Here is a 48,446-nt window from a genome sequence, read left to right as displayed (position 1 = left end):
GGGCAACACCACCCCCCCCCGCGGCACCGGAACCGGCCACTGCGCGTGTGGCCCCGCGGCGCCGGGGACGGCGCAGCGGGACCATCTCCCCCCGCCCGGCACTGCGCGAGGCCGCAGGGCGGCGGAAGGCGCTCGCCGCGACGAGCCTCGGTTGTCTGTTCGGTTCCCTGTAGAGCTGCCCCAAATCTGGGGCACCGTCGCGAGCCCCAGCCACGAACACCACTCCCAAGCACCACCGCTGCCCGGGCACAAGCACGACCGGCCCCGGACTCAGGCACCACCGCTGCCCCGGGCACAAGCACGACCGGCCCCGGACACAAGCACCACCGCAGCCTCGGACGCAGGCACCACCGCAGTCCCGGACACAGGCACCACCGCAGTCCCGGACACAAGCACCACCGCAGTCCCGGACACAGGCATCACCGCACTCCCGGACACAGGCACCACCACAGTCCCGAACACAAGCACCACCACAGTCCCGGACACAAGCACCACCACAGTCCCGGACACAAGCACCACCACAGTCCCGGACACAAGCACCACCGCAGTCCCGGACACAAGCACCACCGCAGCCCCGGCATCCGGCGCCAGTCACCGCCGTAGGTCGTGGCCCATATGTGGGGCAGCTCTACAGTGCGCCAGACAGGTGCGTCCGACTCCGGCCAGGCAACGGCAACGGCAACGACAACGACGGCGGCAGCGGCACGACGCGCCGGGCCCGGGTGCGCGACGGGCGGCGCTTGGCCGACCCGGTGTGGCCGGCAGGCCCCGCACCGACACGTGCCCCTGTCCGCAGGGCGGGCAGGGGCACGTGTACGTACTGTCGGGGCGTCAGCGGGCCGTGCCGGCCCGGCGCTTGTTGTAGACGTCGAAGGCGACTGCGACGAGCAGGACGAGGCCCTTCACCACCGACTGGGTCGACTGGTCGATGCCCATCAGCTGCATGCCGTTGCTCATCACCGCCATGATCAGACCACCGACCATGGCGCCGACCACGGTGCCCACCCCGCCGGTGACCGCCGCGCCGCCGATGAAGGCCGCGGCGATCGCGTCCAGCTCGAACATGTTGCCGGCGGCGGGCTGCGCGCCGTTGGACCGCGAGGAGTAGATGACGCCGGCCACCGCCGCCAGGAAGCCCATATTGACGAACATCCAGAAGTTGACGGTGCGGACCTTCACCCCGGACAGCGCCGCCGCCGACAGGTTGCCGCCGATCGCGTAGACCTGGCGACCGAAGACGGTACGCCGGGTGAGCAGCCCGTAGACCAGCACGAGCACCGCCAGGATGATCAGCACAATCGGCAGGCCACGGGCGTGCGCCAGCTGCCAGGCGAAGTACATGATGACCGCGCCGACCAGCACGACCCGCGCGACGAACAGCGGGAACGACTCGACGGGCTGCTGGTAGCGGATGCGCGCCACGCGGGTGCGGAAGCCACTCACCGCGTACCCGGCCACGGCGACCGCGCCGATCAGCAGGGTGAAGGCGTCATAGCCCTGCCCGCCGAGCAGTCCGTTGAGGAAGCCCGCCGCGACCTTCTGGTACTCGGCCGGGAACGGCGACAGCGAGATGTTGTCCAGCACCCGAAGGGTCAGACCCCGGAAGAGCAGCATGCCGGCCAGGGTGACGATGAAGGCCGGAATGCCGGCGTACGCCACCCAGAAGCCGTGCCACGCGCCGACCGCGATGCCGACGGCGATCGCGGCCACGACACCGACCCACCAGGGATAGCCCTGCTGGATCACCAGAACGGCGGATACCGCTCCGGTCAGCGCGACGACCGATCCGACCGACAGGTCGATGTGCCCACCGATGATCAGGATGACCATCCCGATCGCGAGCACCAGGATGTACGAGTACTGAAGGACGATGTTGGTGATGTTGCCGGGGCTCAGCAGCACCCCGTCGGTCAGGATCGCGAAGAACGCGACGATGACGACCAGGGCGACGTAGATCCCGCTCTGCCGCAGGTTGTTCAACACCAGCGCCCGCAGGTCGTTCGTCCCGCTGTGCAGAGCGGCGGCGGGTGTGCCGTCCGGAGTCGCCGGGCTCTCCGTCGGAGGGGTCTTGATGCTGGTCACGCGACGAGCTCCTTGTCCTTGGTCATCAGCTCCATGAGGCTCTCCTGAGTTGCCTCGGCCACCGGCATCTCACCGGTGATCCGGCCGGCGGCGAGGGTGTAGATGCGGTCGCACATCCCGAGCAACTCCGGCAGCTCCGAGGAGATGACGATCACCGCCTTGCCGGCGGCCACCAGCCGGTTGATGATCGTGTAGATCTCGAACTTGGCGCCGACGTCGATCCCCCGGGTGGGTTCGTCCAGGATCAGCACATCCGGGTCGGTGAACAGCCACTTCGACAGGACGACCTTCTGCTGGTTGCCGCCGGAGAGCTTGCCGACGACCGCCATGACGCTTGTCGTCCTGATGTTCATCTCCCGCCGGCTCGCCTCGGCAACCTTGATCTCCTCGTTGCCGTTCACCCAGCCCATGCGGGACAACCGGTCCAGCGCGGCGGCGGACACGTTGCGGCGGACGTCGTCGATGAGGTTGAGCCCGTAGCGCTTGCGGTCCTCGGTGACGTAGGCGATGCCGTTGTCGATCGCCTCGGCGACGGTACGCGCCTGCACCTCCCGACCGCGCACGAAGAGTCGGCCCCGGATGTCGCGCCCGTACGACCGACCGAACACGCTCATCGCCAGTTCGGTGCGCCCGGCGCCCATCAGGCCCGCGATGCCGACGACCTCGCCGGCGCGGACGGACAGGGCCACGTCCTCGACGACCATCCGGTCCTGCACCGGGTGCCGCACCGTCCAGTCCTCGATCCGGAGGACCTCCTCGCCGGGGGACGACTCGCGGTCGGGGTAGAAGCTGTCCAGGTCGCGCCCGACCATGCCCCGGATGATCCGCTGCTGGGTCACCTCGTCGGAGCGCATGTCGAGGGTCTCCACCGCGCGCCCGTCCCGGATGACCGTGGTCGAGTCGGCGATGGCGGTGATCTCGTTGAGCTTGTGCGAGATCATGATGCAGGTGATGCCCTGGTCCTTCAGGGCCCGCAGCAGGTCGAGCAGGTGAGCCGAGTCGATGTCGTTGAGAGCGGCGGTCGGCTCGTCCAGGATCAGCAGGCGCACCTTCTTCGACAGCGCCTTGGCGATCTCCACCAACTGCTGCTTGCCGACGCCGAGCTGGATGACCGGGGTGACCGGGTTCTCGTGCAGCCCGACCGACGCCAGCAGCTTGGCGGCGTCGGCGTTGGCCAGGTTCCAGTCGATGAGCCCGAGGCGGTTGCGCCGCTCGCTGCCGAGGAAGATGTTCTCCGCGATCGACAGGTACGGCACCAGGGCAAGCTCCTGGTGGATGATGACGATGCCGTTGGCCTCGCTGTCGCGGATGCCACGGAACTGCATCGGCTTGCCGTCGAAGAGGATCTCGCCGTCGTACGAGCCGGACGGGTAGACGCCGGACAGCACCTTCATCAGGGTGGACTTGCCGGCGCCGTTCTCACCGCAGATGGCGTGGATCTCACCACGGCGTACTGCGAGGGTGACGTCCTCCAGCGCGGTCACGCCGGGGAAGGTCTTCGTGATGCGACGCATCTCGAGGATGGTGTCGTCCATGGTCACTGTCCTCCGTCAGGTCTGGACGGATACGCCCAGACGTCGGGCCCGGCGACGACCGCCGGGCCCGACGATTGGCTTACTTCTTGGCCTGACCGGCGGCGACCTCTTCCGCCGTCCAGTAGCCGGAGTCGATCAGCGCGGTCTTGATGTCGTCCTTGTAGACCGTGACGATCGGGAGCAGGTACGCCGGGACGACCTTGACACCGTTGTTGTACGTCTTGGTGTCGTTGGCCTGCGGCTCCTTCTTCTGCAGGAACGCCTCGGCGGCGTTCACGGCCTGGTCGGCCAGCAGACGGGTGTCCTTGAAGACCGTGGAGCTCTGCACGCCGTCGTTGATCAGCTTGATCGAGGCGATCTCGGCGTCCTGGCCGGTCACCACCGGGAGCTTCTTCGCGCCGGTGCCGTAGCCGGCGTTCTGCAGGGCGGTGATGATGCCCCGGGAGATGCCGTCGTACGGCGACAGCACTCCGTCGACCTTCGAGCCGTCGTTGTAGCTGGAGGTGAGCAGGTTCTCCATGCGCTTCTGCGCGGTCTCCTGCTGCCACCGCAGGGTGGCGACCTGCTCGGGCGTGGTCTGCTTGGACTTGACGACCAGCGTGCCGTCGTCGACGAACGGCTTCAGCGTGTCCATCGCACCGGTGAAGAAGTACTGCGTGTTGTTGTCGTCGAGCGATCCCGCGAAGAGCTCGACGTTCAGCGGCCCCTTGGCGGTGCCCTTCGAGCCGTCCTTGTTCAGCAGGCCGAGACCGACGAGCAGCGCGGTGCCCTGGGCGACGCCGACCTTGTAGTTGTCGAAGCTGACGTAGAAGTCGACGTCCTTGCTGCCGCGGATCAGCCGGTCGTAGCTGATGACCGGGATCTTCGCGGCCGCGGCGGCCTGCAACTGGCTGCTGAGTGCCGTGCCGTCGATCGCCGCGATGACCAGGACGTCAGCACCCTGGGTGATCATCTGGTCGACCTGCTGCGACTGCGTGGGGATGTCGTCGCCGGCGTACTGGAGGTCGACCTTGTAGCCCTTCGCCTCAAGCTTGGACTTGACGGCGTTGCCGTCGGCGATCCACCGCTCCGAGGTCTGGGTCGGCATCGACACACCGATGGTCAGGTCGCCAGGCTTGGCGTCGCTCTTGTCGTCACCGCTGCCGGCACCCCCGCCACTGCACGCTGCCATACTCAGCGTCAGCATCGCGCCGCCGAGAGCAACCAGGAATCTCCTGCCCACGGGCTTCTCCTCTCTGGACTCCCCCGTCGAGTGCCGGGGCCAACTGTCACCTTTCGGGGTAGTGTTAGCGCTCACATACGACACGTCAACACTAGATCCGAAATACCGGTGTCACGGTCTCGTAACGGAGGCGTCCCAAGCGGCGAGGCCGGCGCCCGGAGGTGCCCGGACCTGGGAGCACGGCGGTGAGCGGCACCGGAGCGGACGGCCGCCGAACGGGCCCGTCGACCGCGCCGAACGGCCCGCCCGGGCCGGCCGCCGGGCCGCGGGACCGCCACCGGATACGACCGCCCCGCAGGATCCCCGTCGGGTGGCAGAACCGCCAGCCCGGACGACCGCCGGACGCGACGGTGCCCGTGGACGACGGGCGTCGTCCACGGGCACCGGGGAGTGCGGTCGGATCAGGTGGGCTGCCGCGACCTGGTCGGTCGACGGACCCGGTCGGCTATCGCTGCGTCCACCGCTGGTTGGCCGCCGCGGTGCAGTTCCAGAGGATCACCGTGGTGCCGTTGGCCGTGCCGTTGCCGTTGACGTCGAGGCAGAGCCCGGACTGGGCGCCGCTGATCGTGCCGTTGGCGTTGATGTTCCACCGCTGGTTGGCCCCACCGTTGCAGTCCCAGATCTGCACCTTGGAACCGGCCGCGGCGTTCGCCGGCGCGTCCAGGCACTTGCCGAGCGACTGCAGGGTCTGACCGTTGACGGTCCAGCGCTGGTTGGCGGCGCCGTTGCAGTCCCAGATCACCGGCTGGGTGCCGTTGGCGGTGTTGCTGTTCGGAACGTCCAGGCAGCGGCCGGAGGCGGCACTGGCGAGCGCACTCGACGTGCCCGGCGGCGGGGTCGTCGGCGGCGCGGTCGTCGGAGGAGTGGTCCCCCCACCGCTGACCCGGTAGACCACCGTGCCGTGCGCCGGAACGCTGGCGCTGATGGTCCCGCTGGAGGAGGTGGTGGCACCGGACCACGCCTCGACCAGGGTGAACGAGCTGCCGGACTTGCCGACGGCGGCGGCCGTCGTCGAGATCGTCGTCGTCGAGCCACCCTGGTTCAACAGGGCGACGGCGACGTCACCGTTGGCGAGCCGCTTGGCCAGCACCCGGCGGGTGCCGTCGAACGACACCTGCGTCCCCTGCAACCCCAGCGAATCCTGGTTGATCGCGATCAGGTTGGCGTTCTTGAGGATGGTCTGCGTCGCGGCGTTCATGTTCCGGACGTCGTTGCCGGCGATCAGCGGAGACGCCATGATCGCCCACATGGCGAAGTGGCTGCGCATCTCCGTGTCGTTCATGCCGCCGCGGCCGACCTCCATCATGTCCGGGTCGTTGAACCCACCCGGCCTCGCGTAGGACGCCAGCGGAACGGTCACGTTGATGATGTTCTGGATGCCCATCGGGTAGCCGTTGGTCTGGCCGGTGTCCCAGGCGTTGGTGATGTCCTCGGTGGTACGCCACATGTTGGCCACGTCGCCCCAGTTGCGCTGCGGGCCGGTCTTGGCGTGGATGCTGTTCGGGTTGATGCTGTAGACGATCGGTCGACCGGTGGCGGCCAGCGCGTCCCGCATCTTGGCGAAGGTGGCCACCTGGTCGTTGATGCTGCCCTCCGGCGAGCACCAGTCGTACTTGAGGTAGTCGACGCCCCAGGCGGCGAACTGGCGGGCGTCCTGCACCTCGTGGCCCCGGCTGCCGGTGGCGCCGGGGTAGGAGTTGAAGTACTGCGCGCAGGTCTTGTCGACCGGCACCTGGTAAATGCCGAACTTCAGGTCCCGTGCGTGCAGGTAGTCGCCGAGCGCCTTCATCCCGCTGGGGAACCGGGTGGGGTCGCCCTGGATGTTGCCGGAGCTGTCCCGGTTGGGGTTGAACCAGCAGTCGTCGACCACGACGTAGTTGTAGCCCAGATCCCGCATGCCGCTGCTGACGATCGCGTCCGCCGTCTGGCGAATCAGCCCCTCGTTGATGTTGCAGCCGAACGAGTTCCACGAATTCCAACCCATGGGGGGAGTGCGCGCCACCCCGTTGTCAAGTGCCTGCGCCGCCGGGGCACGGAGGCCGACCAGAGCACCGGCGACCAGCACTCCGGCCGCCAGTACGCTCCCCCAGCGTCGACCTCGGGTGATGCGGTTCATCGAGCCTCCTTGTCGGTGGCGCCCGCCCGTGACTACGATCGGACTGGTGGGGCGATAGTTGGACGCCGATTCTTGTTAGCGTTAACAGAGACGTCCATCATGTTACGGCCACATTTCACGAGGTTCAATACCTACCGGTAGTTGCATTGCCATCCGTCGATGAGAAAATGCCAGATCCCGATTGAGGGCTGTCTTACCGACGGTGACGAGCCAGCAGCGCGGCGAGGTGCCGTCGACGCCGGAACCCTCCGGTTGGGCCGACGTCAGCGCCGTGGTGGGGCGACGCTCTCGCGGGCGACCAGGGCCGGGGCGATGGTCTGCCGCATCGCCCCGCCGGTGCCCGTCTCGATCTGCGCCAGCAGCATCTGCAGGCTCGCCCGCGCCACCGCGTCGAAGTCCGGGCGGACGGTGGTCAGCGGCGGAATGAAGTACGCCGCCTCCGGCACGTCGTCGAAACCGACCACGCTGATGTCGTCCGGCACCCGCCGCCCGAACTCGTGCAACGCCCGCAGCACGCCCAGGGCGAGATGGTCGTTGGCGGTGAAGACGGCGGTGACCTCCGGCATCCTCGCCAGCATCTGCCCGCACCGGTAACCCGATGCGGCGGACCAGTCCCCCGGCATCAGCGGCGGCGGGTCCACACCGGCCGCCATCAGGGCCTCCCGCCAGCCGCCGATCCGGCCGACGCTGTCGAACCAGTCGAACGGCCCGGAGACGTGCCAGACCGTGCGATGCCCCGCGTCGAGCAGATGTTGGGTCGCCGCCCGGGCACCCGCCACCTGGTCGACGGTCACCAACGGCACCGGCCGGCTCGGGTCGCCGTCGACGGTGACCAGCGGGACGTCCTGGGGAAGGTGCTCCAGCGCCTCACCCGCCGACTCCACCGGCGCGATGACCACGATGCCGGCGACCCGGTGCGACAGGTGCCGTTCGACGGCGGCCGAGATGGAGCGGTGGTCCAGGTTTCGCACGCTGCCGACACTGACCGCGAAACCCTCCTCGGCGGCGGTCTGCTCCAGAGCGGCCAACAGCGACGCCGGACCGTAGAGGGTCGTGTTCTGTGCGACCACACCGATGACCTGGGACCTGCCGGTCACCAGGGCACGAGCCGCGCCGTTCGGGCGGTAGCCGAGTTCGGCGATCGCCGCCCGCACCCGGAGCCGGGTCTGCTCACGAACGTTGGGGTGCCCGTTGAGCACCCGCGACACCGTCTGATGGGAGACACCGGCCAGACGAGCGACATCTGTCATCGCGGGACCGTGGACGGCCATTTCACTCTCCCCGCTAAGTCTCGGGCCCGCGGCCCGGTCGACGTCGACTGGAGCGGCATGGCCCGGCCCGATCCCCCTCGCTCAGCCACCACGCCGGTGCCGAATCCCAGGTGACCAGCGCTGAATCGCCGTCAGTCTACGCCAGCAAACGCTTCGAATACGGGACGGCTGTGCCCGGATGTGCTACGCATCGAAGCCGCACAAGGCTTTTCCCACCCCGCGTACGCGACCAGCCGGCCCGCGGTTGCGGGCTGCGGTGGCACGTCAACCTGCTCCACGCTCCTGGAGAGAGCGTGGAGCAGGCCGACTGTGCACCGGGTGGTGGCGCCGACCGCACCTGCCGGGCAGGCAGACGCTCGTCGGCGCCACCGGTCAAACCGATGGTCGTGTGACTGGTGTCACGGTGTCGTCAGGTCGAACCTGCGGACCGTGACCGCGCCGCCGAGTGCCTGCGTCGCGTGGTTGAAGATGGCGAACCGGTAGCCCATGAAGAACTGCCAGTTGTTCGCCAACGTCAGGGCGTTACCGAACGAGGTGAAGTTCACCCCGTCCGTGCTGTACGAGAAGCGGGCCTGCCGGCCGGACCCCGGCCTGATGTCGGCGTTGGCGCGCAACCAGATCCGACCACCCGAGACGGCGGTGCTCGCCACCTCACTGCCGGTGCTCGTGGTGTTCCAGCTGCCGTCCATCGTGAGCCCGTTCTGCATGACCAGACGGGTCGACCCGTTGTCCTTCCGGACTCCGATCCAGGCCGACGAGTTGCGCAGCACCGCCAGGCCGGTGCGGTCACCGTCGCGCATCGTCGAGTAGTCCAACTCGATGGTGGCCGTCGAGGTGGGGCCCTGGATCCGGTGGGTCAGCGTGTTACGCGCCTTGTACAGGTCGCCGGTGACGGTGGCGGTCTGTAGGTTCAGCCCGTTGTTGACCGACCACCTGCTGTTGTCCGGGTTGTGGTTCCACTCCCACTGCGGGCCGAGGGTGGTGCCGGCGAACGTGTCGGTGCCGGTGAGCGGCTTGACGGCTCGTGGCGGCGCGGGCAGGTTCGGCTTCGGGTACGAGGAGCCCCACGTGCCGTTGACCGTCTGCAACACGGGCCAGCCGTCGCCGGTCCAGGTGATCGGCGCCATGGCCGGCATCCGACCACCGGGGTACGCGTCGACGAACGACATGTAGTACCAGTCACCGTTCTGGGTCTGCACCAGCCCACCCTGGTGCGGCACGCCGCCACCGGAGATCGGGCCGGGCAGGTTGAGCAGCACCTGACGCTGCTCGTACGGGCCGAACGGGCCGTTTGTCGACTTCAGCACGTACTGGCCGTTGGCCGGGCGGGTGAGCCAGATGTAGTAGGCGCCGTTGCGCTTGTAGAACCGGGCGCCCTCCAGCGTCCCGATGCTCGACGGCGTCTGGTACACCTGCTGGGCGCGGACCTGGGACTTCCCGTCCGCGGACAGCTGCGCCACGCTGATCGTGCCGTTGCCGTACGCCACGTACATGGTGTCGTTGTCGTCGATCAGCATGCCGGCGTCGTAGTAGCAGTTGGGGATGGTGGTGTGCTTGCTCCACGTGCCGTCGACCGCCGACGCGGTGTAGATGTGGGTCTGCGCGAAGTCGATGCACCCGGCCCAGTAGTACGTCTTGTTGCTCGGCCGGTAGTTCAACGTCGACGCCCAGATCCCGTCGACGTACGCGTTGCTGCCGCCGCTCATGTCGTACTTCGAGCCGAAGTCGAGCTTGGGCACGGAGTGCCCGGCGAACTCCCAGTTGACCAGGTCGTACGAGCGCAGCACCGGCGCACCCGGGGAGTAGTGCATGGTGGACGCCGACATGTAGTAGGCGTTGTCCACCCGGATGATGTCGACGTCTGCGAAGTCCTGCCAGACCACCGGGTTCGAGTACGTGCCGTTCGACGGGGGCGGCGAGGTGGGCGGTGGCGTCGTGGGGTCGCCCCCGCCGTCGACGCGGACGAGCTGCCACTGCTGGTTGGTGCCGTTCCAGTCGGCGTACTGCACGATGTTGCCACCGTCGGCGGTCGAGGCGCCCTGCACCTCCATCACCTTGTTGCTGTTGCGGTTGATCAAACGGACGTAACCGCCGTCCGAGTCGGCCAACCGGAACTGCTGGTTGGTGCCGTTGTTGTCGGACCACTGGACGATCGCCCCGCCGTCGGCGGTCGAGCGGCCGGAGACGTCCAGCACCTTGCCCGACAGCCGCGACTTGAGCCGGTAGTAGCCGCCGCCGGAGTCGACGAACTGCCACTGCTGCTGGTTGCCGTTGTTACGCGTCCACTGGGTGATCCGCGCGCCGTCGTTCGTGGCCATGTTGTACACGTCCACTGCCTTGCCACTGTTGCGGTTCACCAACACGTACCAGGCGCTGGTGTCGACAGTTGCCGCCGACGCGGGCGCCGCGGCCACCGCTGCGGCCGCGCCACCGACCACCAGCACCATCGCGGCGACGGCGAGTCTCGACAGCAACCCGCGCCGTCGTGGCGCACCCCGGGGAACCCGACCGATGGAAAGCATGATCCTCCTCTGCTGACGCGAACCGTGCGGTCTGGGCCGGCGTCCGCGGCACCGGGCGGGGCACCGAACTGACCAAGCCCGGCCATGTGATCGCTAACACCGGTCGCCCGACCGTCGCGGTGACGAGGTGCCGAAACCGCGGGATAGGACACGCGCGCGGCCGGGCCAGCCACGACATCGACCATCTTGGCTATAGACTGTGAGCGATAACATGCTGTTAGTCAAGGCGTAACACAACCGCCTCGCGGACCTGCTGACACACACGCGAACGGGTGGTCCACCCCCGCCCGCAGGCAGGGGTGGACCACCCGTTTCGGACCGCGTGGGTCAGAAGCCGCGGGCCAGCCGGTAGTAGGCCTGGTTCCAGCGCAGCTCGTCGGCGAAGCGGCGGGGCTCCGTGTCGGCGTCGATGACGACCAACTCCGTCCGGCTCATCTCCGCGAGATCGTGCAGCTCCTCCACACCCACCGCCTGCGACAGCACCGTGTGGTGCGGGGCGCCAGCGGTGATCCACGACTCGGCCGAGACCGGCAGGTCCGGGCGCGGACGCCAGACGGCACGGGCGACCGGCAACCGGCGCAACGGCTGCGGCGGGGCCACCACGTCGATCTCGTTGGCCACCAGCCGGAAGCGCTCCCCCATGTCGGCCAGCCCGAGCACCACGGCCGGACCGGGCGCGGCGTCGAACACCAGCCGGACCGGGTCCTCCCGGCCGCCGATGCTCAACGGGTGGATCTCCACGTTGGGCACGTCGGAGGCGATGGTCGGGCAGACCTCCAGCATGTGGGCGCCGAGCACCAGCTCGTTGCCCGGGGTGAGGTCGTAGGTGTAGTCCTCCATGAACGACGTGCCGCCGCTCACGCCCACCGACATCGCCTTGAGGGTGCGGACCAGGACCGAGGTCTTCCAGTCGCCCTCACCGCCGAAGCCGTAACCGTCGGCCATCAGCCGCTGCACGGCGATGCCGGGGAGCTGACGCAGACCACCGAGATCCTCGAAGTTCGTCGTGAAGGCCCGGAACCCGCCCGCGTCCAGGAAGGCACGCATGCCCAGCTCCACGCGCGCGGCGTAGCGCAGCGAGTCGTGCTGCTCACCGCCGGGCAGCAGCCCGCCGACGATGCGGTAGGTGTCCTCGTACTCCTTGACCAGGTCGTCCACCTGCGCGTCGGTGACCTCGCCGACCACCTCGACCAGGTCGTTGACACCGTAGGTGTTGACCGAGACCCCGAACCGCAGCTCGGCCTCGACCTTGTCGCCCTCGGTCACCGCGACGTCGCGCATGTTGTCACCGAAGCGGGCCAGACGCAGCGACCGCATCGCCGACCAGCCCAGCGCCGCGCGGGCCCACGCCCCGATCCGAGTGGTCACCCGCGGGTCGCTGACGTGCCCGGCCACCGTCTTGCGGGCCACACCGAGACGCGTCTGGATGTACCCGAACTCCCGGTCGCCGTGGGCGGCCTGGTTCAGGTTCATGAAGTCCATGTCGATGTCGTTCCACGGCAGCAGAACGTTGGCCTGGGTGTGCAGGTGCAGCAGCGGCGTCTGCAACGCGTCCAGACCGGAGATCCACATCTTGGCCGGCGAGAACGTGTGCATCCAGGCGATGACCCCGACGGCACCCTGGGCGGCGGCGTCCCGGCAGACCTGCAGGATCTCACCGCTGTTGGTCAGGACGGGCTTCCAGACCACGCGGGCGGGGATCTGCGGCGAGTCGTCGAGCGCGGCCGCGATCTGGCGAGACTGCTCGGCCACCTGGCGGAGCGTCTCCTCGCCGTACATGCCTTGGCTGCCGGTGAGGAACCAGATCTCGGGTTCGGTGTGTGGTGCCATGGAGTTGCCTTCCGCGAGAGGGGCGGTCACTTGTAACGGATTCCGATGAGGCGCTGGAGGAGGATGAACGCGAACAGCAGGCCGCCGATCACGATCTTGGTCCACCAGGAGTTGAGGCTCCCATCGAAGGTGATGAGGGTCTGGATCACGCCCAGGACCAGTACGCCCAGCACCGTTCCGAAGACGTAACCCGCACCCCCGGTGAGCACGGTGCCCCCGATGACGACGGCGGCGATGACGTCCAGCTCCATGCCGACGGCGATCAGTGGCGCACCGGAGAGGGTGTAGAAGGACAGCAGGATCCCGCCGATCGCGGAGCACAGACCACTGATCGTGTAGACGGCGATCCGGGTCCGGCCCACCGGCAGGCCCATCAGCAGGGCCGACTGGGGGTTGCCGCCGATGGCGTACACGTTGCGTCCCAACCGGGTGTAGGCCAGCGTGTACGCGGCGACGGCGACCACGACGAAGGCGATCAGCACGCTGATCGACACGAAGTTGCCCTGCGGGTTACCGATCCGCTCCTGCGACATCGAGGTCCAGAAACCGTCGGTGATCGGGATCGACGCACCGGAGATGAACGTGCACATGCCCCGGGCGAAGAACATCCCGGCGAGCGTGACGATGAACGGCTGGATCTCGAAGAAGTGGATGGCGCAACCCATCAGCAGACCGAGCGTCGGGCCGATGAGCAGGGCGATGACGAGCACCAGTGCCGCCGGCATGCCGTCCTGTAGCAGCGCGGCCGACACCATCGCCGTCATGGCGACGACCGACCCGACCGACAGGTCGATGCCACCGGTGAGGATCACGAAGGTCATACCCACCGCGACGACGAGCAGGAAGCCGTTGTCGATGAAGACGTTGAAGATGACCTGCACGTTGGAGAACGCCGTGTACTGCGACACCCCGATGGCGTACATGACCAGCAGCAGGGCGAGCGTCGCCAGGACCGGTATCTGCTTCCTCGGCAGCCGGAACCGGTTACGACCGGCGGTAAGCGTTCCAGTGGTCATGCCGGCACCTGCTCCTTCGGCTTGTCGGCGATGGGGGCGGACGGCGGAACACTGCGCCTGCGGCGGGCGAACCGGGCCCGGAAGGCCGGTGCCTGGATGAGGCAGACGGCGATGACGACCACCGCTTTGAACAGCAGCGACGTCTGCGGCGAGATGTCCATGGCGTACACCGTGGTGGTCAGGGTCTGGATGATCAGCGCCCCGATGATCGTGCCGCTGAGGAAGAACCGGCCGCCGGCGAGGGACGTGCCGCCGATGACGACCGCGAGGATCGCGTCCAGCTCCACCCAGAGACCGGCGGCGTTGCCGTCGGCGCTGGAGACGTTCGCCGTCATCATGAAGCCGGCGACGGCGGCGCACGCGGCGCTGATCACGTACACGAGGAAGATGACCCGGCCGGACCGGATGCCGGACAACCGGCTGGCCACGGCGTTGCCACCCACCGACTCGATGATCATGCCGAGCGCGGTGCGCCTGGTGAACGCGGCGACGAGCAGGGCCGCGGCGAGAGCGATGAAGATGGCCAGCGGCAGGGTCAACGCGTGGCCCAGGCCGATCGCCCGGTACGGCTCGGAGTTGATGGTGATGATCTGACCCTCGGTGATCAGCTGGGCGAGACCCCGGCCGGCGACCATCAGGATCAGGGTGGCGATGATCGGTTGGATGCCGATCACGGCCACCAGCACCCCGTTCCAGGCGCCGAGCACGAGCGCGACCCCGAACGCCATCGCGAGGGCCGTCAGCACCACGCCGAGGTTGTTCTGGTCGGGCTGCTTGCTGATGTACATGCAGGCGATCGCGCCGCTGATCGCGCAGAGCGAGCCGACCGACAGGTCGATGCCACCGGTCGAGATCACCAGGGTCATGCCCAGCGCGACGAGGATCAACGGTGCGCTCAGCCGCAGGATGTCGATCGGCGTGCCGTACAGGTGCCCGTCCTTGAGCTCGATGGACAGGAACCCGGGCCGGTAGATCGTGTTCGCGGCGAGCATGACGACCAGCACGGCGGCGGGCCAGAACAGCCGGTGACCGGTGATCGTCCGGTAGCGGCTCACGGTGTCGCTCATCGGTCTGCCTCCTCGCGGTGGGATCCACTCGCGATGGTCTGCATGATGCGGTCGGCGTTGAGGCTGTCGTCGTTGGGGAGCTGCGCGACCATCTGGCGGTCCCGCATGACGGCCACCTTGTGGCTGAGGCGCAGCACCTCCTCCAACTCGGCGGAGATGAACAGCACCGCCATACCCCCGTCGGACAGCTGGGTCACCAGCTTCTGGATCTCGGTCTTCGCGCCGATGTCGATGCCCCGGGTCGGCTCGTCGAGGATCAACAGCCGCGGCTCGGTGATCAGCCACCGGGCCAGGAGCACCTTCTGCTGGTTGCCACCCGAGAGGTTGCGGACCGGCACCTCCGGGTCCGCGGGCCGGATGTTGAGCGCCTTGATGTACTTGTCGACAAGCTCGTCCTGACGACGACGCGGGATCGGCCGCAGCCAGCCGCGGGCCGCCTGCATGGCGAGGATGATGTTCTCGCGGACCGACAGGTCGGCGACGATGCCCTCCGCGCGGCGGTTCTCCGAACAGAAGCCGACGCCGTGGTCGATGGCCTGCGCGGGGGTCCGCAGACTGCTCGGCGTGCCGTCGACAGTGACCTGACCGCCGTCGGTCCGGTCCGCACCGAACAACAACCGCGCGACCTCGGTACGCCCCGAGCCCAGCAGGCCGGCCAGGCCCACCACCTCGCCGGCGTGGATGGTGAGGCTGAACGGCTGGACCGCCCCCGCCCGGCCGAAGTCCGACACCGCCACCAGCGGGGTGCCCTCCTCCAGCTTGGCCAGGTCACGCCGGGAGTGTTCCTCGATGCCCTCGAGGATGTCGAGTTCCTTGCCGATCATCTTCTCCACGAGGGAGAGCTGGGGCAGCTCGGGGGTCAGGTACTCGCCGACGAGCCCACCGTTGCGCAGCACGGTGATGCGGTCCGCGATCTCGTAGACCTGGTCGAGGAAGTGCGTCACGAACAGGATCGCGATGCCCTCGTCGCGTAGTTGCCGCATGATGCGGAACAACTGCGCCACCTCACCGGCGTCGAGGCTGGACGTCGGCTCGTCCAGGATCAGCACCCGGGCCTTGATGTCGATGGCGCGGGCGATGGCGACCATCTGCTGGATCGCCAGGGAGTACGAGCCGAGCGGCGCGCTGACGTCGAGGTCGAGGTCGAGGCGGGTGAGCAGGGCGCGGGCGCGGCGGCGGACCTCACCCCAGCGGACGGCGCCGAGGAGCCGGGGCTCACGGCCGATGAAGATGTTCTCCGCGACCGAGAGGTTGGTGCAGAGGTTGACCTCCTGGAACACGGTGCTGACCCCGGCGGCGTTCGCCTGCATCGGCCCGGTGAAGGAGACCGGCTCCCCGTCCAGGGTGATGGTGCCCTCGTCGGTGTCGTAGACACCGGTCAGCACCTTGATGAGGGTCGACTTGCCGGCGCCGTTCTCGCCCATCAGGGCGTGCACCTCGCCGGGAAGGAGCTGGAAGTTGACGTTGCGGAGTGCGCGCACCCCGGGGAAGGACTTGCTGATCCCGGTCATCGTCAGGACCGGACGGCTATCCGTCATCCCATCAGACCTCTTCTGGGTTGTCGACACGGAAGGGCCGCTACGCGCCCGCAGCGCCCGCCCGGTCGCCCCTGGGGGTCGCTCGGGCGGGCGTGGTACGGGGGTGTTCGCGGGCCGAGCCCGGTCCGTTGCGGGTATGAGAGCGACGCGGCGGGGCCGCCACGCGAGCGCGGCGACCCCGTCGTCGATCAGTACTTACGGTTGGGCAGAGCTTCCTTGGCCTGCGCCTGGGTGAAGGTGGTCTCCTCGGTCTCGATCCGAGCAGGCACCTCCTCGCCGGCCTTGACCTTCTTGGCCAGGTCCATCAGCTGTGGGCCGAGCAGCGGGCTGCACTCCGCGATGAAGTTGAACTTCCCGTCGGCGAGGGCCTGCATACCATCCTTGACGGCGTCGACCGTGATGATGGTGATGTCCTTGCCCGGCACCTTGCCAGCGGCGGTGATCGCCTCGAGCGCACCCAGGCCCATGTCGTCGTTGTGCGCGAACAGCACGTCGATCTGCTTGTTGGCCTTGAGGAACTGCTCCATGACCTGCTTGCCACCGGCCCGGGTGAAGTCACCCGACTGGGAGGCGATGACCTTCAGGTTCGGGTTGGCGGCGATCGCCTCACCGAAGCCCTTCTTGCGGTCGTTCGCCGGCGCGGCGCCCGTGCTGCCCTGCAGCTCGACGATGTTCACCGGACCCGAGGCGGTCTTCTTCTGCTCGACCAGCCACTCACCCGCGAGCCGGCCCTCCTTGACGAAGTCCGAGCCGAGGAAGGTCTTGTAGAGCGACTTGTCGGCCGAGTCGACCGAGCGGTCGGTCAGGATGACCGGGATCTTGGCGTCCTTGGCCTCCTTGAGCACGGTGTCCCACCCGGACTCGACGACCGGCGAGAAGGCGATCACGTCGACCTTCTGCTGGATGTAGTTGCGGATCGCCTTGATCTGGTTTTCCTGCTTCTGCTGCGCGTCGTCGAACTTCAGCTCGATCCCCGCCGCGGTGGCCGCCTCCTTGATCGAGACGGTGTTCGCGGTACGCCAGCCGCTCTCCGCGCCGACCTGCGAGAAGCCCATCGTGATCTTGCCGTCGTCCTTGGTGCCGCCGCCGCCGGTGTCGCTGTTGCCGCAGGCCGCCATGCTGCCGACGAGCAGCACACTGGCGAGGACCGTGGCAGCGCGCCACGGAGCGGAGTGCACTCGCATCTTTCGCATCGAATCTCCTTGGCTCGGTGTGGTGGGGAACCGCGCCAACCGCCGATGTGCAAGGAGCGGCGTACGCGGGTGTTGCGTGCTGCTACTTCGGGGTGGTGCAGACCGGCGGGTCGGGTGTGACCGTAGAGGGTCAGGAACCCGCCGGTGGGACTGGTTGTTGACCGTAGACGTTCTGGTAACGGTCGTGGAGGGCGTCGATGTCCGCCGGTGCGATCGGCACCGGCTGCCCGAGTGCGCGGGCCAGGTGCGCCGTGCGAGCCACGTCCTCACACATGACCGCGGCCTTGACCGCCGCGCGGGCGTCCCGGCCGATGGTGAAGACGCCGTGGTTGCGCATCAGCACCGCGGGTGAGCGGTGCCCGGCGAGCGTGCCGACGATGCCCTTGCCGATGTCGTCGCCGCCGATCAGGGCGAACGGACCCACCGGAATCTCCCCGCCGAACTCGTCGGCCTGCGCGGTGAGGTAGCAGGGGATCGACTCCCCCCGCGCGGCCCAGGCGGTGGCGTACGAGCTGTGCGTGTGCACGACCCCACCGACCTCGGGCATGGCCCGGTAGACGTACGCGTGGGCGGCGGTGTCGCTGGACGGGGCGAAATCTCCCTCGACGAGGACACCGTCGAGGTCGCACACCACCATCGTGTCCGCCGACAGGTCGTCGTAGCCCACGCCGCTCGGCTTGATCACCATGAGGTTGCGGCCGGGCACCCGTGCGGAGACGTTGCCGGCCGTCCAGGCCACCAGGCGGTACCGGGTGAGTTCGGAGTGCAGGCGGGCGACCGTCTCGCGCAGCTCGCCGACGGCGGTCATACCACCACTTCCAGCGCGGGCTCGGGTGTGGCCGCTGCGCCCTCGACCGCCGCGTTGCGGATCGCCCGCAGGCGGAGCATGACGTCGTTGCCGCCGCGACCGAAGTGGTCGTGCAGCGTCCGGTACTCGGCGTAGAGGGCGTCGTAGGCGCGCGCCCGCTCGGGGTCCGGGCGGTAGACGGCCTCGTGCACCCGGCCCATCGCCTGCGAGGCCTCGTGGATCGAGGGGAACTCACCGGCGGCGACGGCGGCGTGGATCGCCGAGCCGAGCGCCGGCCCCTGCGCCGAGGCGATGATGTTCAGCGGACGCCTGGTCACGTCGGCGTAGATCTGCATCAGCAGGGCGTTGTTGGTGAGACCGCCGGCGATCACCAGGTCGTTGACGGGGACGCCGGCCTCGACGAACGCCTCGATGATCATCCGCGTGCCGAAGGCGGTGGACTCCAGCAGCGCCCGGTAGATGTCCTGCGGCCGGGTGGCCAGCGTCATGCCGACGATCATCCCGCTGAGGTCGTGGTTGACCAGCAGGGAACGGTTGCCGTTCCACCAGTCCAGGGCGATCAGGCCGTGCGCGCCGACGGGCTGGCTCGCGGCCAGCTCGGTGAGGCGTTCGTGCGAGTCGATGCCGGCCGGGGCGGCGTGCGTGACGAACCAGCCGAAGATGTCGCCGACGCCGCTCTGCCCGGCCTCGTAACCCCACGCGCCGGGGCTGATGCCGCCGTCCACGACCCCGCACATGCCGGCCACCTCGGCGACCTCCGCGCCGTTGACGACGTGGCAGGTCGAGGTGCCCATGATGGCGACGAGCCGACCGGGCTCCACGGCCTGCGCGGACGCGGCGGTGACGTGCGCGTCGACGTTGCCGACGGCCACCGCGATGCCCTCGGGCAGGCCGGTCCACGCCGCCGCCTGGGCGGTGAGCGCGCCGGCCCGGGCACCGAGCGGCAGCAACGGACCGTCCAGCTTGGCCACGAAGTCGCCGAAGTCGGGGTTGAGCGCGGTCAGGAAACCCTCGGACGGATAGTGGCCGTCCTGGAGGATGCCCTTGTATCCGGCGGTGCACACGTTGCGGGTCTCGGTGCCGCAGAGCTGCCAGACGATCCAGTCGGCCGCCTCGACGAAGCGCTCGGCCCGGTCGTAGACCTCCGGGTCCTCCTCCAGGATCTGCAGGCCCTTCGCGAACTGCCACTCGGCGGAGATCTTGCCGCCGTACCGGCCGATCCACGGCTCCGCCCGCTCGTGGGCCAGCGCGTTGATCCGGTCGGCGTGCGGCTGCGCGGCGTGGTGCTTCCACAGCTTGACCCAGGCGTGCGGTCGGTCGCGCAGCTCGGGCGTCTCACACAGCGGGGTGCCGTCGGCGAGCGTCGGCAGCACGGTGCAGGCGGTGAAGTCGATGCCGATGCCGACCACCCTGGCGGGGTCCACCCCCGCGGCGGACACCGCCGCCGGGACGGCGTGCCGCAGCACGTCGCGGTAGTCGTCCGGGTTCTGGAGAGCCCAGTCCGGGGGCAGCGCTCGACCTCCCGGAAGCGTCGTGCTGATGACGCCGTCGCCGTACTCGTGCACCGCGGTCCCCAACTCGGCACCATCACCGACACGGACCACCAGAGCTCGCCCGGACAGGGTGCCGAAGTCGACACCGACGACGTAGCGGTCGCCAGCTCCATCCACACGGTTCATGTTCACCTCCACCGTTAACGGGGATAGTGTTAACGCTCACATCCAGCCTCGTCAAGACATCTAGGCGCAACAGCTCCGTAACGGAACGCGGAAGCCGGGCCGACTCGGGCGCGTCGATAGCGGACCGCGACAAAGCACGTGAATCCGGTGTCGTTCACCGATCGGGCACTCGGGACGAGGGCTACTGCACGGAACGGGCGCCAACCGAATGTCCCGCTACGGGCCGGGCGACGGGTACCGCACCTCCCCCGCCACGGGACGCCCGCCTGCCGGCGGTCACGTGCTGGGCCGGGATGATGTTGGCGATAACATCACCGGGCCGCCGCGCTCCTGTGGTCGAACCTCCGGCACGGCCGCCGGTCGCCGCGATGCCTCCTGAGCGAGCGCCCCGAGGGGCAGCCGGCTCACCACAGGGCCCCGCGACGGGCCGGTGTTATCGATAACATTCGACGTTTGGGTGATGCCTGGGCCGGCCCGCGAGCCCCGCCGGCCGAACGGACGACGCGGCCGCGCTGATCCACTCGCGTTCCTGAAAATCGGGGGGTTCGTAGGCCGAAGACAGGCCGACTTCTTGAAAGCCGAGTCGATCAAGCCCTCCCCGGCCCGCACCACCGCCGGCCCGTACCGCGCGACCTCGACAGCCGGCGGCTCGACCCCCGTGGGCCGAGCCGCCGGCTGTCCGTCGCGATGGCGGGACGTCGAGCGGGTGTCGGGATCAGGTGGCCCGACTGCGGTTGTACAGGGACTTGGCCCAGAAGAAACAGAGCACGCTGATGGCGACGCACCAGGCGACCGCGATGACTCCGTTGGCGCCGATCCCGGTGCCGAGCAGCAGGCCGCGGAGGGTCTCCATGACGGGCGTGAAGGGCTGGTAGTCGGCGAACCACCGCACCGGCGTCGGCATCGAGTCGGTGGGGACGAACCCGCTGCCGAGGAACGGCAGGAGGATCAGCGGCATGGGCAGGTTACTGGCCGTCTCGACACTGTCGCTGACCAGGCCGAGGGCGACGGACAGCCAGGTGAGCGCGAAAGTGATCATGGCGAGGACGCCGATCGCGGCGAGCCACTCGACCGGGTTGGCCGTGGGCCGGAACCCGACCAGCAGCGCCGCGACGGTGACGGCCGCGAGGCTGAGCAGGGTCTGGACCAGGCTGCCCAGCACGTGGCCGGTGAGCACCGACGGTCGGAAGATCGCCATCGTCCGGAAGCGGGCGATGATCCCCTCGGTCATGTCCATCGCCACCGAGATGGCGGTGCCCTGCGCCGCGCTGACCACCGTGATGAGCAGGATCCCGGGGGTGACGTAGTTGGCGTACTCGGAGCGGTCGCCGGACGGGCCGAGGCCGGCGCCGAGCGTGCCACCGAAGACGTAGACGAAGAGCAGCAGGATGACGATCGGGATGCCGATGAGCAGGAACGTCATCGACGGGTACCGCCGCATGTGCAGGAGGTTGCGCCGCAACATGGTGCCCGAGTCGCGGACGGCGAGGGAGACGGTGCTCATCGCGCGGTAGCCCTTTCCTGGTCGGGTCGGACGGCCCGGGAGTCGGGCTGGCCGGTGAGGGTGAGGAAGACGTCGTCGAGATCGGGGGTGTGCACGGAGAGCCCGGCCACGCTGATCGAGGCCCCGTCGAGCTGGTCGAGCAGCGAGCGCAGCGACCCGACTCCGCCGTCGCTCGGCACCTGGAGGGTGAGCGCCGCGTCGTCGCGGGTCCCGGCCTCGAACGTCCGGGCCGCCGAGTCGAGCCCGTCCTGGTCGGCGAACTGCAACACCACGTGGCCGCCCGGGATGAGCCGCTTGAGTTCGCGCGGGGTGCCCTCGGCGATCAGCCGGCCGTGGTCGAGGAATGCGACGCGGTCGGCGAGCTGGTCGGCCTCCTCCAGGTACTGGGTGGTGAGCAGGATGGTGACGCCCTCGGCGACGAGAGCACGGATGATGTGCCACATGGCCCGGCGGCTGCGCGGGTCGAGGCCGGTGGTCGGCTCGTCGAGGAAGATCACGCGGGGCGCGCCGACCAGGGTCATCGCGAGGTCGAGCCGCCGCCGCATCCCGCCCGAGTACGTCGACACCGGCTTGCCCGCCGCGTCGGTCAGGTCGAACTGGTCGAGCAGCTCGGCGATCCGTCGCCGACCGGCGTCCCGGTCCAGGTGACACAGGTCGGCCATCAGGTTGAGGTTCTCCCGACCGGTGAGCAGGTTGTCGACGGCGGAGAACTGGCCGGTGACGCCGATCAGTTCGCGTACCGCGTCGGGCTCGCGGGTCAGGTCGCGGCCGAAGACGCGGGCGTTGCCGCCGTCGGCGTTGATCAGGGTGGAGAGGATCTGCACAGTGGTGGTCTTGCCGGCACCGTTGGGGCCGAGCAGCGCGAAGATCGTTCCCTCGGTGATCATGAGGTCGATGCCGTCCAGCACGACCTTGTCGCCGTAGGACTTCCGCAGGTCGGTGGCGACGATCGCGGGCTTCGTGGAGCTGGTCATGGTCTCCTCTTTTGCGGTCGCGGTGGGGGTGGATCAGGCGCGGCGGATCATGATGTCGCCGTAGGCGGTGTTCGCCCGGACCTCGACGGTCTCGTCGGTCTGCGCGGGGCCGTCGGTCGTCTCCAGGGCGTTGTGCACACGGCCGTGCTTGGAACTGACGTCGAGCCAGGCCGCGGTTCCGCGACGGATGCCGACCTCGATGGCCCCGTACGAGGTGTTCAGCTCGATCGCCCCCCGGACGACCTCGCCCAGCCGGACGTTGCCGTAGGCGGTGCGTGCCGTCACCGAGGCCATCGGCGTGTCGAGGGTGATGTCGCCGTACGCGGTGTTGACCCGGACGTCGCCGCCACTGCGGCCGATCCAGCAGTCACCGGAGGAATTCTTGATCTCGGCGGGGCCGTCGACCGCGCCGATGCGCACCTTGCCGGACGAGACCTTCACCCGGGCCGAGCCCGCGACCCGCTCCACCGCGACCTCGCCGTGACTGCTGTCGATGTCCAGCGGCCCGGTCTCGTCGAGCCGGATCCCACTCCCGGTCCTGATGTGACACGCACCGAGCCGACCCTCGCAGCGGAACGCCGCCCAGGACGACTGCGCGTGCACTCGCGACCCGGCCGGCAACTCGATCAGGACGTCGACCGAGGGCCCGGGGCCGAAGCCGTAGCGACGCCAGCTCTTCGACACCCTGATCAGCAGTTGTCCCGCGGCGTACTCGACGGTGGTCTGTTCCGCGGCGCTCACGTCGGCCCTGCTGGACGGGTCGCGGGGCCGCACCGTCACCACCGTGTCGGTGCGGTCGGTCGCGCTGATCCAGACATCCCCGACGGGCAACTCGATCTGGACGGCGATGGGCTCTGGCGTGTCGAAAACAGGCATGGTGGTCTCCCGAAGGGTGGTCGGCGAATGTCGCCGCTGGTCAGCGGCGTGAGAAAAGGAGGGGGTACGGAGAGTTAGCGAGCCCAGCCGGTGACGTGCTGGCCGGAGCGCGGCTCCGCCCGGCGGGGTGCACGACGTTCCGTGTCACCGGCACCGATGGCACCTGCGACAGCGCGCACCAGCCAGGCGTTGACCGAGAGCCCGGCACGCCCGGCGGCCTCCTCGACGCTGGCCTTGAGGTGGTCGGGGAGCCGAAGGTTGATCCGCGAGGTGCCGCCGTCCTCGCCGTCGGGCGCGGGCGCGGACAGCGTCGGTGGGCCGCTGGCCGCACCCACCTCGTCGACGGGTGGGCTGGCCGGTGTCACCACGAAGTCCGGCTCGCGCCCCCGCAGGCGGACGTGCACCGAGCCGGGGGCGAGGTCGCGGGTGATCTCGTCGGCGGCGTCGGAGAGCGCTTCGAGCAACGTGAGCCGGGTCGCCGCCTCCAGTTGGGCGAAGAGCCGTTCGGCCAGCACCCGGGCCTCGGGATCGACGCCCTCCGCCGCAACAGCGAACTCGTCTCGCAGGTTCTCAACGTATGACCTCAACTCCATGGCACCATCATGGCACCACTTTGGCTCAAAGTGCAACAGGCATGGCTCATGACGATGCCAAACGGTTGGTGCCACTGCGGGAAGCGGACGCTTCCAGGCCACCGAAAGTGCCCCGGACCAGGTGGTTCGCCTCCCCCTGCGTCAACCCGGTGGCCACCAGCAGATCGCTGACAGTCGTCCGAACCTGTGCCACCACCACCGCACCGGAGAAGCCGACTCCCTCCCGGTAGGCACGACCGGCCGTCCGAACCGCCCGCAGCGCCTGCTCGCGCGCACGGTTCGGCTCAGCACCGGCGGCGAACTGCCGCTTGAGCAACCGGACGGCGTCGGCGAGATCGGCCACCGCCTGCGGCAGCGCTTCCGGGACCGGTTCGCCGTCCTCGATCAGCGTCACCGATCGCCGGATGAGGGTTCCGCTGTTGCGCATCGCCCGGTCGACCGGCTCCGCCGCCTGCGCGTACCGGCCCACCGGCCCGTGCCGCTCGCGCCAGTGCACCGGTGACAGGGTGCTGGCCTCCCGCGCGCCCTGGGTCGCCTCGACGAACGCCTGCAACTGGCCCTTGTTCTGCCGCAGCGCGCTGCGGGCGGCACGGGCACGGGCGGCGTCACGCGCGGCCAGCGCGTCGGCGGTCGCGCCGAGTTGGGCCCCGAGGAGATCCAACACCGGCCGCGCGGCCCGGTTGAGCACCCGCAGCGGGTTCAGCGGCAGCAGCACGGCGGTGACCAGCAGCGCCAGACCTCCCCCGACCAGCGCGTCCACGAACCGAGGGATCTCCAGGTCACGAACGGACGGACTGAGCGTGGTGATGAGCACCGCCGTCGCCCCGGCCTGGATCACCACCGCCGCACTGCCGGCGAGGAACAACGCGACGACGATGGCGAGCACGACAATCAGGACGAGTTGCCACCAGCCGGTGCCGATCACCAGGAGCAGCAGATCGCCGATCAGCACCCCGACGGTGACACCGATGATCAGCTCGACGGTGCGGCGGAGGCGTTGGCCGACGGACGCGGCGAGAGTCGAGACCGCGGAGATCGGCGCGAAGACCGGCTGCGACACCTGCAACAGGTCGTGCGCCACGAACCACGCCAGCGCCGCGGCCAGCCCGGCCTGCACCGCGAGCCCGCCGATCGCCCGTACCCGACGGAACCGCTCGCGCAGCGTGGCCATCGTGCGGTCCCACAGTCGGACCACGAGCGGAGCGCGCCGGTCCGCTCCGTGCCGACCGGCAGCGACCATGGCGGCACCTACCCCGCCAGGGCCCGATCAATCCCCACGCCCGCGCGCGTCGGCCAGCCGACGACCGCGCGAACGGGGCCGCACCACCACGGCGATCCTCCCGGGGTACGCCGGACCCGTCGCGCCTCCCGGGGTACGCCGGGCCCGTCGCGATTGAGGTCGTCCGCTTCGGGTAGACCGCGCTCTGCCGCCGTCCGGGTGGTGGCCCCGGCCACGGTGCTGGCGAGGGCTGGCCTCGGATGGATCGAGTCAGAGGGCTGCCGAGACGCCGCGGGGGGACGTCGGATGGATCAGCGCGGTTGAGCGGGCCGGACCTCTCCGGCGACGTCGTGGAGCTGCGGGTGCACGGAGTCTCCGGCGCGAACGCCGAAGAGGTGCTGGACCTGGGGCAGACCGCGCAGGTGGCGGGCGACCGCAGCGGCGGCTTCTACCGGCAACGCCCCCGGTGTTCGGGCAACGCCGGTGCCCCCGGGGTGACGCTGGAGGCGTACCGCTGGGGTGACCTGCCCTCCGGGACGGTGACCCGCGCCCTGGGGCTGGTCTTCCTCCTGCCGTTCATGCTCGTCAACGTGGCGATCTGGATGCGCCCCGCGAACTCCGGTTCCGAGGCGATGGTCAGGTCGCTGTGCCGGCTGCTGGCGCTCACGCTCACCGCGCTCTACGTGCTCGCCATCGCCGGCGTCGCCCTGGACCTCGTCGGCTGGAAGTGTCTGAACTCGTCGAACTGCCTCGACGGGCGTAGCTGGCTGTCCTGGTTGAGCGGGCGGCCGGTCGGGCTCCGACTGGCGGTGCTCGCGCTGGTCCCGGCCACCGCGATCGGCCTGATCTGGCGGATCAGCAACCGCCCGGGACGAACGTTCGAGGCGTTCCGCGCACCCGAGCAGGTCTCCGGGCATCGGCTCGGCGAGGTCGGTCAGTGGGACGCCGAGCCGCTGGTCGGCCGACTGCGCTCGATCCACGTCGCCGCCGCGTTCGCGACGCTGGACCTCACCCTGCTCCTGGCCCGGGTCGCCACCGGTGCCACCGCCACCGGCGTCGCCCTGACGGTGGCCACCGCGGTGGTCCTGGCCGCCTGCGTGGGATCGCTCTGCACTCCCCCGTTGATCGACCGGGCTGCCACCGATCGGCGACTCGACGGCATCACCAACGCGGTGCGGACCGCCGCCATCGCCCTGACCGTCCTCGTGCTGGCCCACGTGCTGGCCAGCCCGCAACCATGGGACGAAAGCCACGGACTGCCCGGCTACGACACGACCCTGGCCGGGCTCTTCGTCGCCCAGACGACCCTGCTGACCGCCCTGGGCGCGGTGCTGCTGAGGCGCCGCGACCGGCGCCGAGGGGCCACGCCGCTGTTCGGGCTGGGCGCGCTCGCGATCGCGGCGGCCGGGATCAGCGTGGCGGTGGCGTACTCCGCGGCGTTGGTCTACCGGGCGGCGGATTTCCTCGACCGTGACCTGCCGACCGGTGCGGGCATCGCCGCCGGCCCGCCCCGCGCGTACACCTGGGTGATCTTCGGCTTCCTCCGGGCGGTGCTGATCACGCTGACCGTCGCCGGTCTGGTCATCGTGCTCACCCGCCGTCGCCGTCGGCGCGACGCCGCGGCGATCGTCGCGCGCGACCACCCGAACCCGCCGGCCCAGGTCCGGCCCCGACTCCGGCAGGTCCGGGACGCGATAGCTCGGGCCCGGTTCACCGAGAAACTGGTGTCGCTGGCGGTGCTCTTCGGCTGCCTCGCCGGGCTCGCCACGGCCACCACCACCATCGGCCTGCTGGGAGAGTTCCCGAGCGACGTCGTCGAGAGAAACATCGGGTTGCCGGCGGAGGCGGTCACCTTCAGCATCGCGTTCGGCAGTTGGTTGATCGCCGCGATCATCATCGGCCTGGTCGTCGGCAGTGTCTTCGCCTACCGGACCATCCCGTTCCGGCGGCATGTCGGCGTTCTCTGGGACCTCGGCACCTTCTGGCCCCGAGCCGCCCATCCCTTCGCGCCGCCGTGTTACGCCGAACGGGCCGTACCGGAGCTGACCCGCCGCGTCACGTACCTCGTCGAGAGCGGCCATCCGGTGCTGCTCACCGGGCACAGCCACGGCTCGGTCCTGCTCGCCGCGACGGTGCTCCAGTTGCCGCCGGAGGTCGGCTGTCGCGTCGCCCTGCTCACCCACGGGTCGCCGTTGCGTCGCCTCTACGCGCGACTCTTCCCCGCCTACATCGACGATGCGGCGCTGCACGACATCGGCCGTCGGGTTGGTTGGCGCTGGGTGAACCTGTGGCGGGACACCGATCCCATCGGCGGCTGGGTCTTCTCCGCCCACCGGTCACCCCCGGGGGCCACGGAGGGCGACCCGGCGGACGCCGTGGATCGCCGACAACGCGATCCCCGCGACGTGGTCACGCCGGCCGGCGACAGCGTTCCCCCACCCATCCACGGCCACTGGCCGGACGAGGCGGACGAGGCGTTCACCGAGGCGGTACGGGAGCTGGTGCAGCGCCTCGGCGGGCCGGCCAACCCACCCGTGGCACCCGGGTAGCCGGCCGGGCCATGTGGCGCGGGCACCCGCGCGGGGCCATGTGGCGCGGGCACCCGCGCAGGGCCATCTGGCGCGGGCCACCCGCGCAGGGTCACGTGGCGCGGGCCGACCGCGCACGCCATTCGTCGAGACGCGTAGCGGCGATGCGGGCGCCGTCGGCGGGGACGAGCGAACGCTCGCCCAGCCTGGCGCCGAAATACCTGGCGCCGGGGTCGGCCACCACCGACCGGGGATCCTGCTGGGACGCGAGGATGGATCGGCCCAGCTCGTCGAGGCGGAACTGCTCCGGGCCAGCGACCTCGACCACCGCGTTGGTGGGCATACCGACCACGACGTCGGCGACCGCGGCCGCGACGTCGTCCGCCGCCATCGGCTGGATGAGCACCGGCGCGAGATGCACGGTGTCGCCGTCCGTGGCGGCGTCGATGATCCCCTGGAGAAATTCGAAGAACTGCGTGGCGTGCACCACGGAGTACGGGATTCCGGCCGCGACGATGAGCTTCTCCTGGGCGACCTTCGCCCGCATGTAGCCGCTGTCCGGGATCCGGTCGCACCCGACGATCGAGAGCGCCGCGTAGTGGCCCACTCCGGCATCCGACGCGGCGGCGAGAAGCGTCCGGGTGGATGTCTCGAAGAACTCCAGCACGGCGGTGTCCTCGAACGACGGCGAGTTCGACACGTCGACGACGACGTCCGCGCCGGCGAGCGCCCCGGCGACCCCGTCGCCGGTCAGGGTGTTGACGCCGGTCTTCGGAGAGGCGGGCACCGCTTCGTGCCCCCGGGCACCGAGACTGTCCACGAGCTTGGAGCCGATGAGGCCACTGCCACCGATGACGACGATCTTCATGGTCGAACCACGTCCTGTCTGCGCGGGATGGGTCGCTGCCACACCAGTAAGACGGAAACCGTGCGCCGATGCAGCACAATCGCCTGAGAACAGGTCGACGAGGACCCCGCATACCCTGGAGGTCGACATGGCCGTGGTGTCCCACCCGGTGTTCGCCCGGGTGTACGAACGGCTCAGCGTCGCCATGGACCGCGCCGGCACGGCGGAGTTCCGACGGGACCTGGTCGCCGGCCTCTCCGGCCGGGTGATCGAGATCGGCGCGGGCAACGGCAGGATGTTCGCCCACTATCCGCCCGGGGTGACCGAGGTCGTCGCGGTCGAGCCAGAGCGTCGTCTGCGCGCCGCCGCCGAGCGGGCGGCACCGGGCGCGCCGGTGCCGGTCACGGTCGTCGACGGTCTGGCGGAGGCCCTGCCCGCAGAGGCCGGCGAGTTCGACGCGGCGGTCGTCGCGCTGGTGTTGTGCACCGTACCGGATCAGGCGGGCGCGCTCGCGGAGGTCAGTCGGGTGCTGCGCCCCGGCGGCCAGTTGCGCTTCTTCGAGCACGTCGCCGCCGAGGAGCACAGCGGTCTGCACCGAGCCCAGCGGCTGCTCGACGCGACACTGTGGCCGAAGCTGTTCGGTGGCTGCCGCACCAACCGCGACACCGTCGCCGCCATCACCGCCGAAGGGTTCGTGATCGAGGAACTGCGCCGGTTCCGTTTCCCGGCCACCAGCAACGGCCCGTCCTCACCCTGCGTGCTCGGCCGAGCGATCAGACCGCCGGTGGCGCACCAGCCCTGAGCCGGGTGGCCAGTCGATCACTGATGCGGTACAGAGCAATGTGAAGGTGAATGCGTATTGCGCTCCCACAATGCACCTATTATCCCGTTTCGTGGGTTTCGGCGGCTCTGACGTGATGTGGTGGTCACCGCACTTCGTCAGTGCCGTCCAGGCCGTTTGACGCAGGTCTTGGCTTTACCGAGCCCTCCTGCGAAGTAATACCCACGGAGGGTGTTCTGTGACAGCAAAACCCCATCACCATCGTCTCCGCCGAGGGCTCCTGGCGGCGCTCGCGGCATCCGCAGCCGCCGCCGTCGCCGTCAGTTTCCTGCTGCTCGGCTCGACGCCGGCCAGCGCCGCCGACGCACCGGTAAATCTGGGAACAGCGGGCAACTTCTCCGTCCTCGCCGGAGCCGAGCCGACAAACACCGGCCCGAGCTTCCTGGGGCAGAGCCTCGGACGATTCCCCGGAAACACCGCGTCGGGCTTCGGAACGGCAACCATCGGCGGTGAGGTCCACCTCGGCGACGCGGTCGCTCTCCAGGCCCAGAGCGATCTGACCATCGCCTTCAACGACGCCGCCGGGCGGACACCGTTCACCAACCTGCCTGCGGAACTCGGTGGCAACACGCTCAACCCCGGCGTCTACCGGATCGGGGCCGCACAACTGACCGGGGCGTTGACGCTGAACGGCCAGGGCGACCCGGCGGCCGTGTTCATCTTCCAGATCGACTCCTCGCTGACGACGGCGTCGAACAGCAGCGTCGTTCTGATCAACGGCGCCTCGGCCTGCAACGTCTTCTGGAAGATCGGCAGCTCGGCGACGATCGGCACGGGAACCACCTTCGTGGGCACCATCATGGCCCAGGCGGCGATCACGATGGCCACCGGCGCGACCCTCCAGGGCCGCGCACTGGCGCGAACCGCCGCCGTCACTCTCGACACCAACGTCATCACGGCACCGGTGTGCGCCGGCCCCACCGGTCCACCCGGGCCGTCCGGACCGCCCGGCCCGTCTGGCCCGCCCGGCAGCCCCGGCGCACCCGGCAGCCCCGGCGCACCCGGCAGCCCCGGCGCACCCGGCAGCCCCGGCGCACCCGGCAGCCCCGGAGCACCCGGTAGCCCCGGAGCACCTGGCAGCCCGGGAGCACCCGGAGCACCCGGTAGCCCCGGCGCACCCGGAGCACCCGGCGCACCCGGCAGTCCAGGAGCGCCCGGCAGTCCAGGAGCGCCCGGCAGCCCCGGAGCACCCGGACCGCAGGGCGCACCCGGCAGCCCGGGAGCACCCGGCAGCCCGGGAGCACCCGGCAGCCCTGGAGCACCCGGCAGCCCTGGAGCACCCGGCGCACCCGGTAGCCCCGGGGGCAGGGGTCCCATCTTGCCGGTCACCGGCGGTGGCACGGTTCCGGCCCTGACGGGCATCGGAGGTGCGCTGGTCGTGCTGGGGGCGTTCGCGTTCCTCCTGGCCCGACGTCGTAGCCAGGAGTCCTGATCGGTGGCCCGGCCGGTGACCTGCCGGCCGGGCCCCTTCAACACTGACCAACATGGGCACCGTCGGCCCATCCCCCTACCGGGGATGGGCCGACGTGTGGCGCAGGGGCCGGGTCAGTTGGTCAGCCCCAGCTTCCGCAGGGCGTCGTCCTCTCGTTTGTGCGAAAGGTAGAGCAGGATCTGCGTCCGGTCCTCCCCCAGCCGCACGACACATGTCTGCGCGAACCGCGCGCTGCCGGCCTCGCCGCCGGGCGGTGCGAAGTCCAACGTCCACCGGGTGGGGACGAGGACGTACCCCCGTGCGAGGTCACGCGCCCACCTGTGCGGCGCTCCGAGGCCGATCGGCCTATCCAAGGTGAAGGATGTCGCGGCCTTCGGCGTGGTGGCGGAGGCGCAGGCGGACGGTGTCGTGGATGGGGATGCCGTCGAACTCAGCGGGGTGGATGAAGCGGACCTCGGTGGACTCGTCGCTGATGGCCAGCGTGCCGCCGGTGACTCGGGCCCGGTAGGTCACCGTGAACTCCTGGCGAACCTCACCATCGGCGTACGCGATGACGTGCGCGGGGTCGGTGTAGATGCCGAGCAGGCCGGTGATCTCGATGTCGGGGCCGGTCTCTTCCTTGACCTCGCGGATGGCGCACTGCTGGAGAGTTTCGCCGATGTCCATGGCGCCGCCGGGAAGCGACCAGTTGCCGGAGTCCGTACGCCGTTGCAGCAGGACGTGGCCGTGGTCGTCGGTAATGACGGCGGCGGCGGGGACGAGGCTGTTGGCGGCGGGGGCGTCGGAGTCGTGGTAGTAGTCGCGCCGGCCGGTCACCGGGTCACCTCCGGATAGCTGGTGGTGGTTTGCCAGATCTGTTCGAACTGGTCGGCGTGGGCGGCGAAGATGCCGTGCGGGGAGAGTTCGCGCAGGTGCAGGGCGGGGTGTTGGTAGCCGCGAGCGCGGTACAGGTGTGGGGTGACGATCATCTGGTGGTCGAACCGGAACACCGAGTTGTACAGGTGCACGGTGTGCAGGCCGATCTCCACCCCTGGCACATCGTGGAGTGGTTCGCAGAAGTTGAGGGCGTTGCGGATCCGGCCGGGGAGGGTGCCGCCGATCTGTTCGAGGGCGTCGCGCTCGCCGACGTGCGGGCAGTCCGGGTCGGCGAACGCGAGCCGCACGCGAGCACCATCGGCGGCCTTGTCGCTGATGAGTTGCATCGTGTTGGGCAGCAGCTCCAGGAGGAACGGGTAGGCGTAACCGAGTAGGTCGATCCGGGTGGTGGCACCGCTGAGCCGAGCGGCCCAGACATGGTGGGGACGTCGGCGCGGTGGGCGTAGGCGGCGACGACCTCGGCGGTGGCTTCCGCGCCGGGTGCCTGGTCGGGGCGGGTCTGGGGCCACAGGTCCGCTTCGGTTTCGCCGAGGGCGTCGGCGACGGCGAGGCAGGTGCGTTGGTGGGGGACGCGGCCGGTGAGCCACCGGGTAACGGATTTGACGTCGACACCGACGGCCGTGGCGAGGGCTGCCGGGTCGAGGTGGGCGCCGAGCATGGCCGCGCGGAGGCGGTGACTCATACCGTCCCACGGTAGTGGACACGGCGGGACGCATCAGGGTCGTGGAAGTGTCCGACTTGGTGTCCGTTGGGACGTTGGGGTGCCCGGGGCTGGGTGCGGGGCGGCGTGGCTGTGTCGGACCCGCAAGCGGCAGCTCGTGGCGGAGTTCGCCGGTGCGCGGATGGCGAGGCTGACGCGCCCACAGGCTCTCCGTCGATCTGCTGAACGGGGGGACCTGTCTGAGCGGCCGTCACCGGGTTGGCAGGCCCGCCACCCAGTCGTCCAGGGCGGCCGGGCTGGTGAACAGCAGCACGGGCGGCCCGGCCGGATCGGCCTGCCAGGCCCGCATTCGCCGCCGTTCCCGGCCGAACGCGCTGACGTGCCAGACCAGGATCGAGTCCGCGGACAGCACACTGCCCAGTGATTCGCGGTTTCCGTTGCAGATCACCTCGCCGGAGCCCACGCGGCGCAGGGTACGACGCAGCAACCGCCAGAACGAACGCCACCACGGGTAGTCCAGGGCCACCACCAGGTCGGCACGAGCCAGCGGCACGTCCCGCCAGCCGTGGTACGCGCCGTCGAGGATCCAGGTGTCCCGGCGGCAGACCTCCTCGATCCGGGTGCGCTGCTGGGCGACCGGCACCTCGACCCACCCCGGCAGCCACAGCAGGTCGTCCACCGGATACCACGGCAGCCGGAGTCGCTCGGCCAGGCGCACGGCGAGAGTGGACTTGCCCGCGCCGTGCACCCCGTAGATCAGGATGCGACGCGGTGCGGTCATCGCGGCAGCGTACGCCGTCGACGCTACGTAGTCGGGTGGACCAACCTACGTAGTGACTACCGACGATTGCCGGCCGGCTGGCCGGTGCAATGGACACATGACGAACAACGAGGCCGCGAAGGCCAGCAACCCGGACAGCGCCGAGGCGATCGCCCGGCCCACCAGCCCACCGAGCACACCGCCGCAGCGGACCACCCCGGACGACGCGCCCGCCAGGGCGGACACCGCCGCTCCGGTGCCGCCGCCGGTCCGCGCACCCGAGCAGTCCCGGCAGACCGAGCAGGCGCAGCGCGCCGAGGGTCCGCCCGCCACGTCCGCTCCGGTCGTCAAGGGTGACGCCGAGGCGGCACCGACGACGCCGACCCCGGCGCCGCCGACCACCATCACCGCCGACACGGTGGCCGCGCGGGCCGTCGTGCTCGACGGCGCCGACAACGCCCTGGTGCTCACCAACTTCACGACCCGCGCGTACACGATCGGGATGAACGGCGGCACCAGCACCATCAGCCTGGCGAACGACAAGCGCGCGTACACCACGATCCTGGACGGGCAGAACGGCAACCTGTGGGCGGCCAACAACGTCAACAGCCGCAGCCTCAGCGCGAACCAGGTCGACCTGGACGGGCCCAACAACCACGTCAAGTTCTGCCACAGCAAGACCCGCACCTACACCGTCGGCATTGACGGTGAGAAGAGTTCGATGGCGTTCGCGCACCCGGACACCCGGCAGTACAAGCTGCTGCTCAACGGCACGACCGGTGACCTGTGGGCGGCCAACAACCTGAACAGCCCCAGCGTCACCGCGACGAACATGTCCGCGACGAACACGGTCAGCTCGAAGATCGTCGCGGCGAACCAGGTCGACCTGGACGGCACGAACAACCACATCAAGTTCTGCCACAGCAAGACGCGCACCTACACCGTCGCGATCAACGGCGACCAGAGTTCGATGGCCTTCGCCAACCCGGACACCCGGGCGTACACAGTGGTCATCGACGGTGTGCACGGCGACATCTCGCTCAGCAACGCGGACCTGGCCGAGGAGTTCGACGTCGCCGGCGCTCACCTGACCGCGGCGATTCCCGGCGCCGTGCTGGTGATCGGCGAGACCGGTGCGCTGGAGTTGGCCGACAAGCCGTACGACAGCGCGGTGGCCGGCGTGGTCTCCGGAGCGGGCAGCTTCGCCCCGGCGATGGTGCTGGACCGGCAGCCGGACAGCGACAGGCGTCGGCCGCTGGCCCTGGCCGGCAAGGTGTACTGCCTGGTCGACGCGACGCACGGAGCGGTGCGCCCCGGTGACCTGCTGACCACCTCCCCCACCCGGGGGCACGCCATGCGGGTGGCCGACCCGTTCAAGGCGGTCGGGGCGATCCTGGGCAAGGCACTGGGTCCGCTGCCGACCGGTCGGGCGCTGGTGCCGATCCTGGTGACCACGTCATGACCAGCCTGCGTGAGGCGGCCGGGAAGTACCTGCGGTTCGAGGCGCCGATGACGATGCGGGAGGTCGGCGGCGAGATCGGCCACCCCACCGGTTCCAGCCGACGGATGCTTGTCCAACTGGAGCAGACGTCCAGTGAGTGGTTCTCCGGCAGCCTGCTCCCCTCCAGCGTGAAGGGCAGCGCGTGGCTGCGGTTGTTCAGCGACGGCCACTACATGTTCGAGGGCCACGTGCACGAGAACGGCGCGGTCTCGCACAGTTGGTCGTTCGTGGCCACGCCGGCCTTCGTGGACGCCGACGGCAACGCCTTCGTCTTCTCCGCCAGCGGCAAGGTGTCGGACAACAGCAGCAGTGACGACTTCTCCGAGCTGGGCCAGGATCCGCGGATCGGGCAGTACTGGGATCAGCTCAACAACGCCACGGTGAACTTCCGGCTGAGCGTGACGATGAACGTCGGGCAGTTGATCGGCAACATCCTGAAGTGGATTCCGCTGGTCATCGTGGGTGCGGTGGTCGCCGGGTGGGTCGCGTTCTTCGGTCAGCCGGGCAAGGTCCACGCCTACAAGGACGAGAACGGCACCGTGCACATGTGGAAGTCGAGGGAGTGACGCCATGACCAGCGTCCGTACGGCCGCGACCCGGTACCTCGACATCCGGGCGCCGCTGACCCTGCGGCAGGTCGGGGCGCAGGTCGGTCACCCGGGCGGGTCGACCCGGACGACCATGGACCGGCTGGAGCAGGAGTGGAGCAACACGTTCTCCGGCAGCCTGTTGCCCTCCAGCGTCAAGGGCACCGCGTGGCTGCGGATGGCCAGCGACGGTCACTACTGGTTCCAGGGGCACGTCCACGAGAACGGTCTGCTCAGCCACAGCTGGAGTTTCGCCGCCGCACCGAACGTGGTGCACCAGAACAGGGACGTTTTCGTGGCCGTCGCGAGCGGTCGGGTGACCGACGAGCACAGCAGCGACGACTTCAGCGTCACCGGCCACGACCCGCGCATCGCCGAGCTGTGGGAGCAGATCCGGTACGCGCCTGTCACGTTCCGGTTGGACGTCACGGCCAACTTCGCGGAGTTGGCCAAGAAGGTGGGCATGGGGATCCTGACCGCCTTCGGGTTGACCGTCCTGGTCGGCACGATCAACGTTCTCGGCGCCAAGGGGGCCGAGTGTCACGAGGACTCCAACGGGCAGGTCACCTGCTACACGAAGAACACCTAGGGCCTGGACGGTGACGGCCGTGGTGCGTCGCGCGCCACGGCCGTCTCCGGCCCTCAGCCGACCAGGCGTAACGCGTCGGACAGCTCACGCCGGGACGTCACCGCGAGTTTGCGGTACGCCCGACCCAGATGTGTCTGCACCGTACGCACCGACAGCACCAACTGGTCGGCGATCTCCCGGTCGGACAGGCCACGGGCGGCGAACCCGGCGATCTGCGTCTCCCGTGCGGTCAGCCCCGCCGCCACCGCGGGGTCACCGGGTGCCGCGGTCCGCAGGCGGGTGCGCAGGTCGACGAAGAGCCGGGCGCTGTCGGACGAGCCGGTTCGCCGAGCGACCTCGTCGACAAGTTTCAGCGCCTCACCGCTCATGTTGACGTCGACCAGGCGGTGGGCGTGCTCAAGCAGCACCGTCGGGTTGCGGCCGGCCAGCGCGATCACCGCCCGACCGGCGGTGACGAGGCGGTCGGCGTCGACGTGGCCGATCGCTTCGGCGATGCGGCCCGCGTACCTGGTCGGCCCGGCGACCGGGTCGAGGTGTGCCGCGTAGATGAGGTAACCCAGCTCCACCAGCCAGCACCCGGACGTATGGGCGACGGCAATCGCCTCGTCCATCAACCGGGCGGCCCGCGTTCGCTGACCGGCCGCGGCGGCCACCGCGGCCGTCGCCCAGGGCCGCAGGCCCGGCACCAACGCGACCGCGTCGACGGGATGCTCCCGCAGCACCGCCTCGGCCTCGTCCGGGCGGCCGTCCTCGGCCAGGGTGATCGCGAGCCAGCCGGTGGCCTCGGACCGGAACAGCCCCTCCCCGTCGGCCTGCTGCGCGACGGCGTCCCGGAGCCGGCTGATGGCACCGGCCCGGTCACCGCTGACCCGCTGGGCGTAGCCGTCGAAGATCGGCCATGCGGTGTGGGACAGCCCGGAGACCAGCGGATCGTTGGACATCGGCCACCGTCCCGCCGCCGGGTCCGTGACCGGCCCGGTCGGGGTGGGCTCCCGCCACAGCTCGGCGAACGCCAGCGCCGCCCCGGCCATGCCACGGGCGAACGGCAGTGCCGACGAACCGGACCTCCGCACCGCCGCACGGCCCACCCGGGCCGCCTCCGCGGTGCGCCCGGTCAGGGCCAGCGCGGCCACCGACGCCAGCGTGACCCGCAACTGCCCGGCCGGCGGAGGTGTCGCACCCAGGAACTCGCGGGCGTCGTGCAGCGCCTGCGCCGCCTGCCCGCTGAAGAGTTGGACCACCACGGCGACCGCCGCCGCCTCGGCCCGACCGGCCGCGTCACCGGCGGCCTCGGCGTCCGCGCGAATCCGCAGCAGATCGTCGTACGCCTGCCGAGGCTCCCGCCCCACCCACGCCCGGTGCCTGGCCAACGCCACCCGGACGGTCACCTGCGCACCTCGGTCACCGGCGGCCTCGGCATCACGGAGTGCGGCGACAAGCGTCTCGTACGCCTCGGCGGTGCGGCTCTGCTCGATGAGGGCGGCGGCGAGCGCTACCGCCGCCGGTGCGCCGCCGCCGCGCTCGCGGGCCCGCCGGGCCAGCTGTTCCGAGGCGGTCGGATCCGCGTACAGGCAGAGGCTGGCCGACCGGAGCAGCTCGGCCGAGCCGACCGGTTGGCCGGCGTGCGCCGCCCACAGCGCGCTGGCCACCGTGTGTGCGCCCCGGGTCGTGCCCTGGGGCGTGCTGGCCAGCAGAGCGGCGGACACCCGGCGACGCCGGGCGGGCGACATCCGGCGGCGCACCACGGCACCGAGCATCGGGTGGCCCAGTCGTACCAGGATCTGGTCGTCGCTCTGTTCGCTGCGGACCATGCCGAGCTGTTCGAGATCGGCGACCAGCTCCGGTGACGCGGCCGCCTCCACGACGGGCAGCGGCAGGGGCCCGCCGAGGGCCAACGCGGCCAGCGCGTCCTCGCCGAGGCGGCCGACGCGGTCCAACTCCCGGTCGAGCAGGTCGGCCACCTGTGCCGGCACCGCGAGAGGAGCGCGCCACCGCCACTGGTCGGTGTCGCGCACCAGCGAGCCGACCTCCCGCCCGTGGTCGATCAGCGCGGCCGCCAGTTGCGGCAGCCCGCCCGTCCACTGCCACAGCAGCTGGGTGGTGGAGCGGCTGACCGGGCCGGACAAACGCTGTTCGGCCAGGGCACCGACGGCGTCCTCGGCGAGGGCCGGCACGATCAGCAGGGGTAGCCCGACGTCCTTCCACAGCGCGACCACCGCGTCCGGGGCCGGGACCCCGGACCGGACGGTGACCAGCGCGCGGACCGCACGGGCCTGGACCAGAGAGAGCAGCACGCCGGCGGACGGCCCGTCGAGCAGGTGGGCGTCGTCGACGACCAACACCGGGGTACGGCCGGAGCCGCACCGTTCGTGCAGGGCGGCCAGCACGGTGTTGTGCACCAGGGCCGGGTGCAGGGCTGGGTGACCGCCGCTGAGGAGTTGGCCGAGCGCACCGAACGGCACCTCCTTGCTCGCCGCGGTCGCGGTGATCCAGACCTCGCGGAACAGTCGGGGCGGCAGGTCGGCGACGGCGGCCCGGGCGAGGGCGGTGCGCCCCACACCGGCCGGGCCGAGAAGCACCGCACCGGCGGCCCGGACCAGTGCGGTACGGGCCTCCACGAGCAGGCCGTCACGCCCTGTCAGCATGCACGGATAGTGCACGAGCGACCGGCCACGGGCGATCAGTCATCTGACAGCTGTCGCGCTACCGTCAGTGCCCGGCCCGGCGTGCCCGCACGGCAGCGCCCGGTGCCTCGGAAAATCGCTTGTCGTTCGGGACGGACTGCACGAGAGTGGCGTCCATGACGTACTGACGGGACCACCCCCGCGCACCCGCCTCCGGTGACCTCTCCCGGAAGGCCGTGCCGTCGTCCGTTCCCGCGTCTGCGTGAGAAGTGAGCCTCCTTGTTCCCGCACCACTCCCCTGGGGAGTCCCTGCCCCCGTCCGCCCCGGCCACCATCACGGTGTTCGCCTCACCCGCGAGCTGGATCGAGTCCGCCGCGCTCGCGCAGTGCCAGCAGGTTGCCGCCCTCGACGGCATGATCCACGTCGCGGCCATGCCGGACCTGCACCCCGGCAAGGGCGCGCCCATCGGTGCGGCCATGGCCTCGACGGTGCTGTACCCGTTTCTGGTGGGCTCCGACATCGGCTGCGGCATCGCCGTGTTCCCCATCACGCTCAAGCGTGCCGTACCGGAGCGGCTCGCCTCCCGGTTCCCCGACCTCGACCGCGCGTTGCACCCGGAGCGCGACGCCGACGACCCGGCCTGGGCTCACGTGCCCGGTGACGTCCCGGCCGGTCACCTGGACGGCCTCGGGACGGTCGGCCGTGGCAACCACTTCGTCGAACTGGCCCGGGTCGACACCGTCCTCGACGCGGACCACGCGGGTCGTCTCGGGCTCGACTCCGGCGATCTCGTGCTCATCGTGCACAGTGGGTCCCGTGGCCTGGGCGAGCGGATCCTGCGGGCGCACACCGAGGTACACGGCGCCGGTGCCACTCCCGATCCCGCCGCCTACCTGGCGATGCACGACGAGGCCGTGCGCTGGGGTTCGCTCAACCGCCGGTTGCTCGCGGCCCGGGTCGCGTACGCGTTGGGGGCGGAGCCCAGCGCGCCGATCGTCGACCAGTGCCACAACCTGGTCGAGGTTTCCGACGGGGTCTACCTGCACCGCAAGGGCGCGGCCCCGGGCGACGGCCGGGACGTCCTCGTCGCCGGCACCCGGGGCACGGCCTCCTATCTGGTGGCCGCCCACGCCGGGCCGGAGGCCAACCACTCGGTGGCACACGGCGCCGGCCGCAAGATGTCGCGCGCCGACGCCCTGCGGCGGGGCCGGGCCAAGCACACGGTCGAGGAGCTTCGTCGTACTCCGGTGGGTTCGCTTGTGGTGTGTGGCGACCGGCAACTGCTGTTCGAGGAGGCGCCCACGGCGTACAAGCGCATCGAGCAGGTGATCGCCGATCTGGTCGAGCACCGGTTGGCCACGCCGGTGGTCAGCACGACTCCCCTGGTCACCTACAAGACACCAGATCTCGGGTCCACCTCCCGCGCCGAACGGCGGGGCCACCGCGTCGGGCGGGGGCGGTCGTGAGCGTGCTCCTGCTGCTGTCCGCCGGTCGCGGCCCCGCCGAGTGCGCCTGGGCACTGGGCCAACTCCTGCACCGCCTGACCGGGGACGGCACCCGCCGAGGTCTGACGATCGACACCGTTCAGGTGTCGCCCGGCGATCGGCCCGGCACCTACCGGTCGGCGCTCATCCGGATCACCGGCGCGGACGCCGACGCGTTCGCGGCCTCGTGGACCGGGACGCTGTGCTGGCAGGCCCCGAGCCCCTACCGGGCGGGCACGGGCCGCAAGAACTGGTACGTCACCGCCCAGCCGCCGCAACCCGACGCCACGCCGACGACGTTCGCCGAGGCGGACGTCGACATCGTGGCCTGCCGGACCGGCGGTCCGGGTGGTCAGCACCGCAACAAGGCCAGCACGGCGGTACGGGCGACGCACCGTCCCTCGGGCATCGTCGTCGTGGTGGACGAGGAGCGGCAGTTCAGCCTCAACCGGCGAATCGCCCTGCACCTGCTGCGGCGGCGCGTCGAGCACGGCGACGAGGCGGCCCGGCGTGCCGTCACCACCGCCCGGTGGCGCGTGCACGACGACCTGGTTCGCGGCGACCCGGTGCGGGTGGAACGTCCGGAGCCCCCGCGTCCGGGCCGCCGGGGATAGCGACAGGGGTCAGACGTCCAGCACCGCGTCCGCGAACGCCCGGGGCGCCTCCTGCGGCAGGTTGTGCCCGACTCCGCCGCCGACGGTCCGGTGTTCGTACTGCCCGGCGAACTGCTTGCCGTAGACGCTGGGCTCCAGGTGGGGCGCGCCGTTGGCGTCGCCCTCCATCGAGATGCTCGGCACCGTGATCTTCGGTTTGGCGGCCAGCCGCTTCTCCACCTCGTCGTACTGCGACTCGCCGGGGGCGAGGGCCAGCCGCCACCGGTAGTTGTGGATCACGACGTCCACGTGGTCGGGATTGTCGAACGCGGTCGCGCTGCGGTCGAAGGTGGCATCGTCGAACGACCACTTCGGGGACGCGGTCTGCCAGATCAGCCTGGCGAACTCGCGCCGGTTCCTGTCGTACCCGTCCCGGCCGCGCTCGGTGGCGAAGTAGTACTGGTACCACCACGCCAGTTCCGCCTTCGGTGGCAGCGGCACCCTGCCCGATGCCTGGCCGTCGATCAGGTAGCCGCTCACCGAGACCAGCCCTCGGCAGCGCTCGGGCCACAGCGCGGCCACGACGTCTGCCGTACGCGCACCCCAGTCGAACCCGGCCAGCTTCGCGCTGTCGATCTTCAGGACGTCCATGAGCGCGATGAGGTCGAGCCCCAGGGCCGCCGGTTCGCCGTTGCGCATGGTGTCGTCGGAGAGGAACCGGGTCGTGCCGTAGCCCCGCAGGTGCGGTACGACGACCCGGTGACCGGCGGCGGTGAGCAGCGGCACGACGTCGACGAAGCTGTGGATGTCGTACGGCCAGCCGTGCAGGAGGATCACCGCGGGGCCGTCGGGCGGCCCCGCGTCGACGTATCCGATGTTCAGGACCCCTGCGTCGACCTGTCTCACGTCATCGAACGATGCCCCCGTGCCGGCCCCCGCCATCGCACCTCTCCCCGCGTCCCGACCTCCCGGATGTGCTGGCCACGTCTCACCGTAGAGCTGAGGCCAGGCGGGTGAGCAGGGTTCACACATGGTCGGCAACAACCGATCCGGGCTGGCTATGATGCGCCCGGTTCCGGCGACTACGCCGCCCTCCGCGACCCTGGGCGGGGAGCCGACCGTAGGGTGATGGCATGGCTGAGCGACCTCTGACCCTGATGGCGGTGCACGCCCACCCCGACGACGAGGCGACGAGCACCGGTGGCGTCCTTGCCCGCTATGCCGCGGAGGGGATCACGACGGTGCTGGTGACCTGCACCGACGGGCGGTGCGGTGACGGCCCCGGTGGGGTCAAGCCGGGCGACCCGGGGCACGACCCGGCCGCCGTCGTGGCCATGCGCCAGGCCGAGTTGGCGGCCAGCTGCGCGGTGTTGAAGGTCAGCCACCTGGAAACCCTGGGGTACGCGGACTCCGGCATGATGGGCTGGGCGACCAACGACCAGCCCGGCGCGTTCTGGACGACGCCGGTGGCGGAAGCGGCCGGCCGCCTCGCGGAGCTGATCAGGCAGTACCAACCTGACGTGATCGTCACCTACGACGAGAACGGCTTCTACGGCCACCCCGACCACATCCAGGCGCACCGGATCACCATGGCCGCGGTCGAGCAGACCGGCACCCCGGCGAAGGTGTACTGGACCACGGTGCCCCGCACCGCGTTCGAGCAGTTCGGCCAGATCATGCGGGAGCTCGGCGTCGAGTGGGACGCACCGGACCCGGAGGCGGAGCCGATGCCGCAGCTCGGCCTGCCCGACGACGAGATCAGCACCTGGGTGGACACCAGCGCCTTCGGGGCGCAGAAGTTCGACGCCCTGGCCACCCATGCCAGCCAGACCGAGAACATCTTCTTCCTGCAACTGGGCCGGGAGCGGTTCACCGAGCTGATGGGTGTGGAGACCTTCGTCCGGGTCCGGGACCGCACCGACGCGCCACTCCCCGAGGACGACCTCTTCGCCGGCCTGCGCTGAATCTTGCGACCTGCTCGTCCAGGCGGTCAGAGCATCTCGGCGCGGCGGGGTCGGCGGGAGATCGACAGCCACCCGAGGAAGCGGCGGTGCAGCGCTCGTACGTCGGGACGTGCGCCGAGGGCGTACAGGTCGTCGATCGCGTCTTGCAGGTTCGACGCCAGGTAGAACGAGAGGGCGATCGAGTGGCCGTAGAACTCGGTCGCGAGGTGAAGCTGCGCCGGGTTGCACGGCCAGGGCGCGGCGCAGTTGCGGCACAGCCACGCGGGGCGCATCGGGAGATGGGCGCGGGTGACGCGGGAGGTCCAGCGGCGGGTGCGGCGATCGGCCGGCGGCGGCAGGCCGGCGGGCGGGATCATCGGTCCGGGCGGCCAGGGGTCAAACGGCGCTATCGGTACGTCGGGGTTGGCGGGCGGCGTCGGCTCACGTTTTGGCTTTGGCGTCGGCTTCTCGTCGGGCACAGTTCTCCCCCTGCTTCCGTTGGGAAGGGGCCGCCCCATGAGTGCTCGCCCCGCAGAGGGCCCCGGTGCGAACGCGTCCGCCGGATTCGGGTCCCGACCGGCCGCGTCGTCTGGTTCCACTCTTGTGCGTGACCGCCTAGTGTCGGAAGGTGCTCGACCACGTTGGAGAGACCGCGACGGCCAACGTTTGCCCTGGTGAGGGGACACGGGGGCACGTGGGCTAGAGGTGGGGAAGGGCTGGGGACATGAGCATGACGGCTGCCGAGATCCTGCTCGATGAGCTGCGGCACGCTCGTGCCTCACGCGGGCTCAGTCAGGACGACTTCGGCAGGCTCATTAGCTATTCAGGTACGCACGTCAGCGCCGTTGAGACTGGTTCGCGTCCGCCGACGGGCGACTACGCCACGGCCATCGATCGCGCGCTGAAGACCGGAGGAATATTCGGTCGACTGCTCGATCGGCTCTCCGACCTTGACGCCGCGCCACTCTGGCTGCGTGAGTGGATCACTTTCGAGCAGCAGGCCCGCACGTTGCGATGGTGTGAGGTCGCGTGGGTGCCGGGTCTCTTGCAGACCGAGGCGTACGCCCGTGCCGTGTTCGCCAGCGACGGCAGGGTTAGCGCCGAGGAGGTCGAGACGCGGGTAGCTGGAAGGCTTGCCCGGCAAAAGATCCTCACCAGTGACGACCCACCGCGCCTCGTCGCCGTCCTGGACGATGCCGCCCTTCGGCGTCCCGTCGGCGGCGCGGCTGTGATGCGTGAGCAACTGTTCCACCTGGCGCAGCTCAACCAGGACCGGCGGCGCGTGAGAATCCATGTCGTTCCACGCGGGGTCGGCGCGTACGCTGGCCTCGACGGGCCGTTCGTCCTCGCGACCCTGCCGGATTTGGTTGATGTGGGCTACCTCGACAACCGGCTCCGGGGTCAGGTGGTCGAGCGGACTGCCGAGGTAGCGGCCCTGCGTGAGCAGTGGGAAGCCATCCTCGCCGAGGCGCTGACCCTGCAACAGTCCACCGAGCTGATAACGGAAGCGGCAAAGTCATGGACCTAACCGGTGCACGCTGGCGCAAGAGCACCCGCAGCGGCAGCAATCAAGGGGCCTGCGTAGAGGTCGCCGACAACCTTCCCGGCGTCGTCGGCGTACGGGACTCGAAGGATCCGGCCGGGCCGGCGCTGGTCTTCGCGCCGGAGTCTTGGCGGGCCTTCGTTGGTCAGGTCGCCAAGCGGTCCTAAGCAACGCCAGGCGCACGAAGCGCCCGCCCCCCGATATCGGAGGCGGGCGCTTTATGTTGTGCGGAACGACGCGCCAGGCACAGCGCTACGTGTGCCCGAACCTGCACAGTCTGCCGCGAGGGCCATCTGCTTCGCCGCTCGCCGACAAAGATCGTCCGCACTTGTCGGCAGGCAGGTACCGCCGAACGGGCTCCGGAAGTTTCGCGGCGACCCCAGCGAGCCCTCCGCAGGTCATATGACGAATTTCCGGAAGTTTTCAGCGTTGACGCCCGGACATCGACGGCCTTAACGTTTCGAGCAGGTTTCCGGTCACCGGCCGGAACCACCGGCCCCTGATCCCGCACCCGGGCCCCCGACCCCGCTCCCATCCGCCAACACCGGACCCGCACCTCATTGATCGATCTTTGTCGATCAAGGTCTGGAAGGGAAGGCACATGAAGCTGAGACAGTGGACGACCGTCGGCGCGGTCGCCGTCGCGACCGTCGCCGCGCTGAACACGGTGCCCGCCACCGCGAGTCGGCCGTACGACCCCACCGCGCAGAGCCTCGGCGCCCTCGGCCTGCGCCACGGCCTCCAGGTCGGCACCGCGGTCAACACGGATGCCCTCAACGACGCCGCCGACCCGCGCTACCGCGCGCTGGCCTCCTCCGAGTTCACCTCGGTCACCGCCGAGAACGTGATGAAGTGGGAGGTTCTGGAGCCCACCCGCGGCACCTACGACTGGGCGGCAGCCGACCAGCTCATCGATTTCGCCAAGCGCAACCGGCAGAGCGTGCGCGGCCACGTACTGGTCTGGCACAACCAGCTGCCCGGCTGGTTGACCAGCGGAGTCGCCGACGGCTCCATCAGCAAGCAGGAGCTGCGCGAGCTGCTGCGCAAGCACATCACCACGGTCGTCAACAGGTACAAGGGCAAGATCTGGCAGTGGGACGTGGTCAACGAGGCGGTCAGCGACCCCTGGGACACCCCGTCGACCCTGCACTACAAGGGCTTCTGGGCCGAGAACCTCGGGCCCGGCTACATCGCCGACGCGTTCCGCTGGGCGCGGGCCGCCGACCCCAAGGCCCTGCTGTTCTACAACGACTACAACATCGAGGCGTTCGGCTCCGGCAACCCGGCGGACGACAAGACCCAGTTCGTCTACGACATGACGAAGGGCCTGCTCGCCCAGGGCGTGCCGATCGACGGCGTCGGCGCGCAGGGCCACCTGGGCACCCAGTACGGCAACTTCGACACCCTCCAGGTGACCGCCGCGTTGAAGAAGTTCGCCGGGCTCGGCGTCGCGACCGCGTTCACCGAGGTCGACGTCCGCAGCCAGATGACCGAGGCCGTCCGGGCCGGCAACGCCGACGAGATCAACCCCCGCCTCCAGGCGTCGGCCGCCAACTTCAGCGTGCTGATGAAGGCATGCCTCGCCGTGCGCAGCTGCCTGTCGTACACGGTCTGGGGTTTCAGTGACAACCATTCGTGGGTGCCGGGCTGGTTCGACGACCCGCCGGAGGGCCTGGCCACCATCTACGACGAGAACTACCAGCCCAAGCGGGCGTACCACGAGCTGAAGTCGGATCTGATCTTCGCTGGCCCGCCGTACGTCCTGCCCCGCGTCACCCCCAGACCTCGCCGCTGACCTCCGGTAGCGGCTGACTCGACGGCATGTCCGTCGGCGTAGGGCCGTGTGGGGCTTGGCGGAGCCCCACACGGCCACTACGTGACCACGTTCAGTCGCCCCGTGTCGCCATCCGGACGCCATCGGAGTATTGATGTCGGTTTTACCGGCTTATCGATCGCGTTGGTGTCACTATGGCAGGCGTGGGAACTGCGAAAACTGCCATGCCTGCGATCTCGCCGCTGACCGGCGATCCAATCAAGCGGGCCGATGCCGAACGGCTCGCGGGGGTGCTGAAGGCCTTCGCCGATCCGGCCCGACTGCGTCTGCTCAGCCTGATCCAGTCCGCGCCCGAAGGTGAGGCGTCCGTCAGTGACCTCACCGGGGCGCTCAACCTCTCCCAGCCGACGGTGAGTCATCACCTGCGAATCCTCACCGAGGCTGGGCTACTCGAACGCGACAAGCGCGGCGTGTGGGCCTACTACCGCCTGGTGCCCGCCGCGATCGCCCAGATCGCGGACCTCCTGACGCCGCCCCGAAAGCGGGCGACGAAGAGGACCCGCTGACCCCTCACATCCGCTCCGGGGAACGGATGCCGAGCAGGTGCAGCCCCTGCCGCAGCGTCCGGGCTGTCAGCTCGGCCAACAACAGCCGGCTCTCCCGCAGCTCGTCCGGGGCCCGCAGCACCGGGCAGCGTTCGTAGAACGCGTTGAACGCGGTGGCGAGCCGGTGCAGGTAGCCGGCGAGGTGATGAAACTCGAGGTTTCGCTCCACCTCGCCGACCACCGCCGCGAAGCCGAGCAGCTCGACCGCGAGCGCGCGCTCCGCCGCGGACGTGAGCACGATGGGCGTGTCCGGGCGCGCGGGTGCTCCGGCGCGCCGGAACACCGACCGGATCCGGGCGTACACGTACTGGAGGTACGGCGCGGTGTTGCCGTCCAGGGCAAGCATCCGCTCCCAGTCCAGGACATAGTCCTTCCTCCGATCGGTGGCCAGGTCGGCGTACTTGATCGCGCCGATCCCCACCGCGCGACCGATCTCGGCGGCGGCTTCGGCGTCCAACTGCGGGTTTCTCCTGCGGGCCAGGTCGGTGGCGCGGGCGACCGCCTCCTCCAGCAGCCCGACCAGCTTCACCGACTCGCCGGCCCGGCTGCGCAGCATCCGCCCGTCGGCCCCGAGGATCGACCCGAAGCCCAGATGCTCGGCCCGGGCCGGCGGGCACAGCCAACCGGCCGCCCGGGCGACCGCGAACACCATCGCGAAGTGCTGCCGCTGCGGCAGCCCGACCACGTACAGCAGCCGGGTCGCGCCCAGCTCACCGACGCGCTGCCGCAACGCGGCCAGATCGGTGGCCGGGTAGCCGTACCCCCCGTCGCTCTTGCGGACGATGAGCGGCACCGGTTCGCCGTCCCGGCCGGTGAACCCGGCCGGGAAGACACAGTCGGCCCCACCGCTGGGCACCAGCAGGCCCAACCGGCCCAGGTCGTCGACGACCCCCGCGAGCAGATCGTTGTAGGCGCTCTCGCCCCGGAAGTCGTCCCCGGACAACGTCACGTCGAGCAGGTCGTAGACGGTCAGGAAGTACCGCTCGGACTGCGCCACCAGCAACCGCCACAGCCGCAGCGTCCGCTCGTCGCCGCCCTGCAACGCGACCACCCGCAGCCGCGAGCGTTCCCGGAACGTCTCGTCGGCGTCGAACTTGACCCGCGCCGCCCGGTAGAAGCCGTCCAGGTCACCCATCGACAACTCGTCCGCCGCCCCGGCCTCGCCGAGGTCGGCCAGGTGCTCGATCAGCATGCCGAACGGTGTCCCCCAGTCACCCAGGTGGTTGACCCGCACGACCCGGTGCCCCAGCCAGTCCAGCAGCCGGACCGCCGCGTCCCCGATGACTGTGGAGCGGAGGTGCCCGACGCGCATCTCCTTCGCCACGTTCGGCGCCGAGTAGTCGACCACCACCGTCTGCGGGGCCGCCGTCGCCGGCACGCCGAGCCGAGCGTCGCCGGCCAGCCCGGCGACCAGGTCGGCAAGTGCCAGGTCGGAGACGGTGAGGTTGATGAAGCCCGGCCCGGAGACCTCCGCCGACACGCAGACGTCGTCGAGCACCGCGTGCGCCAGCACCGCGGCGGCGATGACGCGCGGCGGGCGGCCGAGCCGCCGCGCCAGCGCCAGCGCCGCGTCGGATTGGAAATCCGCTCGCGGGGAGCGCCGCACGAGCGGGTCGACCGGGCCGCCGGCCACCGCCGCGAACGCCGGCGCCAGCCGGTCGGACAACAATCTTTCAAGATCCATGAGTACGCCGATCTCACTCGGACCCGCACTGTCACGCAGGTCTCTGACGACAGGAGATGCGGGGCGGACCGAGGACGACAGGCACACGACCGGCGGCTCGATCCGCCGGTCGCGGGAACAGGTCAGCGCGGGCGGGCGACGGATCGCCGGCGTCGCCGTGCACCGACCTGGACGTCAGACGACGCTCCGGTGCACTGGGCGATCACGCTGGTCATGCGGACAGCCTAGCCAGCAGGCGGAGGTGTCGACATCCCGATTACCAGCAGCGGGTGAGCGTCCGACGGCCGCGCACCGTCGTTTGGGACGGTGCCCCATCGGGAACTGCCCCCACATCGACGAAAGGTGATCATGAGCCGACACACACCGCCATCGCCCGCCCGAATGCGACGCGTGCTTGCGCTGATCCCGCTACTGGGCACCATCACCGTTGCCGCCGCCTGCACCAGCACCGAGGACAGGCCCGGGTCGACCCCGTCCACCGCGGCGCCGACGTCCGCGTCGGCAGCTCTGGATCCGACCGGCCAGGTG

Annotated in this window: 40 protein-coding genes and 1 pseudogene (1 of these 41 running past the window's edge); 14 read left to right on the top strand and 27 right to left on the bottom strand. The window is 70.1% G+C overall.

Annotation, left to right across the window (positions count from 1 at the left end; genetic code table 11):
* Positions 1–831: 831 nt before the first annotated feature.
* From mmsB to ACGFIW_RS04625, 18 genes are all read right to left on the bottom strand, one after another.
* A complete protein-coding gene (mmsB, locus tag ACGFIW_RS04710) occupies positions 832–2,082 on the bottom strand; it encodes a multiple monosaccharide ABC transporter permease (protein ID WP_393310935.1) in 1,251 nt (416 codons plus the stop codon).
* Positions 2,079–3,617, bottom strand: coding sequence for a multiple monosaccharide ABC transporter ATP-binding protein (mmsA, locus tag ACGFIW_RS04705; RefSeq protein WP_393310934.1), 1,539 nt, complete (start codon positions 3,615–3,617; stop codon positions 2,079–2,081). Before mmsA ends, mmsB begins: the two co-directional genes overlap by 4 nt.
* 79 nt (positions 3,618–3,696) lie before the next feature.
* On the bottom strand, positions 3,697–4,839 hold the full coding sequence (gene chvE / locus ACGFIW_RS04700; RefSeq protein WP_393310933.1) for a multiple monosaccharide ABC transporter substrate-binding protein: 1,143 nt from the start codon (positions 4,837–4,839) through the stop codon (positions 3,697–3,699).
* Between the two features lie 445 nt (positions 4,840–5,284).
* On the bottom strand, positions 5,285–6,955 hold the full coding sequence (locus ACGFIW_RS04695; protein WP_393310932.1) for a glycoside hydrolase family 27 protein: 1,671 nt from the start codon (positions 6,953–6,955) through the stop codon (positions 5,285–5,287).
* A gap of 263 nt (positions 6,956–7,218) precedes the next feature.
* A complete protein-coding gene (locus ACGFIW_RS04690; RefSeq protein ID WP_393310931.1) occupies positions 7,219–8,205 on the bottom strand; it encodes a LacI family DNA-binding transcriptional regulator in 987 nt (328 codons plus the stop codon).
* 419 nt (positions 8,206–8,624) lie between these two features.
* On the bottom strand, positions 8,625–10,748 hold the full coding sequence (locus ACGFIW_RS04685; protein ID WP_393310930.1) for a family 43 glycosylhydrolase: 2,124 nt from the start codon (positions 10,746–10,748) through the stop codon (positions 8,625–8,627).
* Between the two features lie 327 nt (positions 10,749–11,075).
* A complete protein-coding gene (araA, locus tag ACGFIW_RS04680; RefSeq protein ID WP_393310929.1) occupies positions 11,076–12,578 on the bottom strand; it encodes an L-arabinose isomerase in 1,503 nt (500 codons plus the stop codon).
* Positions 12,579–12,604: 26 nt separating this feature from the next.
* On the bottom strand, positions 12,605–13,594 hold the full coding sequence (gene yjfF, locus ACGFIW_RS04675) for a galactofuranose ABC transporter, permease protein YjfF (protein ID WP_357065297.1): 990 nt from the start codon (positions 13,592–13,594) through the stop codon (positions 12,605–12,607).
* Positions 13,591–14,661: an ABC transporter permease gene (locus tag ACGFIW_RS04670; protein ID WP_393249047.1), complete on the bottom strand. Its 1,071-nt coding sequence runs from the start codon at positions 14,659–14,661 to the stop codon at positions 13,591–13,593. Before ACGFIW_RS04670 ends, yjfF begins: the two co-directional genes overlap by 4 nt.
* Positions 14,658–16,199 carry a sugar ABC transporter ATP-binding protein gene (locus ACGFIW_RS04665; protein ID WP_393310928.1) on the bottom strand — a complete coding sequence of 514 codons (1,542 nt, stop codon included), beginning with the start codon at positions 16,197–16,199 and terminating at the stop codon, positions 14,658–14,660. Before ACGFIW_RS04665 ends, ACGFIW_RS04670 begins: the two co-directional genes overlap by 4 nt.
* Positions 16,200–16,387: 188 nt before the next feature.
* Entirely contained in the window at positions 16,388–17,383 is a 996-nt protein-coding gene (locus tag ACGFIW_RS04660) for an ABC transporter substrate-binding protein (protein ID WP_393311250.1), read from the bottom strand.
* 139 nt (positions 17,384–17,522) lie between these two features.
* Complete coding sequence (locus ACGFIW_RS04655; RefSeq protein ID WP_393310927.1) at positions 17,523–18,200, bottom strand: L-ribulose-5-phosphate 4-epimerase; 678 nt, start codon at positions 18,198–18,200, stop codon at positions 17,523–17,525.
* Positions 18,197–19,879 (bottom strand): ribulokinase, encoded by a 1,683-nt coding sequence (gene araB / locus ACGFIW_RS04650; protein ID WP_393310926.1) that lies wholly within the window; start codon positions 19,877–19,879, stop codon positions 18,197–18,199. Before araB ends, ACGFIW_RS04655 begins: the two co-directional genes overlap by 4 nt.
* A 715-nt stretch (positions 19,880–20,594) precedes the next feature.
* The gene (locus ACGFIW_RS04645) at positions 20,595–21,383 is read right to left on the bottom strand and encodes an ABC transporter permease (protein ID WP_393310925.1); all 789 of its coding nucleotides are present in this window, start codon (positions 21,381–21,383) and stop codon (positions 20,595–20,597) included.
* Complete coding sequence (locus tag ACGFIW_RS04640) at positions 21,380–22,357, bottom strand: ATP-binding cassette domain-containing protein (RefSeq protein WP_393310924.1); 978 nt, start codon at positions 22,355–22,357, stop codon at positions 21,380–21,382. The genes ACGFIW_RS04645 and ACGFIW_RS04640 overlap by 4 nt, the downstream gene beginning before the upstream one ends.
* Positions 22,358–22,390: 33 nt before the next feature.
* Positions 22,391–23,233 (bottom strand): DUF4097 domain-containing protein, encoded by an 843-nt coding sequence (locus tag ACGFIW_RS04635; protein ID WP_393310923.1) that lies wholly within the window; start codon positions 23,231–23,233, stop codon positions 22,391–22,393.
* Between the two features lie 74 nt (positions 23,234–23,307).
* A complete protein-coding gene (locus ACGFIW_RS04630; RefSeq protein ID WP_393310922.1) occupies positions 23,308–23,826 on the bottom strand; it encodes a hypothetical protein in 519 nt (172 codons plus the stop codon).
* Between the two features lie 46 nt (positions 23,827–23,872).
* Positions 23,873–25,066, bottom strand: coding sequence for an FUSC family protein (locus ACGFIW_RS04625; protein ID WP_393310921.1), 1,194 nt, complete (start codon positions 25,064–25,066; stop codon positions 23,873–23,875).
* A 299-nt stretch (positions 25,067–25,365) separates the two neighbouring features.
* Between ACGFIW_RS04625 and ACGFIW_RS04620 the strand changes: the two genes are divergently transcribed.
* Positions 25,366–27,594: a hypothetical protein gene (locus tag ACGFIW_RS04620; RefSeq protein WP_393310920.1), complete on the top strand. Its 2,229-nt coding sequence runs from the start codon at positions 25,366–25,368 to the stop codon at positions 27,592–27,594.
* Between the two features lie 91 nt (positions 27,595–27,685).
* Here the strand turns inward: ACGFIW_RS04620 and ACGFIW_RS04615 are convergent, their stop codons facing one another.
* Positions 27,686–28,441 (bottom strand): SDR family oxidoreductase, encoded by a 756-nt coding sequence (locus ACGFIW_RS04615; protein WP_393310919.1) that lies wholly within the window; start codon positions 28,439–28,441, stop codon positions 27,686–27,688.
* Positions 28,442–28,568: 127 nt separating this feature from the next.
* Between ACGFIW_RS04615 and ACGFIW_RS04610 the strand changes: the two genes are divergently transcribed.
* Both ACGFIW_RS04610 and ACGFIW_RS04605 read left to right on the top strand, forming a co-directional pair.
* On the top strand, positions 28,569–29,222 hold the full coding sequence (locus tag ACGFIW_RS04610; RefSeq protein WP_393310918.1) for a class I SAM-dependent methyltransferase: 654 nt from the start codon (positions 28,569–28,571) through the stop codon (positions 29,220–29,222).
* A 217-nt stretch (positions 29,223–29,439) separates the two neighbouring features.
* Positions 29,440–30,693: an ice-binding family protein gene (locus ACGFIW_RS04605; protein ID WP_393310917.1), complete on the top strand. Its 1,254-nt coding sequence runs from the start codon at positions 29,440–29,442 to the stop codon at positions 30,691–30,693.
* A gap of 113 nt (positions 30,694–30,806) precedes the next feature.
* Here the strand turns inward: ACGFIW_RS04605 and ACGFIW_RS04600 are convergent, their stop codons facing one another.
* From ACGFIW_RS04600 to ACGFIW_RS04585, 4 genes and pseudogenes are all read right to left on the bottom strand, one after another.
* Entirely contained in the window at positions 30,807–31,046 is a 240-nt protein-coding gene (locus ACGFIW_RS04600) for a hypothetical protein (protein ID WP_393310916.1), read from the bottom strand.
* Positions 31,039–31,509 (bottom strand): NUDIX domain-containing protein, encoded by a 471-nt coding sequence (locus ACGFIW_RS04595; protein WP_393310915.1) that lies wholly within the window; start codon positions 31,507–31,509, stop codon positions 31,039–31,041. The genes ACGFIW_RS04600 and ACGFIW_RS04595 overlap by 8 nt, the downstream gene beginning before the upstream one ends.
* A pseudogene (locus tag ACGFIW_RS04590) lies at positions 31,506–32,227 on the bottom strand (XRE family transcriptional regulator). The gene ACGFIW_RS04595 and the pseudogene ACGFIW_RS04590 overlap by 4 nt, the downstream one beginning before the upstream one ends.
* A 253-nt stretch (positions 32,228–32,480) precedes the next feature.
* On the bottom strand, positions 32,481–33,011 hold the full coding sequence (locus ACGFIW_RS04585) for an adenylate kinase (protein WP_393310914.1): 531 nt from the start codon (positions 33,009–33,011) through the stop codon (positions 32,481–32,483).
* 97 nt (positions 33,012–33,108) lie between these two features.
* Here ACGFIW_RS04585 and ACGFIW_RS04580 point away from each other — a divergent pair, with 97 nt between their 5' ends.
* The 3 genes from ACGFIW_RS04580 to ACGFIW_RS04570 are packed head-to-tail and all read left to right on the top strand — an operon-like array spanning position 33,109 to position 35,667.
* Entirely contained in the window at positions 33,109–34,452 is a 1,344-nt protein-coding gene (locus tag ACGFIW_RS04580; RefSeq protein WP_393310913.1) for a hypothetical protein, read from the top strand.
* On the top strand, positions 34,449–35,057 hold the full coding sequence (locus ACGFIW_RS04575; protein WP_393310912.1) for a hypothetical protein: 609 nt from the start codon (positions 34,449–34,451) through the stop codon (positions 35,055–35,057). Before ACGFIW_RS04580 ends, ACGFIW_RS04575 begins: the two co-directional genes overlap by 4 nt.
* 4 nt (positions 35,058–35,061) lie before the next feature.
* Positions 35,062–35,667: a hypothetical protein gene (locus ACGFIW_RS04570; RefSeq protein ID WP_393310911.1), complete on the top strand. Its 606-nt coding sequence runs from the start codon at positions 35,062–35,064 to the stop codon at positions 35,665–35,667.
* 53 nt (positions 35,668–35,720) lie between these two features.
* Here ACGFIW_RS04570 and ACGFIW_RS04565 read toward each other — a convergent pair whose 3' ends face one another.
* Positions 35,721–38,312: a LuxR C-terminal-related transcriptional regulator gene (locus tag ACGFIW_RS04565; RefSeq protein ID WP_393310910.1), complete on the bottom strand. Its 2,592-nt coding sequence runs from the start codon at positions 38,310–38,312 to the stop codon at positions 35,721–35,723.
* A 258-nt stretch (positions 38,313–38,570) separates the two neighbouring features.
* Here ACGFIW_RS04565 and ACGFIW_RS04560 point away from each other — a divergent pair, with 258 nt between their 5' ends.
* Both ACGFIW_RS04560 and prfH read left to right on the top strand, forming a co-directional pair.
* A complete protein-coding gene (locus tag ACGFIW_RS04560) occupies positions 38,571–39,758 on the top strand; it encodes an RNA ligase RtcB family protein (RefSeq protein ID WP_393310909.1) in 1,188 nt (395 codons plus the stop codon).
* Positions 39,755–40,390 (top strand): peptide chain release factor H, encoded by a 636-nt coding sequence (gene prfH, locus ACGFIW_RS04555; RefSeq protein ID WP_393310908.1) that lies wholly within the window; start codon positions 39,755–39,757, stop codon positions 40,388–40,390. Before ACGFIW_RS04560 ends, prfH begins: the two co-directional genes overlap by 4 nt.
* Before the next feature lie 9 nt (positions 40,391–40,399).
* Here the strand turns inward: prfH and ACGFIW_RS04550 are convergent, their stop codons facing one another.
* A complete protein-coding gene (locus tag ACGFIW_RS04550) occupies positions 40,400–41,275 on the bottom strand; it encodes an alpha/beta fold hydrolase (RefSeq protein ID WP_393310907.1) in 876 nt (291 codons plus the stop codon).
* Between the two features lie 227 nt (positions 41,276–41,502).
* On the opposite strand from ACGFIW_RS04550, the gene ACGFIW_RS04545 reads away from it, so the two are divergent.
* Entirely contained in the window at positions 41,503–42,333 is an 831-nt protein-coding gene (locus tag ACGFIW_RS04545) for a PIG-L family deacetylase (RefSeq protein WP_393310906.1), read from the top strand.
* Positions 42,334–42,359: 26 nt separating this feature from the next.
* Here ACGFIW_RS04545 and ACGFIW_RS04540 read toward each other — a convergent pair whose 3' ends face one another.
* Complete coding sequence (locus ACGFIW_RS04540; RefSeq protein WP_393310905.1) at positions 42,360–42,791, bottom strand: hypothetical protein; 432 nt, start codon at positions 42,789–42,791, stop codon at positions 42,360–42,362.
* A gap of 245 nt (positions 42,792–43,036) precedes the next feature.
* On the opposite strand from ACGFIW_RS04540, the gene ACGFIW_RS04535 reads away from it, so the two are divergent.
* The 4 genes from ACGFIW_RS04535 to ACGFIW_RS04520 all read left to right on the top strand — a co-directional run bounded on the left by ACGFIW_RS04535 (position 43,037) and on the right by ACGFIW_RS04520 (position 46,195).
* The gene (locus ACGFIW_RS04535; protein ID WP_393310904.1) at positions 43,037–43,840 is read left to right on the top strand and encodes a Scr1 family TA system antitoxin-like transcriptional regulator; all 804 of its coding nucleotides are present in this window, start codon (positions 43,037–43,039) and stop codon (positions 43,838–43,840) included.
* Entirely contained in the window at positions 43,831–44,022 is a 192-nt protein-coding gene (locus ACGFIW_RS04530) for a DUF397 domain-containing protein (RefSeq protein ID WP_393310903.1), read from the top strand. Before ACGFIW_RS04535 ends, ACGFIW_RS04530 begins: the two co-directional genes overlap by 10 nt.
* Before the next feature lie 434 nt (positions 44,023–44,456).
* Positions 44,457–45,650 (top strand): endo-1,4-beta-xylanase, encoded by a 1,194-nt coding sequence (locus tag ACGFIW_RS04525; protein ID WP_393310902.1) that lies wholly within the window; start codon positions 44,457–44,459, stop codon positions 45,648–45,650.
* 203 nt (positions 45,651–45,853) lie between these two features.
* Positions 45,854–46,195 (top strand): metalloregulator ArsR/SmtB family transcription factor, encoded by a 342-nt coding sequence (locus ACGFIW_RS04520; protein WP_357553948.1) that lies wholly within the window; start codon positions 45,854–45,856, stop codon positions 46,193–46,195.
* 4 nt (positions 46,196–46,199) lie between these two features.
* Here ACGFIW_RS04520 and argS read toward each other — a convergent pair whose 3' ends face one another.
* Entirely contained in the window at positions 46,200–47,918 is a 1,719-nt protein-coding gene (gene argS, locus ACGFIW_RS04515; protein ID WP_393310901.1) for an arginine--tRNA ligase, read from the bottom strand.
* A 390-nt stretch (positions 47,919–48,308) separates the two neighbouring features.
* Here argS and ACGFIW_RS04510 point away from each other — a divergent pair, with 390 nt between their 5' ends.
* Positions 48,309–48,446 carry the beginning of a hypothetical protein gene (locus ACGFIW_RS04510; RefSeq protein ID WP_393310900.1) on the top strand. Its footprint extends 585 nt past the window's final position, so only the first 138 of its 723 coding nucleotides appear in the window; the start codon lies at positions 48,309–48,311; its stop codon lies beyond the right edge, outside the window.

This window comes from Micromonospora sp. NPDC048935, assembly GCF_043197875.1.
GTDB lineage: Bacteria > Actinomycetota > Actinomycetes > Mycobacteriales > Micromonosporaceae > Micromonospora.
Note: the sequence above shows the minus strand (reverse complement) of the source record. Positions and strands in the feature narration are given on the sequence as shown.

Excerpts from the sequence above, each read along its gene's own strand:
- ACGFIW_RS04525 (WP_393310902.1), top strand. The coding sequence starts at position 44,457 with ATGAAGCTGAGACAGTGGACGACCGTCGGCGCGGTCGCCGTCGCGACC.
- ACGFIW_RS04575 (WP_393310912.1), top strand. The coding sequence starts at position 34,449 with ATGACCAGCCTGCGTGAGGCGGCCGGGAAGTACCTGCGGTTCGAGGCG.
- ACGFIW_RS04640 (WP_393310924.1), bottom strand. The coding sequence starts at position 22,357 with ATGACCAGCTCCACGAAGCCCGCGATCGTCGCCACCGACCTGCGGAAG.
- argS (WP_393310901.1), bottom strand. The coding sequence starts at position 47,918 with ATGGATCTTGAAAGATTGTTGTCCGACCGGCTGGCGCCGGCGTTCGCG.
- araB (WP_393310926.1), bottom strand. The coding sequence starts at position 19,879 with ATGAACCGTGTGGATGGAGCTGGCGACCGCTACGTCGTCGGTGTCGAC.
- ACGFIW_RS04645 (WP_393310925.1), bottom strand. The coding sequence starts at position 21,383 with ATGAGCACCGTCTCCCTCGCCGTCCGCGACTCGGGCACCATGTTGCGG.
- araA (WP_393310929.1), bottom strand. The coding sequence starts at position 12,578 with ATGGCACCACACACCGAACCCGAGATCTGGTTCCTCACCGGCAGCCAA.
- ACGFIW_RS04685 (WP_393310930.1), bottom strand. The coding sequence starts at position 10,748 with ATGCTTTCCATCGGTCGGGTTCCCCGGGGTGCGCCACGACGGCGCGGG.
- ACGFIW_RS04530 (WP_393310903.1), top strand. The coding sequence starts at position 43,831 with ATGGACCTAACCGGTGCACGCTGGCGCAAGAGCACCCGCAGCGGCAGC.
- ACGFIW_RS04535 (WP_393310904.1), top strand. The coding sequence starts at position 43,037 with ATGAGCATGACGGCTGCCGAGATCCTGCTCGATGAGCTGCGGCACGCT.
- ACGFIW_RS04520 (WP_357553948.1), top strand. The coding sequence starts at position 45,854 with ATGCCTGCGATCTCGCCGCTGACCGGCGATCCAATCAAGCGGGCCGAT.
- ACGFIW_RS04625 (WP_393310921.1), bottom strand. The coding sequence starts at position 25,066 with ATGGTCGCTGCCGGTCGGCACGGAGCGGACCGGCGCGCTCCGCTCGTG.
- ACGFIW_RS04665 (WP_393310928.1), bottom strand. The coding sequence starts at position 16,199 with ATGACGGATAGCCGTCCGGTCCTGACGATGACCGGGATCAGCAAGTCC.
- ACGFIW_RS04630 (WP_393310922.1), bottom strand. The coding sequence starts at position 23,826 with ATGGAGTTGAGGTCATACGTTGAGAACCTGCGAGACGAGTTCGCTGTT.
- ACGFIW_RS04570 (WP_393310911.1), top strand. The coding sequence starts at position 35,062 with ATGACCAGCGTCCGTACGGCCGCGACCCGGTACCTCGACATCCGGGCG.
- ACGFIW_RS04660 (WP_393311250.1), bottom strand. The coding sequence starts at position 17,383 with ATGCGAGTGCACTCCGCTCCGTGGCGCGCTGCCACGGTCCTCGCCAGT.
- ACGFIW_RS04610 (WP_393310918.1), top strand. The coding sequence starts at position 28,569 with ATGGCCGTGGTGTCCCACCCGGTGTTCGCCCGGGTGTACGAACGGCTC.
- ACGFIW_RS04670 (WP_393249047.1), bottom strand. The coding sequence starts at position 14,661 with ATGAGCGACACCGTGAGCCGCTACCGGACGATCACCGGTCACCGGCTG.
- mmsA (WP_393310934.1), bottom strand. The coding sequence starts at position 3,617 with ATGGACGACACCATCCTCGAGATGCGTCGCATCACGAAGACCTTCCCC.
- ACGFIW_RS04580 (WP_393310913.1), top strand. The coding sequence starts at position 33,109 with ATGACGAACAACGAGGCCGCGAAGGCCAGCAACCCGGACAGCGCCGAG.
- ACGFIW_RS04545 (WP_393310906.1), top strand. The coding sequence starts at position 41,503 with ATGGCTGAGCGACCTCTGACCCTGATGGCGGTGCACGCCCACCCCGAC.
- ACGFIW_RS04635 (WP_393310923.1), bottom strand. The coding sequence starts at position 23,233 with ATGCCTGTTTTCGACACGCCAGAGCCCATCGCCGTCCAGATCGAGTTG.
- ACGFIW_RS04655 (WP_393310927.1), bottom strand. The coding sequence starts at position 18,200 with ATGACCGCCGTCGGCGAGCTGCGCGAGACGGTCGCCCGCCTGCACTCC.
- ACGFIW_RS04585 (WP_393310914.1), bottom strand. The coding sequence starts at position 33,011 with ATGACCGCACCGCGTCGCATCCTGATCTACGGGGTGCACGGCGCGGGC.
- ACGFIW_RS04690 (WP_393310931.1), bottom strand. The coding sequence starts at position 8,205 with ATGACAGATGTCGCTCGTCTGGCCGGTGTCTCCCATCAGACGGTGTCG.
- ACGFIW_RS04615 (WP_393310919.1), bottom strand. The coding sequence starts at position 28,441 with ATGAAGATCGTCGTCATCGGTGGCAGTGGCCTCATCGGCTCCAAGCTC.
- ACGFIW_RS04565 (WP_393310910.1), bottom strand. The coding sequence starts at position 38,312 with ATGCTGACAGGGCGTGACGGCCTGCTCGTGGAGGCCCGTACCGCACTG.
- ACGFIW_RS04695 (WP_393310932.1), bottom strand. The coding sequence starts at position 6,955 with ATGAACCGCATCACCCGAGGTCGACGCTGGGGGAGCGTACTGGCGGCC.
- yjfF (WP_357065297.1), bottom strand. The coding sequence starts at position 13,594 with ATGACCACTGGAACGCTTACCGCCGGTCGTAACCGGTTCCGGCTGCCG.